51 protein-coding genes and 1 other RNA gene (2 of these 52 running past the window's edge) are annotated in these 57,671 nt (G+C 43.3%); 25 read left to right on the top strand and 27 right to left on the bottom strand.

What is annotated here, in order from left to right; genetic code table 11:
* The 3 genes from ACAM39_RS04515 to sohB form a co-directional block, all read right to left on the bottom strand.
* Positions 1 to 1,024 carry the 5' portion of an AAA family ATPase gene (locus tag ACAM39_RS04515; protein ID WP_369628364.1) on the bottom strand. The gene continues 1,064 nt to the left of window position 1, outside the view, so 1,024 of the gene's 2,088 nt are visible here — the first part of the coding sequence; its start codon is at positions 1,022 to 1,024; its stop codon lies beyond the left edge, outside the window.
* A gap of 121 nt (positions 1,025 to 1,145) precedes the next feature.
* Entirely contained in the window at positions 1,146 to 1,808 is a 663-nt protein-coding gene (locus tag ACAM39_RS04510; RefSeq protein ID WP_369628363.1) for a DUF1543 domain-containing protein, read from the bottom strand.
* Between the two features lie 92 nt (positions 1,809 to 1,900).
* Entirely contained in the window at positions 1,901 to 2,890 is a 990-nt protein-coding gene (gene sohB, locus ACAM39_RS04505) for a protease SohB (protein WP_369628362.1), read from the bottom strand.
* A 253-nt stretch (positions 2,891 to 3,143) separates the two neighbouring features.
* On the opposite strand from sohB, the gene aspS reads away from it, so the two are divergent.
* The 5 genes from aspS (at position 3,144) to ACAM39_RS04480 (ending at position 8,480) form a co-directional block, all read left to right on the top strand.
* The gene (gene aspS / locus ACAM39_RS04500; protein ID WP_369628361.1) at positions 3,144 to 4,949 is read left to right on the top strand and encodes an aspartate--tRNA ligase; all 1,806 of its coding nucleotides are present in this window, start codon (positions 3,144 to 3,146) and stop codon (positions 4,947 to 4,949) included.
* 22 nt (positions 4,950 to 4,971) lie between these two features.
* Positions 4,972 to 5,916: a lysophospholipid acyltransferase family protein gene (locus ACAM39_RS04495; RefSeq protein WP_369628360.1), complete on the top strand. Its 945-nt coding sequence runs from the start codon at positions 4,972 to 4,974 to the stop codon at positions 5,914 to 5,916.
* Positions 5,917 to 5,934: 18 nt separating this feature from the next.
* Complete coding sequence (locus tag ACAM39_RS04490) at positions 5,935 to 6,717, top strand: glycosyltransferase (protein ID WP_472828244.1); 783 nt, start codon at positions 5,935 to 5,937, stop codon at positions 6,715 to 6,717.
* Between the two features lie 108 nt (positions 6,718 to 6,825).
* Positions 6,826 to 7,635 (top strand): hypothetical protein, encoded by an 810-nt coding sequence (locus ACAM39_RS04485; RefSeq protein ID WP_369628359.1) that lies wholly within the window; start codon positions 6,826 to 6,828, stop codon positions 7,633 to 7,635.
* Positions 7,626 to 8,480 (top strand): hypothetical protein, encoded by an 855-nt coding sequence (locus ACAM39_RS04480; RefSeq protein ID WP_369628358.1) that lies wholly within the window; start codon positions 7,626 to 7,628, stop codon positions 8,478 to 8,480. The genes ACAM39_RS04485 and ACAM39_RS04480 overlap by 10 nt, the downstream gene beginning before the upstream one ends.
* Here the strand turns inward: ACAM39_RS04480 and ACAM39_RS04475 are convergent.
* From ACAM39_RS04475 to glnE, 7 genes are all read right to left on the bottom strand, one after another.
* Complete coding sequence (locus tag ACAM39_RS04475) at positions 8,458 to 9,555, bottom strand: glycosyltransferase (protein ID WP_369628357.1); 1,098 nt, start codon at positions 9,553 to 9,555, stop codon at positions 8,458 to 8,460. The two genes, ACAM39_RS04480 and ACAM39_RS04475, sit on opposite strands and share 23 nt — an antisense overlap.
* Positions 9,556 to 9,571: 16 nt before the next feature.
* Positions 9,572 to 10,327, bottom strand: coding sequence for a glycosyltransferase family 25 protein (locus ACAM39_RS04470; protein WP_369628356.1), 756 nt, complete (start codon positions 10,325 to 10,327; stop codon positions 9,572 to 9,574).
* 18 nt (positions 10,328 to 10,345) lie between these two features.
* Positions 10,346 to 11,443: a glycosyltransferase gene (locus tag ACAM39_RS04465; RefSeq protein WP_369628355.1), complete on the bottom strand. Its 1,098-nt coding sequence runs from the start codon at positions 11,441 to 11,443 to the stop codon at positions 10,346 to 10,348.
* 15 nt (positions 11,444 to 11,458) lie between these two features.
* A complete protein-coding gene (locus ACAM39_RS04460) occupies positions 11,459 to 12,328 on the bottom strand; it encodes a glycosyltransferase (protein WP_369628354.1) in 870 nt (289 codons plus the stop codon).
* Positions 12,329 to 12,338: 10 nt separating this feature from the next.
* Positions 12,339 to 13,166: a hypothetical protein gene (locus ACAM39_RS04455; RefSeq protein ID WP_036604325.1), complete on the bottom strand. Its 828-nt coding sequence runs from the start codon at positions 13,164 to 13,166 to the stop codon at positions 12,339 to 12,341.
* Positions 13,167 to 13,278: 112 nt separating this feature from the next.
* Positions 13,279 to 14,223: a branched-chain amino acid transaminase gene (locus tag ACAM39_RS04450; RefSeq protein ID WP_007116868.1), complete on the bottom strand. Its 945-nt coding sequence runs from the start codon at positions 14,221 to 14,223 to the stop codon at positions 13,279 to 13,281.
* Between the two features lie 66 nt (positions 14,224 to 14,289).
* Positions 14,290 to 17,112 (bottom strand): bifunctional [glutamate--ammonia ligase]-adenylyl-L-tyrosine phosphorylase/[glutamate--ammonia-ligase] adenylyltransferase, encoded by a 2,823-nt coding sequence (glnE, locus tag ACAM39_RS04445; RefSeq protein ID WP_369628353.1) that lies wholly within the window; start codon positions 17,110 to 17,112, stop codon positions 14,290 to 14,292.
* Between the two features lie 594 nt (positions 17,113 to 17,706).
* Between glnE and phbB the strand changes: the two genes are divergently transcribed.
* On the top strand, positions 17,707 to 18,480 hold the full coding sequence (phbB, locus tag ACAM39_RS04440) for an acetoacetyl-CoA reductase (RefSeq protein ID WP_369628352.1): 774 nt from the start codon (positions 17,707 to 17,709) through the stop codon (positions 18,478 to 18,480).
* A 152-nt stretch (positions 18,481 to 18,632) separates the two neighbouring features.
* Here the strand turns inward: phbB and rpiA are convergent, their stop codons facing one another.
* Positions 18,633 to 19,322 carry a ribose-5-phosphate isomerase RpiA gene (gene rpiA / locus ACAM39_RS04435; RefSeq protein ID WP_282849319.1) on the bottom strand — a complete coding sequence of 230 codons (690 nt, stop codon included), beginning with the start codon at positions 19,320 to 19,322 and terminating at the stop codon, positions 18,633 to 18,635.
* A gap of 224 nt (positions 19,323 to 19,546) precedes the next feature.
* Between rpiA and ilvA the strand changes: the two genes are divergently transcribed.
* The 3 genes from ilvA to ACAM39_RS04420 all read left to right on the top strand — a co-directional run bounded on the left by ilvA (position 19,547) and on the right by ACAM39_RS04420 (position 23,548).
* Positions 19,547 to 21,097, top strand: coding sequence for a threonine ammonia-lyase, biosynthetic (gene ilvA, locus ACAM39_RS04430; RefSeq protein WP_369628351.1), 1,551 nt, complete (start codon positions 19,547 to 19,549; stop codon positions 21,095 to 21,097).
* 212 nt (positions 21,098 to 21,309) lie between these two features.
* The gene (locus ACAM39_RS04425; protein ID WP_369628350.1) at positions 21,310 to 22,653 is read left to right on the top strand and encodes an ABC1 kinase family protein; all 1,344 of its coding nucleotides are present in this window, start codon (positions 21,310 to 21,312) and stop codon (positions 22,651 to 22,653) included.
* Between the two features lie 145 nt (positions 22,654 to 22,798).
* Complete coding sequence (locus ACAM39_RS04420) at positions 22,799 to 23,548, top strand: YebC/PmpR family DNA-binding transcriptional regulator (protein ID WP_369628349.1); 750 nt, start codon at positions 22,799 to 22,801, stop codon at positions 23,546 to 23,548.
* 47 nt (positions 23,549 to 23,595) lie between these two features.
* Here the strand turns inward: ACAM39_RS04420 and ACAM39_RS04415 are convergent, their stop codons facing one another.
* Positions 23,596 to 24,375 carry a hypothetical protein gene (locus ACAM39_RS04415; protein ID WP_369628348.1) on the bottom strand — a complete coding sequence of 260 codons (780 nt, stop codon included), beginning with the start codon at positions 24,373 to 24,375 and terminating at the stop codon, positions 23,596 to 23,598.
* A gap of 237 nt (positions 24,376 to 24,612) precedes the next feature.
* Here ACAM39_RS04415 and ssrA point away from each other — a divergent pair.
* Positions 24,613 to 24,973: a transfer-messenger RNA gene (gene ssrA / locus ACAM39_RS04410) on the top strand.
* Positions 24,974 to 25,313: 340 nt separating this feature from the next.
* Positions 25,314 to 25,652, top strand: coding sequence for a septal ring lytic transglycosylase RlpA family protein (locus ACAM39_RS04405; RefSeq protein ID WP_099833808.1), 339 nt, complete (start codon positions 25,314 to 25,316; stop codon positions 25,650 to 25,652).
* A gap of 82 nt (positions 25,653 to 25,734) precedes the next feature.
* Here ACAM39_RS04405 and ACAM39_RS04400 read toward each other — a convergent pair whose 3' ends face one another.
* The 5 genes from ACAM39_RS04400 to glnA form a co-directional block, all read right to left on the bottom strand.
* Positions 25,735 to 26,916 (bottom strand): DEAD/DEAH box helicase, encoded by a 1,182-nt coding sequence (locus ACAM39_RS04400; protein ID WP_369628575.1) that lies wholly within the window; start codon positions 26,914 to 26,916, stop codon positions 25,735 to 25,737.
* Between the two features lie 118 nt (positions 26,917 to 27,034).
* Entirely contained in the window at positions 27,035 to 27,247 is a 213-nt protein-coding gene (locus ACAM39_RS04395; RefSeq protein ID WP_007116878.1) for a cold shock domain-containing protein, read from the bottom strand.
* Positions 27,248 to 27,519: 272 nt separating this feature from the next.
* Entirely contained in the window at positions 27,520 to 28,146 is a 627-nt protein-coding gene (locus tag ACAM39_RS04390) for a 4'-phosphopantetheinyl transferase family protein (RefSeq protein ID WP_369628347.1), read from the bottom strand.
* Positions 28,147 to 28,210: 64 nt separating this feature from the next.
* On the bottom strand, positions 28,211 to 28,951 hold the full coding sequence (locus ACAM39_RS04385) for a DUF4124 domain-containing protein (RefSeq protein ID WP_369628346.1): 741 nt from the start codon (positions 28,949 to 28,951) through the stop codon (positions 28,211 to 28,213).
* A 146-nt stretch (positions 28,952 to 29,097) separates the two neighbouring features.
* Positions 29,098 to 30,507: a type I glutamate--ammonia ligase gene (gene glnA, locus ACAM39_RS04380; RefSeq protein WP_065252507.1), complete on the bottom strand. Its 1,410-nt coding sequence runs from the start codon at positions 30,505 to 30,507 to the stop codon at positions 29,098 to 29,100.
* Between the two features lie 507 nt (positions 30,508 to 31,014).
* Here glnA and ACAM39_RS04375 point away from each other — a divergent pair.
* The 5 genes from ACAM39_RS04375 (at position 31,015) to ACAM39_RS04355 (ending at position 36,163) form a co-directional block, all read left to right on the top strand.
* Positions 31,015 to 31,632, top strand: a complete 618-nt coding sequence (locus tag ACAM39_RS04375; protein ID WP_369628345.1) for an anthranilate synthase component II — start codon at positions 31,015 to 31,017, stop codon at positions 31,630 to 31,632.
* A 115-nt stretch (positions 31,633 to 31,747) separates the two neighbouring features.
* Complete coding sequence (gene trpD / locus ACAM39_RS04370; protein WP_369628344.1) at positions 31,748 to 32,878, top strand: anthranilate phosphoribosyltransferase; 1,131 nt, start codon at positions 31,748 to 31,750, stop codon at positions 32,876 to 32,878.
* Positions 32,879 to 32,893: 15 nt separating this feature from the next.
* Positions 32,894 to 33,715, top strand: coding sequence for an indole-3-glycerol phosphate synthase TrpC (trpC, locus tag ACAM39_RS04365; protein ID WP_369628343.1), 822 nt, complete (start codon positions 32,894 to 32,896; stop codon positions 33,713 to 33,715).
* A gap of 81 nt (positions 33,716 to 33,796) precedes the next feature.
* On the top strand, positions 33,797 to 34,522 hold the full coding sequence (locus ACAM39_RS04360; protein ID WP_369628342.1) for a Smr/MutS family protein: 726 nt from the start codon (positions 33,797 to 33,799) through the stop codon (positions 34,520 to 34,522).
* A 252-nt stretch (positions 34,523 to 34,774) separates the two neighbouring features.
* Positions 34,775 to 36,163, top strand: coding sequence for an APC family permease (locus ACAM39_RS04355; protein WP_369628341.1), 1,389 nt, complete (start codon positions 34,775 to 34,777; stop codon positions 36,161 to 36,163).
* A 209-nt stretch (positions 36,164 to 36,372) separates the two neighbouring features.
* Here the strand turns inward: ACAM39_RS04355 and ACAM39_RS04350 are convergent, their stop codons facing one another.
* The gene (locus ACAM39_RS04350) at positions 36,373 to 36,969 is read right to left on the bottom strand and encodes a phosphatase PAP2 family protein (protein WP_369628574.1); all 597 of its coding nucleotides are present in this window, start codon (positions 36,967 to 36,969) and stop codon (positions 36,373 to 36,375) included.
* A 136-nt stretch (positions 36,970 to 37,105) separates the two neighbouring features.
* Positions 37,106 to 38,548 (bottom strand): glycosyltransferase family 4 protein, encoded by a 1,443-nt coding sequence (locus ACAM39_RS04345; RefSeq protein ID WP_369628340.1) that lies wholly within the window; start codon positions 38,546 to 38,548, stop codon positions 37,106 to 37,108.
* Between the two features lie 373 nt (positions 38,549 to 38,921).
* Here ACAM39_RS04345 and tusD point away from each other — a divergent pair, with 373 nt between their 5' ends.
* The 3 genes from tusD to ACAM39_RS04330 are packed head-to-tail and all read left to right on the top strand — an operon-like array spanning position 38,922 to position 40,051.
* Complete coding sequence (gene tusD / locus ACAM39_RS04340; RefSeq protein ID WP_369628339.1) at positions 38,922 to 39,362, top strand: sulfurtransferase complex subunit TusD; 441 nt, start codon at positions 38,922 to 38,924, stop codon at positions 39,360 to 39,362.
* 30 nt (positions 39,363 to 39,392) lie between these two features.
* The gene (locus ACAM39_RS04335) at positions 39,393 to 39,725 is read left to right on the top strand and encodes a hypothetical protein (RefSeq protein WP_315263746.1); all 333 of its coding nucleotides are present in this window, start codon (positions 39,393 to 39,395) and stop codon (positions 39,723 to 39,725) included.
* Between the two features lie 5 nt (positions 39,726 to 39,730).
* On the top strand, positions 39,731 to 40,051 hold the full coding sequence (locus ACAM39_RS04330) for a TusE/DsrC/DsvC family sulfur relay protein (RefSeq protein WP_315263744.1): 321 nt from the start codon (positions 39,731 to 39,733) through the stop codon (positions 40,049 to 40,051).
* A 9-nt stretch (positions 40,052 to 40,060) separates the two neighbouring features.
* Here the strand turns inward: ACAM39_RS04330 and ACAM39_RS04325 are convergent, their stop codons facing one another.
* On the bottom strand, positions 40,061 to 40,585 hold the full coding sequence (locus ACAM39_RS04325) for a tRNA (cytidine(34)-2'-O)-methyltransferase (protein WP_369628338.1): 525 nt from the start codon (positions 40,583 to 40,585) through the stop codon (positions 40,061 to 40,063).
* 304 nt (positions 40,586 to 40,889) lie between these two features.
* Here ACAM39_RS04325 and ACAM39_RS04320 point away from each other — a divergent pair, with 304 nt between their 5' ends.
* Positions 40,890 to 41,030 carry an entericidin A/B family lipoprotein gene (locus ACAM39_RS04320; protein WP_065263488.1) on the top strand — a complete coding sequence of 47 codons (141 nt, stop codon included), beginning with the start codon at positions 40,890 to 40,892 and terminating at the stop codon, positions 41,028 to 41,030.
* A 99-nt stretch (positions 41,031 to 41,129) separates the two neighbouring features.
* On the opposite strand, the gene ACAM39_RS04315 is transcribed toward ACAM39_RS04320, so the two are convergent.
* The 3 genes from ACAM39_RS04315 to glpK form a co-directional block, all read right to left on the bottom strand.
* Positions 41,130 to 41,819 (bottom strand): TetR/AcrR family transcriptional regulator, encoded by a 690-nt coding sequence (locus ACAM39_RS04315; protein WP_135888138.1) that lies wholly within the window; start codon positions 41,817 to 41,819, stop codon positions 41,130 to 41,132.
* 20 nt (positions 41,820 to 41,839) lie between these two features.
* A complete protein-coding gene (locus tag ACAM39_RS04310; RefSeq protein ID WP_472828242.1) occupies positions 41,840 to 42,847 on the bottom strand; it encodes an endonuclease/exonuclease/phosphatase family protein in 1,008 nt (335 codons plus the stop codon).
* 394 nt (positions 42,848 to 43,241) lie between these two features.
* Positions 43,242 to 44,840: a glycerol kinase GlpK gene (gene glpK / locus ACAM39_RS04305; protein ID WP_369628336.1), complete on the bottom strand. Its 1,599-nt coding sequence runs from the start codon at positions 44,838 to 44,840 to the stop codon at positions 43,242 to 43,244.
* Between the two features lie 296 nt (positions 44,841 to 45,136).
* Here glpK and ACAM39_RS04300 point away from each other — a divergent pair, with 296 nt between their 5' ends.
* Positions 45,137 to 47,806: an AAA family ATPase gene (locus tag ACAM39_RS04300; RefSeq protein ID WP_369628335.1), complete on the top strand. Its 2,670-nt coding sequence runs from the start codon at positions 45,137 to 45,139 to the stop codon at positions 47,804 to 47,806.
* A gap of 19 nt (positions 47,807 to 47,825) precedes the next feature.
* Here ACAM39_RS04300 and ACAM39_RS04295 read toward each other — a convergent pair whose 3' ends face one another.
* Positions 47,826 to 48,359 carry a methylated-DNA--[protein]-cysteine S-methyltransferase gene (locus ACAM39_RS04295; RefSeq protein ID WP_369628334.1) on the bottom strand — a complete coding sequence of 178 codons (534 nt, stop codon included), beginning with the start codon at positions 48,357 to 48,359 and terminating at the stop codon, positions 47,826 to 47,828.
* A 1-nt stretch (position 48,360) separates the two neighbouring features.
* Positions 48,361 to 49,572, bottom strand: a complete 1,212-nt coding sequence (ftsY, locus tag ACAM39_RS04290; protein WP_472828241.1) for a signal recognition particle-docking protein FtsY — start codon at positions 49,570 to 49,572, stop codon at positions 48,361 to 48,363.
* A gap of 320 nt (positions 49,573 to 49,892) precedes the next feature.
* Here ftsY and ACAM39_RS04285 point away from each other — a divergent pair, with 320 nt between their 5' ends.
* Complete coding sequence (locus ACAM39_RS04285; RefSeq protein ID WP_369628333.1) at positions 49,893 to 51,407, top strand: M16 family metallopeptidase; 1,515 nt, start codon at positions 49,893 to 49,895, stop codon at positions 51,405 to 51,407.
* An 82-nt stretch (positions 51,408 to 51,489) separates the two neighbouring features.
* The gene (locus tag ACAM39_RS04280; protein ID WP_369628332.1) at positions 51,490 to 52,971 is read left to right on the top strand and encodes a M16 family metallopeptidase; all 1,482 of its coding nucleotides are present in this window, start codon (positions 51,490 to 51,492) and stop codon (positions 52,969 to 52,971) included.
* A 38-nt stretch (positions 52,972 to 53,009) separates the two neighbouring features.
* Here ACAM39_RS04280 and ACAM39_RS04275 read toward each other — a convergent pair whose 3' ends face one another.
* On the bottom strand, positions 53,010 to 53,948 hold the full coding sequence (locus tag ACAM39_RS04275) for a D-Ala-D-Ala carboxypeptidase family metallohydrolase (RefSeq protein ID WP_369628331.1): 939 nt from the start codon (positions 53,946 to 53,948) through the stop codon (positions 53,010 to 53,012).
* 331 nt (positions 53,949 to 54,279) lie between these two features.
* On the opposite strand from ACAM39_RS04275, the gene rodA reads away from it, so the two are divergent.
* Both rodA and ACAM39_RS04265 read left to right on the top strand, forming a co-directional pair.
* On the top strand, positions 54,280 to 55,425 hold the full coding sequence (rodA, locus tag ACAM39_RS04270) for a rod shape-determining protein RodA (RefSeq protein ID WP_309594479.1): 1,146 nt from the start codon (positions 54,280 to 54,282) through the stop codon (positions 55,423 to 55,425).
* 431 nt (positions 55,426 to 55,856) lie between these two features.
* A complete protein-coding gene (locus ACAM39_RS04265) occupies positions 55,857 to 56,441 on the top strand; it encodes a septal ring lytic transglycosylase RlpA family protein (protein WP_369628330.1) in 585 nt (194 codons plus the stop codon).
* Between the two features lie 114 nt (positions 56,442 to 56,555).
* On the opposite strand, the gene ACAM39_RS04260 is transcribed toward ACAM39_RS04265, so the two are convergent.
* Positions 56,556 to 57,671, bottom strand: partial view of a vWA domain-containing protein gene (locus ACAM39_RS04260; protein WP_369628329.1) — the 3' portion only. The gene runs 72 nt beyond the window's last position; only the last 1,116 of its 1,188 coding nucleotides appear in the window; the start codon falls outside the window, past its right edge; the stop codon is at positions 56,556 to 56,558.

Raw genomic sequence — 57,671 nt, 5'->3', positions numbered from 1 at the left:
GCTCATCGAGCGGCTCAGATAGGTTTTTTGATGGGCTGTTTGTTGATGGGCTATCGTTTGTTTGTTTATTTGGTTGTTTAAGGGTGGTGGCAACAAAATCAACTACCTTGCCCATGGTGCCATTTGAGACATTGAGCTCGGTGTTGTTTTTGATAAACATCACTTTTGCGCCAAGTTTGAGCACGAGCTCTGGGGTATTGCGTACGGATTTTTTTAGCGTTTCAACCAGCTTTTCATCGCCTTCTCCCCACGCGCGAAAAGTATGCGCCGCTGTGGTAAGTTTGCCAAGTTCCTGCTCATTGATGGCTTGCACGTTGACATTGTGGGTAAACAGTCGGGTACGGTTGTCGGCTAGCACATGCTCAGCCGTAGCGGTCAAAGCAGGCATGATATGGGGGGTAAACTGCTGGCTACGAATCTGATTTAAAATCGTATTCAAATCCAAACCATAATACGTGTTACCTGCCACCGCTGTTTTGTCAGTTTTTTGACGATGCTGCTCGGATAAATAGCAAATTTGAAAATCTGCATCCAGCCAAGCTTGCGCCATAAAGGCAAATTTATCGCGGTTGCTCTCATGGGGCTCACCAATCGGCGGCAACTGAAAAAAATCCCCGGCAACCAATAGCTGTATACCACCAAATGGCAATGTGTTTTCCTTGATGGCTTGTAGCACTTGGTTAATCAGCTCAAATTGCTGTCGATGCAGCATCGAGATTTCATCAATCACCAATACTTTGGTGCGTTCAATGCGCTCCACAACCACCGTGCGTTTTTTGATTCGGGCGATGTCTTTGGCAGTTAACTCATTACTGATACCGATGCCTGCCCAGCTGTGAATGGTCATGCCGTTCATATGGGTGGCAGCAATGCCTGTGCTTGCCGTCACCGCGACCGCTACATCCCTTGCGCGCAGATAATGCAAATACTGATTGATGGTATAGGTCTTGCCCGCCCCTGCTGAGCCTGTTAAAAATACATTTTTACCAGTTTTAAGGATATCAAGGGCGGTGGCTTGTTTCATTAGTTATACAAAGCTTTTATAGATAAAAAAGAAGGGGTTAAAAATGAGCCTACTATAAAGGCAAAGCCGAGTAAAGGCAATGATTGACAACGCCAAAATAAGCTATCAGATGCTTCACCGGTTAGTCAATCATGGTTTTGATTTGCTTGAGACTTAAATAACCAATATGCAGCGCATCGTCAGGTAGCTGATTTTTTTCAGGCTCGGTTAATGGCTGAATGGTTAATGCCACGTCTTTTGGCAGTAAATCAGCCACACAGTGAATATCATCCAAGTCTAGTTCATGCTTATCATCAACATGACTGGTTGCCACGCCGCTTTTGGCGGTATCGACATTATCAAATGTATAATCTTGATAAAATGCCGTTTTTTTAACTTGCGCCGTTGCTTTACCTAGCGTCTCGGCTACCACAAGTGTTTTATAATGAAACTCTTCAAAGTGACCTGGCAGATAACCACCTAAATTGACAAAATAAAGTTGTTTGCCTTGACTATCTAATTTGTTATCTACATTATCATCTGCAAATATGTCATCTGCCAACCTGTTATCTGCCAGCGCGTTATCTTTTGACCAGCTATTTTTCGACAACAAAATTTGATAATCACCCACCCGCTTCACTTCTCGCCATGCGTCTAAGTGCCAGTTGTTTTTGACTGCCGGCCAGTGCTGATTGACACTCTCAATTGTTTCACTTAGGCTATTTGCAATCACAAACATTACATCATGCTGTTCAATCAGTCTTCCTTGGGGACGCGCCCCGATTTTTAACATAAATAGTTTCATAGTTATAAGCCCAAATGTGTCGCCATTAAAAGTTAAAAACCTGCCAAGCCTCACAGGTTTTTATCACAGATTTTTATTATTTTATCTTACGGTTATTTTTTGACCATCGGCATTTTAGCGCTTTCTAACTTTGCCAAGGCATCTGGTAGTTTATCAATCGCTGTCGCTACCACCGCTTGTGCCGCTTGCGAGATGCCTAGCTTCTGCGCGATAGTCGGTTTTTGGCGAGATTGAATGGCATACAATTCGTTATCTGTCATCTTCTCTAAGATATAACTGTCCGATGTTTGCAGAGCATCGACCAAATTGCGTGTTATCGCATCTTCCCCGTACCAATGCTCACCGGTTGCCACTTGTTCAACATCCAAACTTGGACGGTATTTGCGCACAAAGTCTTTAAATAGTTTGTGCGTTTCTTCCAGCTCTTGTTGGAATTTCTGTTTGTCTTCTTCGGTATTTTCACCAAACACGGTTACCGTGCGTTTGTATTTACCTGCGGTAAATACTTCGACATCGATGTCATGTTTTTCTAATAAATCATGAAAATTGGGCACTTGTGCCACCACACCAATCGAGCCAACCACTGCAAATGGCGCCGCCAAAATTTTATCAGCCACACACGCCATCATATAGCCACCACTGGCGGCGACTTTATCAATACAGACCGTTAAGTGTAGTCCTGCTTCTTTTATACGTGCCAACTGCGCTGCTGCTAGGCCATATGCGTGTACCATGCCACCTGAGGACTCAAGGCGCACAATGACTTCATCTTCAGCTTGCGCAACCGTGAGTAGCGTGCTGATTTCTTCACGCAGTTGCTGTACTTCAGTGGCTTTTACATCGCCATGAAAATCCAGCACAAAACAATTTTTGTTGGTAGGTTTATTTTTAAACAGACCAAATTTTGGGGTTTTTTTGGTATTTTCTTTTTTCGTCAAGTCTGTCAATGCGCGGCTGATGAGTGAGGTTAACCCTTTATCATCCACCATTTGCAATTGTAATTGTTGTTTGCGCTGGGCTTTGACTTTATTTAAATGGGTGACTTTCATTTCAAGCGGATGTTTGGCATTTTGAAATAGCATAATAATTCTCTAGATTAAGTAAAAATAAATTAAGGAAAAAATTGACACAATGGGTTTTATATAGCGTTTATTTTGCTGTTTTCAATCGCTTATCCACACAATATTCGCGAAATGTCTGTGACAGGCATGGCTAGTAGATATGCATGATAAACCGTGTTTCATATTGTGAAATCCAAGTAAACAAGGCATAATATTCGTTTATAAAAATTTTTGCTACTTCTTACATTACGAAAAATATTGGGATTGCTTCATTATGATGCGTACACACTATTGCGGGCTTGTCACCGAAAACTTAAACGATCAAACCATCACTATTTGCGGTTGGGTGCATCGTCGCCGTGACCACGGTGGGGTTATTTTCTTGGATATGCGTGACCGTGAAGGCCTACTGCAAGTGGTCATCGACCCAGATACCCCAGAAGCATTCGCTACAGCAGATAGCGCGCGTTCTGAATATGTGCTCAAAATCACCGGTCGTGTGCGTCAGCGTTATGCGGGTACTGAAAACAAAAACATGACCAGCGGTCAAGTGGAGTTATTGGCCAAAGACATCGAAACAATCGCCACCTCTGAGACACCGCCATTCCCCCTCAATGATGAGTTCACCAACGTTTCTGAAGAACTGCGCCTAAAATATCGCTTTTTAGACATGCGCCGTCCAGAGATGCAAGAGCGTATGAAGTTTCGCGCCAAAGCCACTTCGACCATTCGCCGTTACCTAGATGACCAAGGTTTCTTGGATGTAGAAACCCCCATCTTGACCCGTGCCACCCCAGAAGGCGCGCGTGATTATTTGGTGCCTAGCCGCGTGTCAAACGGTGAGTTTTATGCCCTACCACAGTCGCCTCAGCTTTTTAAACAGCTGCTGATGGTAGCGGGTTTTGATCGTTATTATCAAATTGCTAAGTGTTTTCGTGATGAAGACTTACGTGCTGACCGCCAGCCAGAATTTACCCAAATCGATATCGAAACCTCATTCTTAAGTGATGAAGATATCATGAACATTGCCGAAGGATTAACAAAAGACTTGTTCAAAACCATGATGGACATTGAATTTGATACCTTCCCGCGTATGACATACGCTGAAGCCATGCGTGACTATGCGTCTGACAAACCAGACTTGCGTATTCCTATGAAGTTAATTGATGTGGCTGATATCATGCAGTCTGTGGAATTTAAAGTATTCTCAGCCCCTGCCCAAGACCCAAAAGGTCGTGTGGTGGCGCTTCGGGTGCCACAGGGTAGCGACCTCACCCGTAAACAAATTGACGAATATACTAAATTTGTCGGCATTTATGGCGCAAAAGGTTTGGCTTATATCAAAGTCAACGATGTGAGCAACATCAACAACGGTGTGGATAAAGAATCAGGTTTGCAATCACCGATTATCAAAAACATGACTGATGAAGTATTGGTCGAGCTGATTAAACGTACTGAGGCGCAAACCGGTGATATCATCTTCTTTGGCGCGGATAAAGCCAAAGTCGTCAATGATGCCATGGGTGCGCTGCGTGTCAAATTGGGTCTAGACCTAAATATGCTAACCCAAGAATGGGCGCCGCTTTGGGTCGTGGATTTCCCGATGTTTGAAGAAACCGATGACGGTAAATGGACGTCGGTGCATCACCCCTTCACCAAGCCAAAAGGCACGGTTGAAGCGATGAAAAACAACCCAGAAACCGCGCTGTCTATCGCTTATGACATGGTATTAAACGGTACTGAAATCGGTGGCGGTTCACTGCGTATCAATACCTTAGATATGCAAAAAGCGGTATTTGAAGCCTTGGGTATTTCTGAAGCCGAAGCCGAAGAGAAATTCTCATTCTTACTTAACGCGCTAAAATACGGTGCGCCACCGCACGGTGGTTTGGCATTCGGTCTTGACCGTTTAATTATGCTAATGACAGGCTCACAATCGATTCGAGACGTCATCGCCTTCCCAAAAACTAAAACGGCTGAATGTCCGCTGACTGATGCCCCTGCGCCTGTGGATGGCAAACAACTGCGTGAATTGGGTATCCGTATACGCGAAAAAGACAGTAAAGCGCCACAATCTTAATCGAGGTCACACCTTTAATTAGATGAATGCCTTTACTCTTCTTAAATATGTGCCAATGTGGATGCTATATCTATTGGCACATATCGCAAGCTTTATCATTTCACTTCGTCGTGACAAAAGTATCATGAAAACCATTGATACTAACTTACGACTTGTCTATCCTGAACTCACTGAAACTCAGCGTGACCAGCTTGCCAGAGCTTGTATTGCCAATCAAAGCAAAAACATGGTGGAATCGGCTAAAAGCTGGGCGATGCCACCTGCGTGGTCGGACAAACAAATCCATACCGTGCATCATCAACAAGTTTTGATGCAAGGCTTACAAAACCCCAATGGCATGCTTGCGATTGTGCCGCATTTGGGAACATGGGAAATCATGAATGCGTGGCTCAACCAGTTTGGTGCACCCACCATCATGTATAAACCCGTGAAAGGTGAACAAGCCAATCAGTTTGTGCTAAAAGGGCGTCAGCGACTGAATGCAACTTTGGTACCAACCGATGCGACTGGGGTCAAAGCGATTTTTAAAACCCTAAAAGCAGGCGGTTTTAGTATCATATTGCCTGACCATGTCCCCGACCCATCTGGCGGTGAAGTGGTGCCGTTTTTTGGTATTCCGACATTGACCAGTACCCTTGCTAGCAAATTAGCCAGTAAAACAAAGTGTAGCTTGGTGGGTTTGACCTGTGTACGCCGTGACGATGGACAAGGCTTTGATATTTATTGTGATGAGCTAACTGATCCCGCCTTGTATGACAAAAACATGGTGACAGCGACAACCGCGATGAATCACGCCATCGAGCGGATGATTGACCGTTTCCCCAGTCAATACATGTGGGGCTATAAGCGCTTTAAACGTGTGCCAGGATTTCCAGTTATTTATAATGCCGAGCCATCCATCGCATTAGCGGTTCGCCAGCGTTATCCAAAACTTAGCAATCATGATATTATCAATTCACTTACTTAATATGATAATCATTGACTTATGACTTTACCAAATTATACTTCAGTGCCTGCTCTGCCTGATGAAAACCGTTACATTATTTGTATGAAATGGGGCACCAAATACGGTGCTGAGTACGTTAATCGCCTGTACAATATGGTTGACAGACATTTAACACTACCCTTTCAAATGGTATGTTTGACCGATGATAGCACAGGGATAGATGCCAACGTCAGATGCTACCCAATTCCTGAGCTTAATTTACCCAGTAATATCCCTGAACGTGGCTGGAAAAAACTGACCACCTTTAGCCCTGAATTATATGATTTGAAAGGCACGGCGTTATTTTTGGATATTGATATTGTGATTGTCGATAATATTGATTGCTTTTTTACGTATCAAGCGCAGCACGATGACAGTGTGGTGATTATCCGTGATTGGAAAAAACCGTGGCGCATGGTGGGTAATTCATCGGTGTATCGCTTTAAAGTCGGACAACATACTTATCCGAATTTGTTATCTAATTTTGAGCAAAATTTTGACACGATTCGTAGCCAAGTACGCCATGAGCAAGCTTACCTATCCAATTATTTGCGTGAACATCATCACCTTGAATATTGGGATGCGTCTTGGTGCGTGAGCTTTAAATACCAATGTGTGCAGCCATTTCCCTTAAGTTTTGTCAAACCGCCGATTTTGCCTAAAGGGGCAAAAATGGTAATTTTTCATGGGGAAGTGAATCCACCCGATGCCATCATGGGCAAAAGCGGTAAGTGGTATCGTAAGGTATTACCCACTGACTGGATTAGGGATTATTGGCGATAACTCAACCTTCGATAGTTAATCCTTAAATAGTTAATGGATAATTGAGCATCGGATAAGTAAACTTAGAAGAAATTTCACATAAGCTTGCGGTTTTAGGAATAATAAAAAATGGCAAACTGGCATCGTAAGTTTATTTTATTATTTAAAAGTGAAAAACGCCTTGGGGCGAATCAAATTATTGACCACTATGCCGGGCAAAATATTGAGGCGATGAAAAGTCGTATGATTGATAGTGATACTTGTTGTATCATTGATACGATTATTCAAGCCCACCCTCATTTATTAGATGATACCCAAGTAGATGAACCGATAAACCCGCTTAAGGACTATCAGCCACGGTGTATTCGCAATTTATACACCCATTTAACCACGTTGCAACACGAGTTTATAGGACAATCTGAACTTAGTTTTTATCATGCGATACTGATTGTATTATTACGCCGTCGGTTTCAACCTGAAAAAACTTTCCAAACCTTTACCCATCTTTGGCAAACTCAGACTGACTATCTGATGGATAATTTAAGTTTACGGTGGATTGCCTCTGCCTGCGACACCTTTATTGATTTTGATCCAAAGCCGACTAGAAAGGCAATGTTACTCAATATTATTACTTTGATTAATACGGTAAAAGTCTACGAAACCCAGCAATATCTCTGTCGTTCATCTGCCAGCGTAGATGAGGAAAAATCCGCTGTTTTGTACGCGCATCATAAACCGCTGTATGCTGGTTTGACCTATTTTAGGCTAGGTAAGGACGATACACTAAAACATATGCGTGAGCGGTATCAGCGTTTTTATGCTGAAGACCCTTTTTCTACCACACTCTTACTCAAGGTGTTTGCTAGATTGCATGACCAACCTAGCGCATTCACCACATTAAAACAACTACATAAGGATGAAAAATCAGCATGGTGGTAGCCAATCATTCTTTGATATTTACCCGATCTACTCAGACAATCGCCCTGCGTATTGTCAATCCTGCATTTGTGCTACCAAAAGTCTCTGATACGACAGTACATATTTTGGCGTCAGGCCCAAGCATCCAGACCAATGCCATCGAACCGCTTGGTTGTGAGTCGGTTATATTTGTAAATGGCAGTATTAGCCTGACCGAACACTATAAATTTGACAAGATTGTGGCGTATGTCATCACGGACCCACGCTTTATTAAGCATAACTGTAGTATTCCGCTGCAGTATTATCGGGGGGAGTATCCATTATATATCAGTGCGTTAGTGGCAGAACAACTATGGCAAGATGCGCCCGATTTTTTAGTTCAATATGCCGACCATATCTATATCATCTATCCAGTCGATAGACCAATTGATGATAGTTTGATTGCCCTTCAGCAAACTAGCCTTTTAGGAAAAATAGCTGTCACACTCAATAAACGTACCCGACTAAAACACCTAAAACATAGCCCTTATCATAGCATCAATAAAAAAATTGGGGTGTCTTGGGATATTCGTTACGGCTTTGTTGAAGGGGGAACGGTAGCGTTGGTGGCGTTACAGCTTGCTTATTCTCTAGGATTTCAAATGATACATCTGTATGGCATTGATTTAATCAATAGCCAGCAGCCACGGTTTTATGAAAACCAAGACAATGCTGCCCCGACCAAACTTGATAAGGCTATCACCCACCGTATCGTACCATCGTTTGATTGGGTAGCCCGCAACTATCAGCAAAAAGGCGTGCAAATTTATAACCACTCGCCCGTCTCTAAGGATTTGTTTACATTTATTCCGTATCGGGCAGATTAGAGGTCACGAATCGCTCAATGTATTGGTTAGCGATATTTTTGGGTAAAAATCGCTCATCAAACGGCACGGCAAACGCCGATGGATTTGCCATTGCTTGTTCTAATAATTGGGCTAAGGCGTCAATATCATCGACAGGGACAAGATTTTGCCTTGGTAACAACTCACTAGGGCCATACGGACAGTCGGTGCTTATCACAGGCGTATCCACGGCTAATGCTTCGGCAATCACTCGCCCAAAGCCCTCAAATCGAGAACTTAACACTAAGCATTTAGCGTGTTTGATATACGGATAGGGGTTAGATTTAAAGCCAGTAAATACCACCTTATCGCTAATCCCTAAATCAACCGCAAGCTGTTTGGTTTCTGCCATCAGCTTGCCTTGACCCACCAAATACAGCGGATAACGTTGCGAAGTTTTGGCATAGGCTTTTAGCAGGATATCATGGGCTTTTTGGTATTTAAAGCTGCCCACATGCACAATAAACTCCGTAGTCTCTAGCGAGTATGCCCCTGCCATTGCCTCAATAAGCTTGTTATCAATTGGGTTATAAATCGTGGCAATATTTGTCAGCCCTAAGGTCGCTTTAAAATCCACCGCCACCCCTTTACTAATCGCCACACAAGGCTGCGCATGATAGGTCGTCTTTAGCTGCGCTATATCCATAGGCTTGTTGCGAGCTTGGGCTAATTTCAGTTCTTGAGAAAGGGTATTACGAATCACATGAATGACATTGAATAATTGGCTATAGCTTAATACCTTGTCCGCCCGTTCCAAATTTGCAATCGTCAAACATGGCTGACCAATATGCGTTAAAATATAGTTATCTAAATGTTTGGCAAATTGTTGGTAACGTAGCCTATCACTGGGGATTAATTTAAACCACTTAAAGTTGACAATATGAAAATTAATATGTGGACTAAGCTCATATTCTGTGGTGGCTTTAAATCGGATGATATGGACTTTATAGCCCAGTTGATAAAAGCCTTCCGCGAGCGTCAATACTGACTTTTCTGCCCCGCCCCCCTGCAAGCAGTTGATAACCAACACAATGATATTTGAGGGGTTGCAGCTCACAAGTGGCTCCTTAGGTTTATTCAAAGGTAAGGTTGGTCATGTATAGCGGGCGTGTCGCACGCAGGACTTCACGTTTGATTTTTTGCAGCCCTGTTAAGTGGCGTTTAATTTCTCTGCTTCTGGTTGCCTGTAGGCTGCTTGCCAAAGCAACTTGCGGTAATAGGTGATGCTCCTGAATCACAATCGCAGGCACAAGCTGATATACAGGCAGGGCTTTGGGGTATTTACCCACATCAAATAACATCACATCGACTGCCTCAAGTTGGGGCAAGTTTCTAATATATTGTAATAAATACTGACAAGCGCGATGGGATAGCAAATAACCTGCCCCGCCTAAATGACGAGACTTTAATTCATTAATCGTCCGTTTACTCTGAGGTAAGACTATCGGATGAGCCAAATGCACCCTTGGGCTTACCTTTTCTAATTTTAAAATATCGATAGCTTGGCTTTGAAAAACATCAATTTGGCGGATCAACTGGTCAAACTGCTGACCTAAAAAAACGTCATCCTCATAAATCCCGATATAATCAAGATTTTCATCCACACAGCGTTGCCACAAGCTAACATGACTTAAAAAACAGGCAATTTCGGTGTCACTAGATACCGACTTTGTGATATCAATCGCCAGTCGCTGAGCGACTTGGGTATTTTTATCAGGGGTGACCGCCGAAAAAAAAGTAAAAGGTATGTGCTGCTTATCAAACTCTTGTTGGATATGGCTTTGCCGCTTGCTATGATGAGCGAGACTAATCACATAATTTTTTAGCATCACTTTTCTCGCTTGGATTTATTCACAATCAACCCCCATAAATGCCAAATACTGACGGGCAACATTTTGCGGCAAAAAAGCTTCGTTAAATGGCACGTTAAACTGGCTAGGATGGCTCATTAATTGGTTGATTTTTTCAGTTAACGCAGGGATATCTGCCACTGCCACCAAATTCTGCGGCGGCAAAATCTCACTAGGTCCTGAAGGACAATCGGTGCTAATCGCAGGCACGCCCAATGCCAATGACTCTGCCAATACCAATGCAAAGCCCTCAAAATGCGATGACAACACAAATCCTGTGGCGTGCTTTAGCAATGGGTAAGGATTCTTTTGAAACCCAGTTAAAATCACCTTATCTTGCAAGTTTAACGCGATAATGTTTTGTTCAATTTGCGCTTGCAGACTACCCTTGCCCACCAATACCAAGGGCAATGTCTGTGCCGAATTGGCATAAGCTTGCAATAAAATTTCATGCCCTTTTTGGGCTTTAAAACTGCCCACATGGATAAGATAGCCCTGTCGGGTAATGGCAGGTAAATCTGGGTTAGCTGCCTCAGCTAATACACGGATTTTATCACGGTCGATGGGGTTATAAATCGTGGTGGTTTTGGTTGGTTCGCCAAATTGACGGACAAAATCTTGCTCCACCCCACCGCTCACACAAATAGCAGGATATTTGGTATAAATTCGTTGAAAGTAAGAAAGCTGCTTGGGCGGCAAGGTAGCAAGTTTTAATTTTTCACTCAGTTGATTATGGATGACATACGCCACCTTTTTTTGCCTTGAATAATAAAATACCTCATGTTCACGGTACAAGTTCACGAATATTGCCACAGGCTGACCAATATGTTTATTGATATAACCATCAACCGCTCGAGCAAAAAAGAAATACCGAATTTTACCTTTCGGAAAACGTCGATAATTGCGAAAAGGAATAAGATGATAGATTAAATTTTCGCTTAATGTATGTTCGACAATCGGGTCAAATCGGACAATATGCACCTCAAAACCCATCTGGTAAAAGGCTTCTCCCAAGGTCAAAACAAATTTTTCTGCCCCACCGCCTTGCAGGGAATTAATCACTAATACGATTTTTTGTGACTGAACCAATGACATTTAATACTCTATTGACTATTTAAACCAACGACTAAATAAAGAAGGTTTTTTCGCGGGACGAGTCACCGCATTACCCTTGTAACCTTTTTTATAAGTTCTTTTTGGAAACTCGCCAAACGGCGTAGTGCGATAGTTTTCAATACTATAGCCCGCTTGTATCGCCTCTTGATAGTAGGTATCGAAAAGCTCAACCAAATCTTGACGAGGGTGCGGCAAAATCTGCCCATCAAACCAATGCGTTTTGCCCTCGGCTTGTAAGCGCGGTAAGGAATATTTATGGCTAAACTGCGTTCCCATGTCCGAATAATGCAAAATCCGAATATCCTCAATCGCTAAATCTTCGCCATCCACACAATTAAAGCTGTCTTGGTAGAGCTGTATGAGTTGCGGATTGGCTTTAAATTTTGCCATCATTTTGCTATGGCTTTCAGGATCGGCTTGTAGCTGTGCTACAGGCTCAAGATAATCCTTGGCTTTTTGGCAATCCCATACGCAGGTGCACAGTCGCATCAAATCGCCATCGCCTTTAGCCGCAAGAATCGCCTCATCAGATATCGGGTGCCGCCACAATTTAGCGATATCGTCCAACACCACCATATCGGCATCCATATAAATCGCCCGTCCGCTAAAGCCACAATATTCGGGGATTGCCCAACGAAAGCCCGAAAACGGGGTCGCCCATTTTTCGGTATGCCAGCCCTCGCCTGTTTGCGGATTGGAATACCATACACTGCTTGGGTCACGGCTTAACTGCATCCAGACAATCTCAACAGGCTCGCTGGTATGTTTGTGCAAGCTATAATCTAGCACCATCATCTGCTCAAGATCGCTGTTATTAGGGTCACAGCCGATAAAAATTTTGATAGGTTGGTCTAAGTTCGCCATAGTTTATCCTCTATTCTCGCCAATGCGTTGCCACCCAATCAGTCGGCAAAATAAAATGGCGTAAATGCGAAATCGGTTTTTTGATTTTTTCAGCAGTAAATAATTGCCCTAAATGTTCTTTAGCGTTATCGGCAGAATTTTTGTTGTATTGTCCTGCAATCGCATTTTGCGGATACAAATCCCCAGGGAAAATAATAATGCGTGCATCATGAGGCAGTTTTGGTGGGATAAAATAATTTAGCGGAAATGGCTGACGGCATTTGCGGCGAAAATGCACCACCCACTCTTTTGGAAAAAGCTTAACCCCACCTGGGGCATTGCGAGTGACAAAACGCTGCTCAAAGCGATATTTATCCGCCACCCCTTGTGGATCGGCACGGAATTTTTCTAGCAAACTAACCAAGCTACCGACTTTAAAGCGAAAACACGAGGTCTGACCTAGCTTCTCTAAGGGGTTACTTGGGTTGTAAGATAAAACCGTCTGATCGTCATCGCCAAAACTAAAAAAGTCATCAAGGCTACCCACTACGACTACATCAAGATCTAAAAATAATACCGTTCCTGTGACATTGCCAAGCTGTGCATTCCAAAGTCGTGACTTAGGCCATTTACCAAGGGTATTGGTAGGCATCACAATATCGCTGGGCGGCAAATCCTGACATTCTACTTCAGGACGAATGCCATCGGTATTGTCGGTAAAGCAGACAAAGCGAAACGGCGGGGTGATATTACGGCTTACCATTCCATAGAGTTTATTAACGTAATCTGCGCCATATTTGGTGCCCCATTTGATACAAATAATTTGTTTAAGCGGGGTGGTTGCACTCGATGTTGTCATGTCACTTCCAAAGTACCGATAATTTTTCAAAAAATAAGGATAGTCATTTTAACATAACTATCCTTTTATGTTCACTTATCTACTTATTTTCACTTATCTACAATTTTACCGATTATTCATCCACGTAGCTGAGCCAATGCGCGTATTTATCATTTTTGCCTTGTACTACGTCAAAAAATAGACTTTGCAGTTTTTCGGTGATTTCACCACGCGCGCCGCAGCCAATGACGTGGTCATCATATTCACGAATTGGGGTAATCTCAGCAGCAGTACCTGTCATAAAGATTTCATCCGCGATATAAAATTCATCACGGGTGATTCTACGCTCATGCACTTTGATGCCCAAGTCCTGTGCAAACTGTATCACCGTGCGACGGGTAATGCCGTCCAATGCACCCCCTGACAAATCTGGGGTATGCAGCTCACCGTCCTTGACCAAAAATAAGTTTTCCCCTGAGCCTTGACAAACATAGCCTTGGGTATCCATCAATACCGCTTCATCATAGCCATGACGGGTGACTTCTTGGTTTGACATGATAGATACTGGGTAATTGCTGACGGCTTTGGCTTTACACATGGTAACGTTTGGATGGTGATGGGTAAAACTTGAGGTTTTTACACGGATACCTTTCGCCATGCCTTCTTCACCCAGATAAGCACCCCAAACCCAAGCGGCAACGATGGTGTGAATGCTATTATCTTTGGCAGCGATACCCAATTTTTCAGAACCGACCCAAATCAATGGACGAAGGTATGCCGATTCAAGGTTATTTTCACGTACCACGGCTTTTTGTGCTTGTAACACTTCTTCATACGAATAGGGTACAGCAAGCTGGAAAATTTTAGCTGAATTTAGCAGGCGCTGGGTATGGTCTTCTAGACGAAAAATCGCCGTGCGTCCATCATGGGTTTTGTAGGCTCGAACCCCCTCAAACACACCCATCCCGTAGTGCAGTGTATGGGTTAATACGTGGATTTTGGCATCACGCCAGTCTACCATGTTGCCATCCATCCAAATAAAACCATCACGGTCTGCCATGCTGGGAATTGTTGCCATTGATTACTCCTAGTGTTTTGTTTGAAATAAAAAGTGTTTTGTCTAAAATAAAAATTGATGTTACATCTATTCTGGTCGTTGCCCGATTAAGCGATGCCATTGCGCATCAACAAAATTACGTAGTTCATGCCACTGGGCTTCATCTACCAGTATCGGCTGCTCTGCCAAAGCCAAGCGATGCGTCATACTGCGGATACGAAGATAAGCGTGCGTTAGCTGTTGGCATATTTCAGTTTCGATAATGCCTGTTTTGGCAAGCGCTTCAAAGATACGCACATTGTCACTCCAAACTGCCAACGCAGGATAACGATTGGCATACGCCAAGACAGCAAACTGGGCAATAAACTCAATATCAACCAATCCGCCTGCATCTTGTTTCAGATGAAACAACCCTTGCTGCTTGGTATGCGGTTTGCTGCCCAAATGGTCTTGCATCTTATGACGCATGTTGGATACTTCGATACGGACACTGTCTTTATCACGCGGCAGACACAATACTTCTTTACGAATTTGGTCAAATCGCGTCATCACCCGGTTATCACCGCAAATGGCACGTGCGCGAACCAACGCTTGGTGTTCCCACGCCCAAGCTTTGTGCATTTGGTAAAGTTCAAACGCATGGGTAGACACTACCATCATACCTGCTTGACCCGAAGGACGCAGGCGCATATCAATCTCATAGACACGGCCATCGCGCGTTTGGGTGGTCAAATAATTCATCAGTTTTTGGGCAAGGCGTGCGGCAAACTTCATACCACTGATGGGTTTTTCACCGAGTGTCATGGCTTCCTCATCAATGTCATGAATAAACACAAGATCAAGATCTGAGCTATAACTCATCTCAAGCCCGCCAAGCTTACCATAACCAATAATCGCAAAGCCATTATGCGCTTCACTCACAGGCTCGCCTTGGGCATTGACAGGATACCCATGTTTTTTCACCAATTCACCAAATACCCGTTGCAACGCTTTTTCAAGCACCACTTCAGCGATAAAGGTGAGTGAATCAGAGACTTTCATCAACGGTCTATCCGCCAACACATCACTCGCCGCCACTGCCAAGACTTGGGTTTTTTTGAAAAAACGAAAGGCGTTGAGTAGCCCTTCCTCATCATTAGGTTCTACCCGCAACAACTGCTGACGCAAGATGTCACTGAGTTCTGCCTTATCAGGTAAATGACGGTATTTTTCACGGATAAATGAATCCAGCAAAACAGGATAACTTACCAATTCGCTCGCAATCCAAGGGCTTGCTGCTAGCATAGGAATCAATTTGGCGGCTGCGGTTGGGTTTTCGACAAACATGACCAAATAAATTGACCGACGACTTACCGCCTCTAGTAGTGTCAACATTCTAGGTAATGCCACGTTGATTGCATCTTCGCTTAAATCAGAATGTAACAACCCATTGATTAGAATCGGATAGGCGGCATTTAGGCGAGTCTTGGCTTCTTCACTGAGTCCTGTGATAAGCTTACTTTGCCAAAACTGACTTAATTTATCTTTATTGTCAGCGCTTAATTTTTGCTCAAGCTCAGATAAATTGTGCTGATGATCTACTTGCAGTTGTTCATCAGACTGCTTACGATCACTGACTAGCTCGTCAAAAGGTATTTTTACCGTTTGGCGGTATTCATTGAGTTTGGCTAACAATGCCGCCCAATCGGCAAACCCCAATACTCGGGCAAGCTGATGTCGCTGTTTTTCATCTTGTGGTAGTCGCTGGGTTTGTTCATCATTGATGGCTTGAATACCATGCTCTAATCTGCGTAAAAAACGATAGGCTTGTGCCAATTGCTCATGGGTCACCGCATCGATAAAGCCATGCTTTTCCAGTTGGCTCATCGCTTGTAGGCAGTTTTTTACTTTGATATCACTGACACGCCCGCCATAAATCAACTGAAACGACTGCACGATAAACTCTATATCACGGATACCGCCTGCCCCAAGCTTGACATTGTCGGTATCTTGACGTTGTTCGACTTGGTTTTGAATCAGCGATTTCATCTCACGTAGGGCGGCAAAGGCACTATAATCGACATAATAACGAAATACAAACGGCTTGATAAGGGCTTCTAAGCTATCGCTAAAGGTGACAGGGTTGACGATTCTGGCTTTTAGCCAAGCAAATCGCTCCCACGCCCGTCCATGTTGGGCAAAATATTTTTCCAGTGCCGATAAATGAATTGCCAAGTCACTGCCATCGCCCCAAGGACGCAGGCGCATATCAATGCGAAATACAAAACCATCTTGGGTGTTTTTATCAAGCAGATTGATGATGCCTTGACCCCATTTGGTAAAAAATTTCTTGTTGTCGATGGATTTAGTAGCTTTTGACCCTTCTTTTTTTAACGGGTCAACCACCGTCTCACCTTGCCCCTGATGGACAAAAATCAAATCGATATCGCTTGATAAGTTAAGCTCTTCTGCCCCCATTTTACCCATGGCGATGATGGCTAAATCATCCTTATGTGGTTTATTTTTTTCATCAAAAAAATACGGCTCGCCATAGCGACTGATTAAATCTTGATACACATAGTCTTTGGCAAAGATAAGACAATAATCGGCAAATTTTGATAGCTCCCATGTCAGCTGCTCTAGACTAATCAGATTTAATCCATCTTGCCAAATCCAGCGCATCATCAACAAATTACGTAGATGACGCAGCCCTCGCATCACGCTTGCTTCATCCGCCAATTGGTAATCTTCATCCAGCGTATAATCGCGTATTAAATCTTTGATATGTTGGACATCGAGCGTTTGGGAAAGCGGATAGCTTTTTAAAAAGCTTTGTGTAACGTTTGTTTTAGTCTGCCAATACTGATAGCCAAAATTACTAGCTTGCTGTAATACAGCGATTTGTTCTATCGTCGGTAAGAGTTGCGGCATTCTAATTTCCGTGTGTCAGATAAATAAACAGGATAAATAAACAGGATAAATAAACAGATCCACCTCATCGTGGTATATATAAGTACTAAGCATTCACGCTTGCATATCGATACAATCAATCTTGTCCTATCAAGCTTGTAAAATTAAGCCAAGTTTGCACCATCAAGCAAGAAATTTAGCAAATAGCATGGATTAAGTGCGGCTGATACAGGGTATTTTGCTCAAGCTTACATTGCTTAAAGTTATCCTTATAGCCTAGCACAAACCGCTATTGTTGCAAATTTTTTTAGCACACAAACCTATAAATACTCGTTTGCGCGTAGCAAAATGTTTGTCATAGAAATAAAAACGTAAAAAATATTGGTAGTTATCAAATTTTCATATATGATGAAAAAAACAAGGAAGTAAAAGTCAATAAATTTATGTGAATAGTCGGTCTATAGTTTTTTTTGACCCTGATATCAATCGCATGTGACTGATTTTTTAGCCGCATGTTCAATTGTAAAAAAACCAACACATTTATCTTATAAACTATCCCAATCATTGAATTTTTCAGTACAACCAACAATCACAACAAACAAGGAGCGTACTGTGATGACAACGGACAACCCAACTGCAAACAAAAAAACTGCCCTCGTAACAGGTGCGCTAGGTGGTATTGGCACTGCTATTTGTCATGCGCTAATCCAAGCTGGCTATCACATCATTGCAACCTACACTCACAAAGCGGATAGCACGGTCAACCGCGGCGAAACTTGGTTAAAAGAAGAAGGCATGAATGCCAGCGATTTCACCTTTGTTGAAACCAATCTCACCGACCATGAAGCAGCCACCAAAGCCATTCTTGACGCAATTGAAAAAGCAGGTCACATTGATGTGTTGGTAAATAACGCAGGTATCACCCGTGATACGACTTTCAAAAAAATGACTTATGAGCAATGGTCAGAGGTGATTGATACCAATTTAAAATCACTATTCACGGTCACCCAACCCGTATTTAACAAAATGCTTGAGCAAAAATCTGGGCGTATTGTGAGTATTAGCTCAATTAATGGCTTAAAAGGTCAGTTTGGTCAAACCAACTACTCAGCCACCAAGGCGGGTATCATCGGCTTTAGTAAAGCGTTGGCACAAGAAGGCGCTAAATCTGGGGTGACCGTTAACGTGGTTGCACCGGGTTATACGGGTACTAAAATGGTGATGGCGGTGCCTGAAAAAGTGATGGAAAGCATCAAAGCAGGCATCCCAATGGGTCGTATCGCTCAACCTGAAGAAATTGCCGCTGCCGTGATGTATTTGGTTAGCGATGGCGCTGCTTATATCACAGGTGAGACCATCAACGTAAACGGCGGTCAATACATGCACTAATGAGCCTGCCATCATCGGTTATAAACTAAATCGATTATGAACTAAATCGGTTATGAACTAAATCGGTTATGAACTAAAAAAGACCAGTCATCGTGACTTGGTCTTTTTTGTTTTATGACAACATTACTAACAACCGTTAACTTGCTGGTAACTTACTTGGCTGTCAATTTTTTCACGCCATCTGCCGTTGCCATCAGCAAGATATCAGCGCGCTGTGCGCTAAATAATCCATTACACACCACTCCTACGATGTTGTTTAACTTTGCTTCAAACGCTGCTACCTTCTCAATGTCCAAGCCGATATCTAAGCCATAGACATCCAAAATTAAATTGCCATAATCGGTGACAAATCCTTCACGGTAGACCGGTTCACCGCCAAGCTGCACCAACTCACGCGCCACATACGAGCGCGCTTGCGGCAATACTTCAATCGGTAGTGGAAAGCCAACGCCTAATTGCTGCACCCATTTACTTTCATCCACCATGCAAATAAACTGCTTAGAAGCAGCGGCAACAATTTTTTCACGGGTTAAAGCGCCGCCACCGCCTTTGACTAGCTGTAAGTGCTCGTTTACTTCATCGGCACCATCAATATATAAGTCTAACTCGCCTGTGAAATTTAAATCCATCACCTCAATACCGAGCGCTTTGAGCTTATCTTCGGTGACTTTTGAGCTTGCCACAGCGCCCTTTAGGTTAACTTTTGGCAATAATTCAATGAGGCAGTTGACGGTACTACCCGTCCCCACGCCCAAAATCATGCCTGATTCGATATATTTTAACGCGTCTGCTGCCACGGCTTGTTTTTGTTGTTGTTGCGTGCTTGCATTCATCGTACTCATAGACCCAGCCTTGTTAGGAATTTATCAAAAAAACAGATAGAAAACTTAATGCTATCAATTACCCAACTTATTTTACCGTAAAAGCACTTGCAAGCTAAACCCTAAAGTCCTAATCTAATCACTTATTTTTTACTTCTCTAACGATTTGCTGTGTTTTGGTTATGAAAGCACACAGAGGGTAAAAATAAATCTTCAAACGTATTTTTCAAACTTAGGTCATTATTATGTTATCAGATTGGGTACGCCTTATCCTTCAAGCGACCGTGTATGATGCTGCTATTCAAACGCCGCTTGAACCCGCCAAAAAACTCAGTGAACGGTTTAACAACGATATTCGTTTTAAACGTGAAGATTTTCAGCCAGTGTTTTCTTTCAAGCTGCGGGGTGCCTACAATCGAATTAGCCAGTTGAGCGAAGCAGACAAAGCCAAAGGCGTGATTTGTGCCTCTGCCGGCAACCATGCGCAAGGCGTCGCCTTCTCGGCTAGCCGCTTGCGACTCAATAACATTATCGTGATGCCAACCACCACCCCCGACATCAAAGTCAGTGCCGTCAAGTCCTTGGGCGGTAATGTGGTGCTATATGGCGATAGTTTTGATGAATCTAACCGCTATGCCATTGAACGCGCCCAAACCGATGGCTTAACCTTTATTCCGCCGTATGACGATGAATTGGTCATCGCAGGTCAAGGTACCATTGCCATGGAACTAGTGCAACAATGGCGTAAAATGGAATATGTGTTTGTTGCCGTTGGTGGCGGTGGCTTAATCTCAGGTGTGGCAGCGTTTTTGGGGGAAGTTGCACCGCATGTCAAAGTCGTAGCCGTCGAGCCAGAAGAAGCAGCCTGTCTAAAAATTGCTTTAGCCACCAATGAACGCAAGCGCTTACCTCAAGTGGGGTTGTTCGTCGATGGGGTAGCAGTCGCCCAGCTGGGTGAAATACCGTTTGACGTCTGCCGTATGCCAAAAAGCGATCACTCAGGTCCCGTGGTCGAGCCTGATGTGGTCACTTGTAGCAATGATGAAGTGTGTGCGGCGATTAAAGACGTGTATGATGAAACCCGCACTATCGTCGAGCCTGCAGGCGCGTTGGCGGTCGCGGGTATGAAAAAATACATCGAAGATCATAATCTATACGGCAAAAACTGTGTGGCGATTTTATGTGGTGCCAACATGAATTTTGACCGGTTACGCTATATCGCTGAACGTACCGAAATTGGTGAGAAAAAAGAAGCGATTTTTGGGGTGACCATTCCTGAGCGCACAGGCGCTTTCCTGGATTTTTGCCGCTCACTCAAAGGTCGCAACATCACCGAATTTAACTACCGCATCAACACCAACCCCAACTACGCCCATCACGCTGCCAGTATTTTTGTCGGTATCGCCCTCAAAGAAGGCGAAAAAGAGCGCAAAGCAATCCACCAGTTACTCAATGAAGCCGATGACGCCGCGATTGATTTGACCGATGATGAAGTCGCCAAGACCCATATTCGCTATTTAATCGGTGGGCACGCGGGATTAAAAGACGAGCAACTATTTCGCATTGAATTTCCCGAGCGTCCTGGCGCGCTGCTCAACTTCCTTGAAAAATTGGGCTCACAGTTTAATATTTCTTTATTCCACTATCGCAATCATGGGGCGGCTGAAGGGCGTATCTTAGCGGGCATTCAAATGGGCGAGCAAACCGCCGAGCAATTACTTGCCAAACTGCAAGACATTGGCTATGCGTGCGAAAACCTCACCGATAACTTAGGCTATCGCTTATTTTTACAATAATTTTTAACGGTTTGGATAAAAAAGGTGTCATCGTGGCGCCTTTTTTTATGCCAAGTTTTTTATGCCAAGCCATACACAAAATTCGCTAAATTTCAGCACGGTACATAGCAAATATAGCCATTTTCTGCTAATCTCAATACTTAAAACTTGATAATTTACCTGATAGTTTCGCTGATAAATTAATTAAAAAATTCTGCTATAAGACAACCACTATGTCATCAAAAAAACGTTTTTTAAAACTTGCCGGTATGACTGCCAGTATCGCAGGCAAAGCAGCTAAAAATTCTATTAAGTCTTTTGCAGGCTCTGAAGAAGATAAACTCACAGCTCGTAGCGAAATGCTGCAAACCGTGGGGCTGCAAATCGCCGACACCTTAGGCGAAATGAAAGGCGCGGTGATGAAAGTGGGTCAAATTGCCTCGCAGTATAAAGATGTGTTCCCGCCTGAAGTCTCAAAAGCGCTGGAGAAATTACAAAAAGACGCGCCGCCCATGCCGTTTGCCGTCATCAAACAGCAGGTTGAAAAAGAATTAGGGCAACCGATTGAGGCGTTGTTTGCCCAGTTTGAGCAATCACCCTTTGCGGCAGCCTCTATCGGTCAAGTCCATAAAGCGGTGTTACCAACGGGTGAAGCGGTCGTGGTCAAAGTGCAATACCCTGACGTTGATACCAGTATCGATAGTGACTTAAAACACGTTCGCTTGGCGCTTAAGATAACTGGCGTGCTCAATATGGATAAAACCTTGCAAGATAAAATTTTTGCAGAAATCCGTGATAGCCTGTATGACGAGCTTGACTACACCAAAGAAGCCCATAATTTAGCAATTTTTGGCAGTTTTCACAGTGATGATGATGGGCTGATTATTCCCAAAGTTTTTCATAGCCATTCGACCAAACGGATTTTAACCCTATCACAAGAATTGGGTGAAAAGCTTGAAGTGGCTGCGACTTGGGACAATGACACCAAACAAAAAATCGCCATTCGCCTATTTGATTTTAGTGCCGGTCAATTGTTCAAACTGTATCGTCTGCATTGTGACCCCCATCCCGGTAATTTTGCGTTTCGCCCCGATGGCTCAGTCATTGCCTATGACTTTGGTGGTATCAAATCTTACAGTCATGACGAAGTTGCGTTATTCAAACGCTTTGCCATTCATTGCCTGAGCGGTGATGTCACAGCGCTTGAGCAAGATTTGGTCAGCATTGGCATCAAAAAAGACAATGATGAACCACTGCCCACGGACTTTTATGACGATTGGTTGCAGATTGGTTTGACCCCGTATGGTTTTACGCAGTTATTTGATTTATCCAAACATGCGCCTTATGACTTTGCCACCAGCCAGACCCATTTTCAAGCGATTGCCAAAGCAAAAGAGTCGCTTAAATACTGGCAAAGCTTTCAACCTGCCCCACTGACCATGATGCTTGATCGAACCATTTCTGGACAGTACTGGAACTTGGTGAATTTAAAAGTAACCATTGATTTAAGTGAGTTGATACACCGCTACATTGATTTGCCGACATTGCCACGACCTGATGATTCGCCTCGCCCTTAGGTTTGATTTCAACTTTCAATAACATTTCCTGCGATGACATAGGCGCAACCCCCTATCAAAAATCGGGGTTGCTCGTTTATAATAGCGCACGCAAAATTTTGAAAATCAGATTGTTACGTTAGATAGTTAGATAAAGGATACACTCATGGCCGGACATTCCAAGTGGGCAAACATCAAACACCGTAAAGCCAAACAAGATGCGGCAAAAGGTAAAGTCTTTACCAAAATCATCCGTGAGCTGGTCTCCGCTGCCAAGCAAGGCGACCCAGACCCAGCGAGTAACCCGCGTTTGCGTGCGGCGGTGGAAAAAGCCAACTCAGTTAATATGACCAAAGACACGGTAAAACGGGCGATTGAACGTGGTGCAGGCGGTGGTGACAATGACAATATGCAAGAAATCACCTATGAAGGCTATGGCTTGGGCGGTGTTGCGGTGATTGTCGAGACCATGACGGATAACCTCAACCGTACCGTTGGCGAAGTGCGTCATGCTTTTAGCAAAAATGGTGGCAATTTGGGTACATCAGGCTCAGTGGCTTATATGTTTAGCAAACGCGGTGAAATTACCTTTGATGATGTGTCGCTAGAAGACAGCATCATGGAAGTCGCACTTGAAGCAGGGGCAACCGATATTGAAAATAACGGTGATAGCGTCACCGTGGTCACTGAGCCAGAGAATTTCGGTGAGGTGATGGATGCCTTAGAAAAAGCCGGTTTAAAATCTGACAACGCAGAAGTGACCATGTCCCCTTCAACCATGGCGGATGTCACTGATGTCGAAGACGCTAAAAAAATCATGAAAATGATTGATATGCTAGAAGATTTGGACGATGTACAAGAAGTCTATACCAACGTCAACTTTACTGATGATGTCATGGAACAACTCGATGATTAAAGGAAATTTTTCAGCATAAAAAAGGCTAAATGTAGATTTAGCCTTTTTTATTTAGCAACTTGTAGCAGTGTCGTGGTGGGATATAAGGTTAAAAATACTCGATTAAACTCACTACCGTGATGCAAGGCTTCACTTGTGTCAAAAGTTAACACGCCCTTTTCTTGCTGTTCATTGGTATGAATCAACAACCACACTTCATCCAGCGCTCTTTTTTTGCGGTACGCTTGGACTTTATGCGCTTTTTTGCTCATCACCGCATCAATGTCATTTTGATTGATGAAGGAATCAATCGGTAAATCTTCATTCTCATCTGCCATATCGGTAAAAAACGCACTGGGTAACCAACGCATGGTTTTGGCAATACCGTTTTGTAATTTACTACTGAGCGTAGGATGCGGCAAATCATGGGATAGCTCGATAAATTGCTGTGATATATTTGAAATATTACGATTATCAATCTTTTGCCAATCGCCCTTGACACCTAATATCTCACCGTGACAATTAAACCGCGTTGGTGTAAATTTGGTGGACAACTGTAGCAGCGACTGCCAGTACCAACGTTTTAACATTAAATTATCATTACCGAGTCTATCGCGTAGTCTTGGCAAAGTGGTTAATTCGATGCCAATTGCATATTCACCTTTGTCACAATAAAAAATACAGGTAAAATCAGGCTCGTTACCATCATCCGTACCTGAGATGGTCTTGGCAGGATGTAAATGCAGGATGGCTAAAAAATGTGCCAAATACACCCATTCACGCTGGCGTTTGAGCTGATTTTGTGACATCCGCATGATGCTTGGCGAATTTTTTTTGCTACCTGCCATTCATTAATTACCCGATTAGCTTATTCAATTGACTCAGCCTAATGTTTTATTGATTAAAATATACCAAAAAAATTTTACTTACTTCAACACTTTAGCTTATCAGCTCAATACGTCAAACTCATGACAATAATCCGAACGGTTTTGGGGTCTGTGTGTGTTTTTAGTAATTTATCTGACTATTATGACGTTTAGCCTTGTATTTTAAGCTACTAACCTTATATAATACATAGTTCATTTGGGGATGTTCTGGCTTCGACGCTGGTAATGAAACTCAATGATGCATGTCGAGTGAGTATGTCCACTCGTAAATAAAATATACATTTTAAACTAGTCGCAAACGACGAAACTTACGCTCTAGCAGCCTAAGGGCTGCTTGGGACGGCACAGATTGCCATTGGTCTGGTTGCTCTCCTTGAAGCGAACGCACGATGGATAGCTTAAATTGTTGTCTCGCCAATTTGAGCAAAACTTAAGAGGCTCGTGGTTGGCATCCTGACTGTCGGTTCGCCAACCATTAAAGCCATAGACAAAATCTAAACATGTAGAGTCATGGGCGTAGTGCTGGCGGACGCGGGTTCAACTCCCGCCATCTCCACCATATATAAAAAAGAGAATGCAGATTACTGCATTCTCTTTTTTTTGCATTTTTTATGTCTAATAAGCTAATGAAGATAGCATTTTTACATAAAATCAACAGGTTAGAAAAACTAGCCGATAAAGTTACACAACTTACATGTTTAGCAAAATACATCCGATATTAAAGATTTTGTTTACAATAAAATGTTTGAAATAACATAACTTTGTAATTAGAATACACATCCTTTAAGTGATATTAAACAATATTACTTTGTTTTTAATATGTAAATCACGGGAAATGCCCCTTGATACCTTTAAGTAGTCAGATTATTGACCGCTTTAATTGATAAAAGGAACATCCGATGAAATATATCATTGCCAGTTTGTTTGTTACTACTTTAGTCACCCAGCAAGCCAACGCTGCTGTTGTTTCATGGTATGGTGGCAAGCATCATGGTCGTACCACGGCGTCTGGCGAGAAATTCAATCAACATGCACTGACTGCAGCCAGCAACGTGCACAAATTAGGTAGCCTACTTAAAGTCACCAACAAAGCCAATGGTAAAAGTGTGGTAGTGCGCGTGACTGACACAGGGGGATTTGGCAAATATGGGCGTACGCTAGATTTGTCTAAAGGTGCTTTTAGCAGAATTGCTAATCTTTCAAACGGCCTTGCTAAAGTCGATATCGTTAGATTATAGCGTTATTTTTATTAATGTATTTTGCCGTAAAAAAGGGCGCTATTAATTGATAGCGCCCTTAATGTTTTATCAATTAAAAAATTTAATTCTCTAAAAAATGGGTATCATTCGACCATTGCTGCATTTTGATACTTTCATCCAAATATTGCTCGATAGCCGGCAAGTTAAACCCGTCGTTTTCACTGATAAAGCTAATACTCATACCTTTATTGCCTGCCCTACCCGTGCGACCGATACGATGAACGTAATCATCAGGACTGTCTGGCAAGGTGTAATTGACCACACAAGCCACATCATCCACATGAATACCTCGCCCTGCGACATCAGTCGCCACTAAAATACTGGCATCGCCTTGACGAAATTGTGCCAAATACTTCTCGCGTTTGGCTTGTATGACATCCCCTGACAATATCACCACTTTATACTGACGATTAAGTTTGTCATACAGGCGCTTGACTTGATCTTTACGATTGGCAAAGACAATCATTTTCTTGGGAGAAATTTTTTCAATAATTTGCTGTAACGCCGCCAGTTTATCCGATTCCATCAAGGTGAAAAATAGCTGCTCGATGGTTTGACTGGTTTTTTGCTCGGGCGCAATCTCTACAAAAATCGGCTGATATAACCAACGATAAGCCAAATTCATCACATCTTGGTTAAAGGTAGCGGAAAACAGCAGGGTTTGCCGATGCGTATTGGCAGGCATCATACGAATCAAGCGTTTGATATCAGGTATAAAACCCATATCCAGCATTCTATCCGCTTCATCTAATACCAAAATTTCAAGACGATCGAGATACACATGGTGCTGAAAGCAAAAATCAATCAAACGACCTGGGGTGGCGATGATGATATCGACAAACTTTTGATGCAGCTGCTTTGACTGCGTTTCATAGTCCGTGCCACCGAGCAAACAAACAGTATTCAGTTGGGTAAACTTGGTGAGTTCAAGGCAATCTTGATAAATTTGTTGAGCCAGTTCTCGAGTCGGCGCGAGCACCAGCGCACGGGTTTCCCCCAAAAAACGATCGCCATCAACCTCAGGGTTTATAGGATTATTCAGCAATTCATTGATGATAGTCAGTAAAAACGTTGCTGTTTTACCTGTACCTGTTTGTGCCTGCCCAATGGCATCTTGCCCAGCGAGTGTATTGGGTAATATCTGCGCTTGGATAGGGGTCAGCGTTTGATAGCCTAGTTGGTCAATCGCTTGTTTGAGCGCTGGATGAAGGGGTAATTGTGAGAAAGTTTGAAACACAGAGATTTAACCTATTTTGACCAATTAATCATTGGCTATGAGAAACAACAAAAACCAAGTTAATTACATCAACTTGGTTTGGGAAAAGGTCAAAAATAATACTTCAACCCCTTTTTGGCTCAACTTATTCGACTTTGGTAACTTCTTCAGCTTGAAGACCTTTTTGACCCTCGACCACGATGAATTCAACTTTTTGACCATCTTGAAGTGAACGGTAGCCGTCACCTTGAATCGCGCGGAAATGAACGAAAATATCTTCACCGCTGTTACGCTGAATAAATCCAAAACCTTTTGAATCATTAAACCATTTTACAATGCCTTGTTCACGAACTGACATATTATAACTTCCTTTAACACTATTAATAGTAGGTTTTTAAAGTAGTTTTTTAACCAAGGCTAGTTAAGCCTAGTTAAGTTTAGCTACTCACTACCTACGCCTGCTAATTAATGTACTAGTTAAGCTTTTGTAATAGTTTGTTAAAACATTTCTCTACAATGTCGCTTACATAGTAAATTGTTCTTATAGCAATCATAGCATGGGTTTTTTACAAAAAAAAGTAATTTCGTAAGAATTGGTTATTTTTTTAAACAGCGATTTTTTAGCCTTATTTAACGGTTTACAATAATAAAACTACAGGATTGGCTACTAAAATTACCAACTATTTTAGCGTCGGTTTGCACACATTGTATGGGCTTATCTTTAGCATTTATCTCATTGATGCCAATGAGTTGATTGATAACTTCCTCGCCCAATTCATCTAGCACATCATGTTTTAATTCTTTTATTAATTGCTTATCGGCATTTTGATGGGTTTTGATGGCACATTCTTTAAGTCGCCATAGTAAGTTTCGTAAAACTACTTGATTGACTGCAGGCTTTTGATTCAACCATTGGTATTCATGGGGTGAAAAAAAGCGCGAAGCAACCTGATGACTAATTGCGCGGTCTTCGATATCAATACCGATATTGCCATAGGGCGAAATCAATACTGCAGCATGTTGGCGGCTATGGCTAAAACTGACATACCAAGTGTAACCATCAGCCGTTATAAAATGATAAGGAAAGGTTGTATCCATTAACTCGCCTGTCACATTGAGCGCTTGCTGTAGCTTTTTTAGCAATTGACGACAAGACATCGACCCTGCTTTATTGTTGGATAAGGTAGTCTGTTCACCCAAATTATGATGAATATCAATAGCCACCCAGCTATGGTCTTCGATTGGATAAAACTGCATCGGTGATGGTAGTGCCTTGTTGTATCAATAATTGTATAAATAAATTTAACGATACCTTAAAGTATTAAAGTATTTTTTTATACCAAGGTTGATTGGCTTTCTTCTTTTGTGCTTGTGCAATCGCTTTACGTTTTTTTTGATACAGTACATTATTACTGATGAGATTGATAACGCGAGTGTCTTGCGCGATAATTTCCCCTAAGACGTTTTCAACACTTACGGTAATGGTATAAGGGTTAGGATCGAGCGTGGTAGTTGCGATAGTATAGCTAGTGTCTTTTGTGGTTGCTAAGGTTTGGTTATTGAGTTGATAGACGATTCTATCCCCTGTTTTTAAACTCGGCGTCAAGGCAACGTTAACCTCAATTGGTTGACTACCCCGTCGCAGCGTTTGCCCTGCTTCAGGCGATACAATTCTTAATACATAATCCCCTTGCTGGCTTGCGGATATAGATTGGATCGATAAGCGACCATTTAAGCTATCAGGCAAGCGATTGTCAATATCCCTACTCGCTGCGTTATCAACTTGATTGTTCAAGCTTGTGGATGTCGTTGCGGGTTGAGTCGTTGTCGCAGATACCTGTGATTGGGTGGGTAATTTATCTAATACGCTGATAGTCTTGCTGTTTTTATTATATTGATAAGCGGTATTGATATTATCGGTATATACCACTTGACCGTCTGAGGTTGTCGTCTTATACACTTCAGCATGACCTAACTGTGACAGCAATAACATTAAAGCCATGAGTGCAAAGTTATAGCGCAAACTAGTATTATTATTGGTACTATATTTTGTCAAAATCATTTAAGCCTTCCCCTCAAAACCCATTATTACCCATATTTTAGCAAGCTTGATAATCAATCCCTAAATAATTTTGCCTATTAGCCTAAAAATTTCACATAAAAAAACCCAACTTAATGTGAAGTTGGGTTTTTTGAAAAGCGAACTTATTAGCAGCTGTAGTACATATCAAATTCGATTGGATGAACTGATACGTTGTAACGCTCTACTTCTTCTTTTTTCAAGGCAATGTAAGCGTCAAGCATTTCTTTGGTAAATACGCCACCTTTGGTTAAGAACTCATGGTCGTCTTCTAACGCTTTAAGCGCAACTTCCAAGTTCTCCGCCACTGTTGGGATCAATGCTTCTTCTTCTGGCGGAAGGTCATATAAGTTTTTGTCTGCGGCTTCACCTGGATGGATTTTGTTTTGGATACCATCAAGCGCTGCCATCAACAATGCGGCAAAGCAAAGGTAAGGGTTGGCTGCTGGGTCTGGGAAACGTGCTTCGATACGCTTGCCTTTTGGGCTTGCCACGTATGGAATACGAATTGACGCTGAGCGGTTACGCGCTGAATAAGCCAGTTTAATAGGCGCTTCATAATGCGGTACTAGGCGTTTATAGCTGTTGGTTGATGGGTTAGTGATGGCATTTAAAGCACGAGCATGTTTGATAATACCACCGATTGCGTATAAAGCAGTTTCTGATAACCCTGCGTATTCATCACCGGCAAAGGTGTTTTTGCCATCTTTTTGGATTGACAAGTGAACGTGCATACCTGAACCATTATCACCAACCATCGGTTTTGGCATAAAGGTCGCAGTCTTACCATATTCGTGTGCAACGTTGTGTACTGCATATTTGAACTGTTGTACTTCGTCCGCTTTACGAACTAGCGTATTAAATGATACACCGATTTCTAGCTGGCAAGAGGCAACTTCATGGTGATGGACTTCAACACGACCTTCACCCATAATCGCTTCTACCGCAGCACACATATCAGCGCGCATATCTTGTGAGCTATCAACGGGTGGTACTGGGAAGTAACCGCCTTTGACGCGTGGACGGTGTGCATAGTTACCGCCTTCCATTTCTTTATCGGTTGACCAAGCGGCTTCATCAGCTGAGATGGTGTGACGGGCGCCGGACATGTCGATTGACCATTTTACATCATCAAATACGAAGAATTCTGGCTCTGGACCAAAGAATGCGGTATCACCGATACCCGTTGACTTTAGGTATTCTTCAGCACGTCGCGCGATTGAACGTGGGTCACGGTCATAACCTTGCATGGTTGATGGCTCGATAACGTCACAGGTCACAACAACTGTCGTTTCACGAAAGAAAGGATCGACAAAGGCGGTATCAGCATCTGGCATCAAAATCATATCTGACGCTTCAATGCCTTTCCAACCAGCGATTGATGAACCATCGAACATTTTACCTTCTTCAAAAATGTCTTCGTCCATGCTGTCAGCTGGATAGCTTACATGTTGCTCTTTACCTTTAGTGTCGGTAAAGCGAAAATCTACCCACTTTGCTTCGCTAGATTTGATTAAATCTAAAAATTTATTCGACATTGCTCGTTTCCTTTTACTTACGCAAAAAATGATTAAAAAAACGTTACGCCACTTTATACTCTTTTTGGTGCTGTGACAAGAGATGAACAAAGTGGTGCTTGTTGAAGTTAAACTTTCAAATTATGTGCCAACTTTTTGCATGTCATAATAAAAATTAAATTTTTATATATAATTCAATTAGTTATTTAAGCAGTGATTGGATTATAAAGTTGCCTCACGTTACTATCCTTCTATCTAGCCGTCAAATGGCGATGCGGCTGCAAGAATTGCACTATTTTAATTAGAATTTCATTAATATTCACTTTTATGGTGCATAAAATATGTGTTTAACTATTTTAGTGAAAATCATTAACATTATTGCCTGCGACTCTGTTTCACTTATTCGGTTTCAGTCACTTGCTGTCAGTCACTTGCAGATTGGTTGTGATAAAATAATTAGCTAAAATAACGGTGAAGTTTTTTCATTGGCTAACCATCGTCCAATAATTACATGATAGGGTTTCCGGATTGCTACTTTTTATTGATAACTACGACAGTTTTACCTACAATTTGGTGCAGTATTTTGAACAATTGGGACAACCCGTTGAAGTTTGGCGCAATGATGCTTGTAGTAGTAAAGACATTATTCGTTTAAATCCCGATTATTTGGTCATTGGTCCCGGACCTTGTACGCCCAGCGATGCGGGCAATACGTTGAGTTTTATCAAAGACTGTGCGGGCATTATTCCTATATTAGGCGTTTGCTTGGGTCATCAAGCGATTGGGCAAGCATTTGGCGCCCATATCATTCGTTGCCCAACGATTATGCATGGGCGAGTGTCGCAAATTTTTCATCACCATCAAGGGATATTTGCCGGGCTTCCCTCACCTTTTAACGCCACTCGTTATCATTCTTTAGCGATTGCGGCAGACAGTTTGCCTGCTTGTCTAGAGATTATCGCATGGTGTGATGATATTCACCCACATGATTCTCTGCCATCCCCTACTGTGATGGGCATTAGGCATCAAACATTGCCGATTGAAGGGGTGCAGTTCCATCCAGAATCTATTTTGAGTGAGCATGGGTATGCGATTTTGAAAAATTTTTTAGCTAATTATGAAAACTATCAAAACGCTAACCCTTAGACTGGGGTAATTGATTTCTGCGGGTTAAAGTTTGGCTTTAAAGTTAGGCTTTGTTATAGTATACTAGTACAATGATATATAAAGCGTAAGCCATAAAAACTCATACGAGACTGACATGACCCATACTGTAACGCCCTATCTTGGTGACATTACCACGGCTATAGAGAACAACCAACCGTTAACGCCAGAGCAAACCCAACTACTACTTACCACGGCCCTTGATCGCGCCATCAACACCATTGATCTAACTTATGCAGAAATGCGCGGCGTCATGCTAGCCATCATGCAAGGTCAATGCCCCGATGCCATGATGGGCGCGCTGCTCACCGCGCTGCGTATGAAAGGTGAAAGCATCGAAGAAATCACCGCCGCCGCCCAAGTAATGCGGGAGCTGGCGATTAAAGTGGATTTATCGGATGTGCCCAATGTCGTCGATATTGTGGGTACGGGGGGCGATGGCGCAAATCTATTTAATGTATCTACCGCCGCTACCATGGTCGCAGCGGTTGCCGGCTGCCATGTCGCCAAGCATGGTAATGGCGGCGTTTCCGGCAAATCTGGCAGTTCCGATTTGCTGCAGCAAGCGGGTATTAATTTGGCGTTAAATACCGAGCAGATTACCCAGTCGATTAAGACCCATGGTATCGGTTTTTTGTTTGCGCCCAATCACCATGTGGCAATGAAACACGCCATGCCCATTCGCCGCACCCTAAAAACGCGTACGGTGTTTAATATTTTGGGACCTTTGACCAACCCGGCGGGCGTCAAAAATGCCATGATTGGGGTATTTAATCCTTCGCTGTGCGAACCGCTTGCCAATGTGTTTAAAAACCTTGGCGCGGAGCATGTGCTAGTCGTCGGCTCAGTGGATAACCTTGATGAAATCTCACTGGCGACTTATACCCATGTGGCTGAACTTAAAGATAGTAAAGTCAGCGTGTATGATATCGAACCTGAAGATGTTGGTATCGAATCGCAAACGCTTAAAGGCTTAATCATTGACAGTCCAGCACAGAGCCTAGCCCTCATCCGCGAAGCACTGGCTAACAATCCCAATAAAACCCCCATCGCCAAAAAAGCAGCGGATATGATTGCCTTAAACGCTGGTGCCACCATCTATGTGGCAGGTAAAGCAGAGACCATAAAACAAGGCGTAGCTATAGCACAAGATATCATCAGCAGTGGCAAAGCCTTGCAAAAAATGGCAGCATTAGCAAGCTTTACTCAGCAATTCACCTCTCATTAAATTTTTGGAAAAACCATGCCTCATCAAGCAGTCCCCTCAGTATTACAAAAAATTGTCGACACCAAACGTCAAGAACTAGTCAGAGCCAAACATCAGCAATCTTGGCACGACCTTGAGCAAATTGCCGCAACGAACCACCAAGACATCCGTGATTTTGCCGGCAGTTTGCGCAAAGCGGGTATCCGTGTGATTGCGGAAGTCAAAAAAGCCTCGCCATCCAAAGGCATCATTGCCCCTAATTTCGATGCTGTCGCCACCGCAGTCGGCTATGAACAAGCGGGTGCCGCTTGTTTATCGGTATTGACCGATACCGACTACTTCCAAGGCTCGGATGAGTATTTATTACAAGTGCGCCAAGCGGTCAGCCTGCCTGTGTTACGCAAAGATTTTATGATTGAGCCATATCATATTTTGCAATCACGCGCGCTTGGGGCAGATTGTATTTTGCTGATTATGGCGTGTTTATCGGATGCGCAAGTCGCTGAGCTGCACGAATTGGCGTTAAAGCTTGGCATGAGTGTACTCATTGAGTGTCATGACGAGATAGAAGTGGAACGCGCGTTACGCTTGCCCACCCATCGTCAAAACGTGTATGGGGTTAATAATCGCAATCTACATAACTTTGATGTGAGTTTGGACACTACCCTACGCCTAAAAACACTTTTTCCACAAGATAGCTTATTGGTGACAGAAAGCGGGATTCATTCGGCAGAGGATGTAAAATTGATGCTCGACCATGACATCCATGCGTTTTTGATTGGTGAGCAGTTTATGAAAACAGGCGATGCCGGCGCGGCATTAGCAAAGTTATTGGCACAATCGCAACAAAATGCGTAAAATAGCCAAGTTAAATATTTGATGTTAGGGCGTTTCATCGATAAACGCCCTATTTTTTATACTGATTTATAGAGTTATTGTATGGCAAATTTATTTTCTAAAGAAATGCAAGACCAGTTAAAGCAGCTTAAAACCGAACTGGGTAAAGGTCGCAGCCAAACCAAAGAGACCGATGAAAACGGCAAACCGACTGAAACCGTGGGTTTATTGAGCAAACAACAAGTCGCCAAACAAGTTAAAAAATATAATAGCGAACATCTGGATGAAGATAAATTGCTATTTATGCAAGCCATGTCAGGCGTGCAGCCAATCAAAGATAAAAACTTGGCGGATAAAAACAACGCTGGCAATAAGCTTGATGCAACAACGCTAGCCAAACGCGCGGCGGCGGTCGGTGGTGACGATGATAGCGGGCATGTATTGTCTGATATGCAAGCGCTGCTTAATCCTGTCTCTGGCGATGCTTATTTAAGTTATAAAACCGCAACGCTACAAAACAAAGTGTTTAATGACCTCAAACAAGGCAAGATTCGCTGGTATGATGCCGTAGATTTACATGGTGCTACCATTGAAGAGTCGCGTGAAGCCATGAGTCAGTTGATTTTGCAGGCTCAAAAAAACAATGAAAATTGCGTGAAAATCATTCATGGCAAAGGCATTGATAGTATCTTAAAAACTTGCGTCAATGGCTGGTTGCGTCAAATTCCTGAAGTGCTTGCTTTTTGCTCAGCGCCTGCGGCACAAGGTGGCAATGGTGCAGTGTTGGTCTTACTCAAAAAACGTGAAAAAGCCAATCGCGACCAATAACCATTGTACTGCTATTTTGACTATAGGTTAAATTTTACAAAATCATGCATAGAACAAACGATGCATGATTTTTTTAACGAGATTTTTTAATTGTTCATAGTTTATTCTTAGTTTTTGTTTATAATAGGCTCTTTTTTTTTCATGGATTAAATGCGCTGCATTAATCTACTCTCAACTGGCTAAAAACAGCGCCCATTTGTCTTTTGACAGCTGACTGTTTTTAACACCACTGGGTATAGGAGAAAGGTAACTTTGAACAATACCACCACTGCGACTAATTCGCCCGCTAAATTGCAACGCCAATTGGCACTCTGGCACATTATCATTATTGGTTTGGCGTATATTCAGCCCATGACCGTATTTGATACCTTCGGCTTGGTTTCTGAAGCCAGTCATCAGCACGTTCCAACATCTTATATTATTGCTTTGATTGCTATTTTGCTTACCTCGCTAAGTTACGGTAGCATGATTCGTCGTTATCCTTCGGCAGGTTCGGCATATACCTATGCCCAAAAATCGATTCATCCCAATGTCGGGTTTATGGTGGGTTGGTCTTCTTGGTTGGATTATTTATTGTCACCTTTGGTGAATATTATCCTAGCGGTGATTTATCTTGAAGCGCTGTTCCCTGATGTCAACAAATGGATTTGGGTATTTATTCTGACGGGATTTATGACCTGGATTAATGTGCATGGCTCCAAAGTCGTGGCTTATTTTAATAGTTGGATTGTGTTTATTCAGCTATTGATTATCGGTGTATTTACGTGGTTGGTGTATAGTAAATTGATGGCGGGCACCAATGCGGACGGCACTATCAATGCCGCAGCTTACCAATTATGGAGCTTAAGGCCGTTTTGGAATGATATTGCCAATATGACGGCACTCATCAGTGGTGCAACCATTTTATGTTTCTCTTTCACAGGCTTTGACTCACTAAGCTCATTGGCGGAAGAAACCAAAGATGTGCAAAAAACCTTACCAAAAGCAATTTTCTTGACGGCATTGATTGCCGGTATTGTGTTTATCATTAGCACTTACTTTATGCAGATTTATTTCCCACAAACCCCTGACAAATATTTCCCAGATGTGGCGGCTACCCAGCCAGATATTTTGATGTTGGTGGGTGGTTCTGCGTTTCAAGCCGCCGTATTGGGCTTTGCAATTGTCACGGTGATGGCGTCAGGTATTTCTGCGCATGCCGGTGTCTCTCGTTTGATGTATGTAATGGGGCGTGATGGGGTCATTAATAAACGTATTTTTGGTCATATTCATCCAAAATACTTGACCCCAACCTACAATATCTATATCGCGGGTGTGATTGCGTTAACCGCGGGTTTTATTGAGTTTGATGTCATCGCACATTTGATTAGTTTTGGGGCGTTGACGGCGTTTAGTTTTGTTAACTTATCCGTGATTGCGACCTACATCATCCGTGAAAAACGCTACCACAGCGCGTATGATTTATTTATGTATTTGATTGTGCCGCTGTTGGGCTTTATCAGTGTGGCGCTGATGTGGAAAGAAAGTGAACCTATCGCCATCAAAATGGGTTTAAGCTGGGCAGTAATCGGTCTTATCTATTTGGCATTTAAAACCGGTGGCTTTAAGCGTCATCCACCGATGCACAACGAACATGAATAAGGGTTAATGTGGTGAAAAGGTCAGATACGATTCTGACCTTTTTTATGTCTGTGGCTTTTGGGTGCCCATACCTTGGCTTTTAATAGACTGACCGACAATCGCCGTCTTGATATCACGGCACCTGTGGATACAGATTGGTTAACGATGTGTGCGCAGTTTGGCTTTCATTTGCCTTGATAATTAGCGATTTTATTATTTGGCGACATCCTTTACGCAACCAAGTAATCGCTCACTTTACTACCGATGGTCGCAAACGTTGCGCCAATCCCTGCCCCCACCAACACATCGGTGGGATAATGTAACCCTAGCACCAAGCGCGATAATGCCACCAGCATCGTAAATGGTAGCAATACCCATAACATCATTGGCACTTGATGACCTATCATGGTGGTAAACAATACCGCTTGCAGCGTATGTCCCGATGGAAAACTAAATACATCTAAAGGCCGTTCACCTAAAGTAATGGTCTGGTGTACTTGGTAAGGGCGTGGACGTACTGTGTGCACTTTTAAATACTTATACAGCAAATAACCACAAAAACTGCTGAGTAACACCGCACACACTTTCATAGCAACGATACTAGCGACCAGTCCTTGCGATAGTAACGCTACTAACATCACTACCGTCGATACCGCCCAAAACCAACCATCGCCTAAGCGGCTGATGGTTTTGAAAAACTGCGCAAAAAACTTCAATTGCGACAGCAAATTTACCCGTAAACATAAGCGAGTATCCCACTGCAGCACGCGCTTTTGCAAATGATATAGTTTAGGTTTACTGTACAAAAATTGATAATAATTGCGCATTAAATTGGGTAAGTTTTCGACAGGGCTAACAGAGGTACAGGTGAATTCTGAATTGGCAAGTGACAGATTGGATTTTTTTATGGGTTGATTCATGGATTGATTCATGGCGCCATCCTTTTTTTTGCCTATTAGAACATCACGTTTTGGAAAAAAACGCGGCAGATTCAGCAGGTCTTGGGGTTAGGTGACTATTTTGGGTTGAGTGGCTATATCGTGGCTGTTTTTTTGTCGCTACAGGTACAGTCGGAGTCGGCGGAACTGGCTGAGGTGTGGGGGCGATTGTCGAATCCGCTAGCGGATGTTGAGCTAGTGCTTGAGAAGGCAAAATGGCTGGCGTCACTGTGCTGGCTGTTAGGGTATTGGTCTGGATTGATAGCACTTCATAAAACATGGTCAACATTTCTTGGGCAGGTTTTTGCCAAGAAAAAGCAGCTACCTTGTGTCGTGCAGCTAGTCGCATCTGATCAAGCTGTTGTTGTTTAGGCAATTCACTGATCATCTCTACAAAGCGTTGTTCTTGCCCAAGCGGTACGGTTTTACCACAACTATCATCCACCAACAGCGCCGCAGCCGCATCATGATAGGCAAAAATTGGCAAACCCGATGCCATTGCTTCGGTGACGACATTACCGAAAGTTTCCACTTGACTAGCAAATACAAAAGCATCGGCACTGGCATAATAACTTGCCAGCGCCTCGCCTGTTTTAAAGCCTGCAAAAATAATGCTTGTATCATTGGCATGCCTTTTAACGAGCGCTTCTTTGTACGGTCCATCACCGACAATCACTAATTTAACATGACGATGCAGCTGCTGTAATTGTAGCGCTTTGAAGCTTTTAATGACGGTATCCATACCTTTTTCAGGGGAAACACGGCTCACACACATTAACACTGTGGTACCCTCGCCCACGCCCCAGCTTTGCCGTAATGCTTGGCTACGTTTGCTCGGTGCATAGCGCGCTGTATCAACGCCACGACCGACTTGGTACAAATGCTTGAAACCAAATTCAGCCAGCTGATGTTGGGTGGTCTGGCTTGGAATACATGTGGCATTGCACTGGTTGTGAAAACGCTTCATATACGCAAGCAAAGGCAATGAGACAACTTTCCAGCCAAAGTATCGGCTAAAATCATGAAACGCGGTGTGATAACCTGAAGAGACTTTAATTCTTTGCTGTTTGCCAGCAATCAACGCCGCAAGCCCCAAAGGACCTTCCGTCACGATATGTACAATATCAGGACGAAGCTTGCGCAGCTGCTTCGTTAAAAATCGGTAACAAGGTAGCCCCATGCGCAGATGCGGGTAATAAGGAATGGGCAAACTTGGCACTTGTAAATCAGTGTTAACAGCCGCGGTGTTAAGCCCTGTTGTTAGGGTATGTTGTTCGACTTCATCGCTTTGTTTGGGGCGAATCAAAGTGATGCGATGACCCATCGATTTGAGTTCGCGCATGATTTGATAAACGCTTGAGGCTACCCCATTGATATCGGGCAACCACGTTTCAGTTACCAAAGCGATATGCAGAGATGGCCTATTGTCATGAAAAGGCGTGCCTGCAACTTGAGTTGAGGGATTCATGTGATTTGCTGACGTCGTCTGAGTGTCAGAGTAAGCCTGGTACAAATTAGTGTTTACAGTATTGTCACTCATAGTATGTTATCAACCATTATAACCGACTGCTTTGTTTGACTACAAAAGCCGTTTCGGTAAATTAAATCAATCCTTTGTATGAGTTAAGCTTATAAGCCGCCATTGACAACCTCATGTCAATTTGATAACAGTTTGATGACAATTGCATCGCAACTATTACAACTGTCACACCTATCGCAGCTATTACAAGTATCGCAAATAGGGGTCGATTTTGCTAAAATAGCGAGCATATTGCAGCTTTATAGATTAATGCCTTATAGATGGTTAAATGACTGATTTGATAAATACATCGAATACCGCTATGCCAAATACTTCGACGCTCGATACACCGATTGTGATGCTGATGACACACGCACCTAGTCATCCGCTTACCAAACGAGCGCTTGAATGCGCCCAATCGCTATGTGCAAACCATAGTAAAACAACCGTTAAGCAAAACCCGTTGACTACTACGGATTTTAAAATTTTCTTATATAGTGATGCGGTGATGTTGGCCAACCGATTAATTTGGCTGCCAGATGATATCGAAAATATGGCAAAAAATTGGCAACGCTTTGCTATGAGTCATGATTTAACCATTCAAGTGTGTGTGAGTGCCGCTTTGGCTCGCGGGGTGACAGATGCTGACAATGCAACTAGACATCAGCTACAAGGTGACAATTTGGCAGATGGCTTTGAATTAGTCGGTTTGGGTGAATTAGCCATGCATCTGCACAGTGCAAAAACGGTTTATCAGTTTTAATTGGGATGGGTTTAGCGATAGCGGTTTACTATGAAAATTGTCATTAATATTCACGCTGACACGTTTTTGCTTTGTCATGAAGCCTTATCAATGGCGTTTGCGCTGGCGGCGTTTGACCACCAAATTCAGCTGACTATCGGTCATGGCATGCTAAACTTACTACTTGATGCGCCCACGGGCAAGCTTGCCCATATGCTAGCATCCCTTGATATGTATGATATGGCGCCCGCTTGGCTGGCGCTAGCGGATTTTGATAGATTCAAAGCATGGCAAGCGAACCAATCAGCAGACTTTGATTGGTGTGCTCAAGTCACGTTACAGCCCACCACACCGCCTCATTTTGATACCACTTTTGACTTATAAATACTATGACCCAACTTCCCGAACTTGACCAAGACGGTCATTTGATAGCGCATCAAACATGGTCACCAGATATCGCGCAACAATTGGCGAACACGCTAGATGTCACGTTAACCCCTGAGCACTATCAAATCATAGACGCAGTGCGTCAATATTATGATTTATACAGCCATCCACCGACGACCCGTCCTTTAATCAAGTTTTTATCCAAGCAATTGCCCTCATTGGCGGTTGATAATGCCAAATTGCAAGCCATGTTTAACACGGGTCTCGTCGCGCGTCATGTCAACCGCATTGCAGGGTTGCCAAAACCTGCAAATTGCTTATAAATTTTGAGATTATTTTGGGTCATAAGGGACGAGATTGTCATAACCGATACTGTGACCGTTATCACCGCCAAACCCCTGCTGACGCCAAACTTCAAATAATGTAATTGCCACGCTGTTAGATAAATTTAAACTGCGAGAGGTCGGCAACATAGGCAAACGCAACCAGTTGTCTTGCCCAATTGCCGCGCGAATTGGCTCGGGTAACCCGGCTGTCTCTGACCCAAATACCAAAGCGATATTTGCCAGTTGCGCAAAATCTTCATCATATAAAGGTTTGCTAAGCTTGGTGGTCAAGGCAACGATTCTTTGTACCCCACTTTGGCTTAGACTGTCTTGTGCATCCTGCCAATTGGCATGTACTTTGACATTTGCCCATTCATGATAATCGAGCCCTGCTCGGCGTAATTTTTTATCTTCTAACTCAAACCCTAATGGCTCAACCAAATGTAGTGTTGAACCCGTATTGGCGCATAACCGAATAATATTGCCTGTGTTGCTTGGCATTTTGGGTTCAACTAATACCACATGAATCATATCGACATCCTTAACCAGATTAAAATAAAACAGATTGAAATAAAAAAGCGCTAAATGCGAAGATTAATTTACAAAAAACCTATACTTATTGCGTAAATTTAAGTTTTTTTTACAACTTGATAGTTTTGGTTACATTAACGCTATAGCGACGTTAGACTAACCTGCATTACCATGGCTCTACCAAGCATGTTTTACTTTATTTGAATTTTATGAACCAATCTTCTATGAATCAATAAAGTCGCATGATTTAACCTGGTAGTTAAAAACTGTTAAAAAATAATGGATATATCTGAGGAAATTTAAAATGAAAAAATTAATCGCTGCATCAATCGCTGTTATGTTTGCTGTCACAGGTTGTAATACAATCAAAGGTTTTGGTAAAGACGTATCAAAAACAGGTGACGCAGTAACCACTACCGCACAAAAAACTGAAAACAAAATCTAATCGTAGATTTTCTGTTTAAGTAAAAAAACCCATCTCGCTGATGGGTTTTTTATTGCCTATTTTATTGGCTATCGGTTATAACCCTAGTAGGTTATAAAACTAGCCGTTTTTTGGCAAATTTTCAGGTAAATAACAACGTAGATAAGCTATCACCGCTGTAATCGCTTCTTGACGATAGGCATCGGTAATTTCTTTTTCTGAGCGATAAGCTAAAATAAAAATACCATTGATAATACCGTACGCGACTAACAATTGCTGATGAATGGTTTCTAAAGCCGGCATTTTATAATGCTCAGACAACTTATCATACACCATTTGGCTCAGGCTTTTTTCGATTTCACTGCCAAAGGCATTGCCCTCAAAATCTGGGGTATTGGTCTCATAAATCAAACGGGCAACCGTTAAATCGGATTGAATAATATCAACGCCTGTCTCAATGACTGTGGTGATATAAGCCTGCCAGCGACTAAATTGTTTGGCATCGACTTTTTCAAGCTTGTTAAAGATTTCTATCGCATTTAAAAAACGTAATGCCAAAAAAATCGCTTCAACGTTTGGGAAAAAGTGATATGCTGAGGCTCTGGGAATGTCCGCTCGTTCACACACATCAGCCAAACTAATCTCACTGACAGGTCGAGTCGCGCTCAACTCTTTGGCAGCGGCTAATAATTTTTGGCGACGCAAACGACCTTGCTGGCTAGTGAACTTGAATTTGTTAGGAACCAAGCGGCGAGCGAGCTCAGAGTCCACTAACACATCCTCAATTTTTTCATCATAAGCGCTTGACATATTTCCTCTCTATCGACTGATTATGAATAAAGTTTAATTTGTGCCCGTACCAATCCATGATCGGTTGGGCGTTGTTCTACAATAAATTTGAGATGATCGTTAAAATAATCTACTTGTAATACTTCGCCGATGTTAAATTTACTATCAGCTAAAAATTGTTCAGATACCAAAATTTGGTCAAGCACTTCTGGCATACCTTGGTGGATATGGGTGTAAGCCACATCTTTCAGCCAGTGCATACGGCTTTGTACCGTAGAGGCATCATACAGCACGATATCCCGCATCGACTTATCATAAAATACTTCGCCCGATTCGCTTAAAAGCTGACAAGTGACACTTTGCATCACATCATTCATATCCCCTAACAAAATCAGCGGATGGTTGTTGTGTGACAGTTTTTCGATGACCACTTGGCGAATGCCTGCCGCTTCCGCTGCCCGCATACAAAGACTGCGCAGCTTGGCGCGGACTCGAATTAGCGGATCATTGCGATCTTCTAACGGCTCGCCTTGCGCGTTTTCTAAAAACTCAGGGCGTTTACTTTTTAGATGCGCCACAATCACGGTGACCACCATGCCATTTGGCAATCTGATGTCAGCAATCAGCGGGGGGCGATTAAATTGTTGATAAAGCCCAACATCAGGAACATCTAACAACGCAATCGCAGGCATCTGCGTGAGCAATTGTGTATTAACAATCTCAAAACGCGATACCAAACCTACGCTCGGGGTACCAACTGCGCCTCGTCCTTGGGTTAATGGACTGTCTGGCTGATTACTGGCTAGTGGCACACTGACATGATAGTCATTGAGACCGGCTGCATGACATAAGTCAATGAGTGCTTGCTCATCCCAAATTTCTTGGCAACCAATGATATCAGCTTGCAATTGCCGAAAAATGGGGGCAAGTGCATTAATCTTTTGTTGATATTGCTGCGGCGTATACACGTCTTGGTTTCGATAAAAAACCCGATTGGGCAGTGCAAAGTTAAGTAAATTTGCCGTAGCGATAACAAATTGATTGTCCACTGTCATATCCTTAATGTTGAGTTACCAGTTATCCCTGCTTGCTTATACCAACATTGTCCAAAAAAACTTCTAACTTTCATCTTCGTAACTTTTATCATCGTAGCTTTTATCATAGTAACTTTCATCACTGTCAACACAGTGTCGAATTCTGGAGCATTATACATTTTTTTATTCAATTTCTACACAAAAAATCACTATTTTTAGCCAAAATTTGCTGATATTTTTAAGCTAGGTTTAAAAATTGGGTAAATAAAGTGCTTTTTTTTACTTAATCACCTTATTTGCTAACGAAAATTACTCTCGTGTCGAGTATTTAAAAAATTTTTCATATAGTTAACTATTTGTTTTTACATTATTTTTAGTTGTTTAGAGTCGTCTTAATGATTTTCTTGATTTAATTTTGTTCGTTTAATAATTGATTAATATAAAACTGCCAACGCTCAACGATGGCTTGGCGTTCAGACAAGGCCATCTTGGGCTCAAAGATACGGTCTAACTGCCAACTTTCACCAATGCTAGTGTCATCATATAGCCCCACCGCTTGCCCTGCCAATAATGCCACCCCTTTTGCGGTACTCTCTGTGGTCGTCGGTCGCAGCACAGGGACATTGAGTATATCGGCTTGAAATTGCATTAAAATATTGTTATTGGCAGCGCCCCCATCCACGCGCAGTTCATGCAGTGGCACAGGGCTATCTTTTTGCATGGCGATTAACACATCATAAGCTTGTAGCGCAATCGCTTCTAAGGCGGCTCTAGCGATATGCGCTTTGCTAGTGCCACGTGTCAGCCCGATAAGTCTTGCGGTAGCATCTGCTCGCCAGTAAGGTGCGCCAAGCCCGGTAAAGGCAGGAATCAGGGTCACCCCTTGGCTATCTGGTACTTGCGCCGCCAAGGTTTCAATGTCCTCACTGCGCGCTATCATACCTAAGTTATCGCGTAACCACTGCACGATGGCACCTGCCATAAACACACTGCCTTCAAGCGCATATTGTGTTTGCGTGAGGCTTGTTTTTTTATGTCGTTGTAAATTTTGTAAAGGTTTTAACAAGTTGGGCAATTTACCTGAAGGTTCATGACGGTTAGATTGACGAGTGTGATTTGCCTCTGTGGTTTGCCAAGCGACGGTGGTGAGTAATTGCTGATGACTGACACAGGGCTTATCGCCGGTATTCATTAATAAAAAACAGCCCGTGCCATAGGTGGATTTTGCCATGCCTGCCCGGTTACAGCCCTGCCCATACAAGGCGGCTTGCTGATCGCCTAGCACTGCCGTGACTGGGATTTGTTTGCCAAACATCCCTTGTTTGGTGACCCCAAAATCGCCATCTGATGGCTTGATGGTAGGTAACATGGTTTTGGGAATATCAAATAAATCCAATAACTCCTCAGACCAGTCGCCTGTTTGCAAAGACATCAGCATGGTGCGTGACGCATTGGTGATATCAATGCTATGCTCGCCTGTCATGTTAAACAGTAGCCAACTATCCACAGTACCAAAAGCCAACTCACCTGCTAACGCTTGTTGGCGAAGCTTAGGGTTTTGGTTTAACAGCCATACAATTTTGCTGGCACTAAAATACGGATCTATACGTAATCCGGTAATTTGCTGGATTTTGGCATCAAAGCCTTTATCACGCCAGTCTCTGCACCACTGATGGGTACGTCTATCTTGCCAGACAATGGCGGGGGCGACAGGCTTACCCGTCTTTTTATGCCAAATTATGGTGGTCTCACGTTGGTTGGTGATACCGATGGCTGAAATATCTGTCGCCAATAATCCTGCTTTGGCAATCACTTCTTGGGCGGTACTAATTTGGGTTTGCCAGATGTCATTGGCATTTTGCTCGATAAACCCGGATTTTGGGGTGATGATATTAAGCGGTTTTTGGGCAATGGCGATGAGGGTTAATTGGTTATCAAAGATGATACTGCGGCTTGAGGTAGTGCCCTGATCCAGCGCTAAAATAAATCCGTTTTCTGTTTTAGCCATGTTGTTGTCTCAAACGATTGTGTTAAGCTTCAATATATTATCTTAGCAAATACTTACCCATCAACTTTTATATTACTGCGGCTGAAACCTTAAGGCAACGATTCGCGAAAAATAGCCATTGATTTTATCAACAAAAAACCACATCATACGGATACTTTATTACTACTTACCAAAACCTATCTGTTAACTATAAGTGATCCTAAAGCTTAGACTTCAGACCCTAAGCACTGTCACTCTAACTGTCATTGTTGATCTTTCCCACTACCGCTTTTTAATGCGTTGATGAAACTTGTTTTATGAAAAATACCTTTGCAAAATCTGTTCGTACTACCCCTGTGACCTCAAAATCCTCTTCTATCATTACCGATACCATCAAATCTGACAATTTACAGCCTGTTGCAATCTCGCAGTTGCGCCGTTATACCGACCCAGCGACCTTGCCAACAGATAGCAACCATACCAAAACGCTTGAGATTGGCTTTGGGCAAGAGCGCGCCTGTAAAGCGATTGCCACTGCACTTGATATCAATGCCAATGGTTATCATATCTTTGCTGCAGGTGAAAACGGACTGGGCAAACGCACCTTAATCACTCGCCTGCTACAAGCACACGCCAAACAAAAACCCACGCCCAATGACTGGGTGTATGTGCATAATTTTGTTGATGCGCGCACCCCGATTGCGCTTGACCTTCCTGCTGGCATGGGCAAGCAATTAGCGGAAGATGTCAAAACCTTTTGGCTAACCACCAAACGTCAGCTCAATCAGCGTTTTCGCAGTGAGCACTATCAAAGTAAAGTAGAAGCCATAAAGAATGAAATTAGCCTTCGTGAAGAACAGGTCTATCATGCGCTGCATGAAGAAGGCAAACAGTATTCACTTGCATTGGCGCTGCGACCTTCAGACAATAAACCGATTTTTATCAAATCTGATTTTAGTGACAACCGAGCCGATGGCAATGACAATGACAATGACAGTTACAATGATATTGAGCCAAGCGATGGTTATTTATCAATCAAACCTGCTAATAAATTGGGTCGCCAAAAAGCCAGTGGCAAAGCGCCAGTTTTACCACTTAAAGCCAATCAAACCTCTAGCACCACAACTAGCACATCTAGTAATACCTCGAGCGCAACCAATCAAGCCAGCTTTGGTTTAACCCCAAAATCGCCGTATGTTGCCAATTATCAAGATAAGAACCATATGCAAAAACGCTTGAGCCAATTGACCGTTGAGCTTGAGCAAATTGAAGATGAAGCCAATCAGACCCTACAAGCGCTACACCATTCATTGACTCGGCGTACCTTAAAACCTCTGATGGAGCCGTTATTTGACAAGTATCAAGACTTACCAAAGGTTCGTAAGTATTTGCAAGACGTGCATGACGATATCGTCAATCATGTAGAACGAATCATCAATGAAGATGATGAAGAGTTTTTGCCCAGCCATTTTTCGCCATTGCCAGCGCGCTATTTTGTCAATGTGATTGCCAGCCATGCGCCCGATCAAGGCGCACCGATTGTATTTGAAGACTTACCCACCCATTTAAATTTACTCGGTCATGTCGAGCAAATTACCCATTTGGGTACCGTGTCAACGGATGTCAGTCTGATTCGCGCCGGTTCACTGCACCGTGCGAATGGTGGTTATTTGGTGCTTGAAGCAACTAATTTGCTTGAATATCCGTATGCGTGGCAAGGTCTCAAACGCGCACTACAAAGCCGCCAAATCAAAATGTCGAGCCTTGAGCAAATGCTGACACTGACCGGCAGTATTAGCCTTGAGCCACAACCGATTAAGCTTGATGTGAAAGTTATTTTACTCGGTGAGCCAGACTTATATTATGACCTGCTAGATTTTGAGCCTGAATTTAATGCCGTATTCAAAATCCGTGCAGATTTTCACGATCGCGTGGTACGCAGTCACGCCAATGAACAAGCGATGACAGCCAAAATTGCTGATATGATAAGCAAATACCAATTGCTAACGTTTGATAACACCGCGTTGGCGTGTTTATTGGATTATCTCAGCGAGCAAGCAGAAGACCAGCATGAGTTAAGCCTACATGGGGATAGATTGGCGCAGCTATTACTCGAAGCCAATCGGCATGCGGTCATCAATCAATCAGAGCTTAGCCCTGCAAGCACAGTGACCGCTAGCCATGTCCGTCAAGCCATTGATGATATTCGTCACCGCTCGGGCTATTTACGGCAATTGTTCTGGCAAGAATTAGAAAAAGGGCAACAGCTGATTAGCACCCAAGGCAAAGCGATTGGTCAAATCAATGCGCTAACGGTCATCAGCTACGCAGATAGTGAGTTTGGCATGCCTGCGCGATTAACAGCGTCAGTGCACCACAGTGCCGCGCACGCCGACATTGTTGATATCGAGCGCGATGTGGATTTAGGCGGCTCTATCCATGCCAAAGGTGTGCTGATTATGAGCAGTTACTTAAAAGCACTGTTTGCAGAAGACCACACGCTCAACTTTACTGCATCGCTGGCTTTTGAACAAAGTTATGGCGGTATCGATGGCGATAGCGCGACAGTAGCCGAAACCTGCGCGCTGCTGTCTGCCCTATCGCAAACCCCGATTAATCAAAGCTTGGCGGTTACAGGATCGATGAACCAATTTGGTCAAGTCCAAGCGGTCGGCGGCGTCAATGCCAAAATCGCCGGGTTTTATGATGCGTGTGTCGAGCAAGGTTTGACGGGTAAACAAGGGGTGATTGTACCCAAAGCCAATTTGGCGCAATTGATGCTACGTCAAGATATCATCGATAGCGTGACGGCAGGTAAATTTACCATCTATGCCGTAGAGCATGTCAATGAAGCCATGTATCTATTGACGGGTCTGGCGCCGGATGAGATGACCAAAAAAGGCAAGTATCGTAAAAATACCGTTTATGGTCGTATTTATGAACGCTTAGAAGCTTGGGAAGAAAAAGACGCAGATGACAAAGAATAACGCCTCATTGGGTTATTGTTTATCGCTGATAACTTGCTTGCTCTATATCAAGCAATGTTTGCTTAATCTCGATCCCACCGGTGTAACCGCCCAATTTGCCATCGCTGGCAATCACGCGATGGCAAGGAATGATGAGACTTAGTGGGTTGCGGCCATTGGCCTGCGCGACTGCGCGAAAGCCTTTGGGATTATCCACTTGTAGCGCAAGCTGTGCATAGCTGATTGTTTGACCGTAAGGGATTTGTCGTAATGCTTGCCATACTTTTTGCTGAAAAGGTGTGCCTGTGTAAATGCCGATGGGCATATCAAATACTTGTCGCTGACCTGCCTGATACTCCTTTAGCTGGGTAATGGTCTCTACTAGCACTTTTGCATCGGCATCAATCGAGTGACTTAACGCTACCGAATTCATGACGGCTACTTTTGCCTTGTGCTTAGCTAATAGGTCATGGGTCTTTTGCGTATGCCAATCGAGCGCAATCAAACAGCCTTGGTGCGCCACAAGCGTCACGGTTGGCAAATTTTTCGCAAGTTGATAAGACGTCATTATCATGTTATTCATCTTTTTCAAATAGCGCTTTGACAAAATCATCGGCTTGAAATGGGCGCAAATCATCAATTTTTTCACCCACGCCAATAAAACGAATCGGCACATTGGTATTTTCAGCGATATTAAATACCACGCCGCCTTTTGCCGTACCATCCAATTTGGTCACGGTCACGCCTGTCAGTGGCACTGCTTCATTGAAGATTTCTACTTGATTTAGGGCATTTTGTCCTGTACCGGCGTCGAGCACAATCATGGATTCATGCGGCGCTGTCGGATCGGCTTTTTGCATGACGCGAATCACTTTTTTCAGCTCTTCCATTAAATTAGTTTTATTTTGTAGACGCCCTGCAGTATCGGCAATCAGTACGTCAATGCCACGGGCTTTGGCAGATTGAATGGCATCAAAAATCACCGAGGCACTGTCTGAGCCATGACCTTGGGCGACAACAGGGATATTATTGCGCTCCCCCCAAACTTGCAATTGCTCGGTGGCTGCTGCACGGAACGTATCACCCGCTGCTAACATCACTGATTTTCCTTCACCTTGCAGACGTTTGGCAAGTTTACCGATGGTGGTGGTTTTACCTACGCCATTGACCCCAACGACCAAGATAACAAACGGTTTTGTGCTAGCATCCACCACCAGCGGTGCAACTTTGGGTGTCAAGATATCGGTTAGTTCTTTTTGTAGCGCTTTATACAGTGAATGTGAATAAATCAAATCACCGCGGGCAGTGGCTTCGGTCAAGTTTTTGATAATGCGATTGGTGGCATTCACACCGATGTCGGCGACCAACAGTTGGTCTTCGACTTCTTCTAGTAGTTCATCATCAATTTCTTTACCACCAATCAAAATATTGGTTAAGCCTTCGGTCAAGTTTTTACGACTTTTTGACAAGCCTTGCTTCATGCGGCTAAACCAGCCGCCTTTTTGTTCAGGTTCTGCGGTTGGCGCAGCCGTATTGGCAGATGGCTGCTGTGTGGGTGCAGGCTGACCTTGGTGTTGGCTCTGCGGTATTGGTGACACAGATTGGGGTGTCACGGGTGCTTGCAGCGTTGACGTTTGGGCGGCTTCAGCGATACGCGGCGTTTCAATAATTGGCACATCTTGCACAGGCAGATTGGGCATCGTAGCATCATCAAAATTAGTTGGTTGGTTATTAAAATTAATTACCACCTTATTAGAAGCATTGTTATTAAATTGGTTGCTACTCATATCATCGCCTATGGTTAAATTTGTCATTAAAATATCGAGATGTATAAAATTATAACAGTGTTTGTTCGCAGTTTGAAATAAACATGCTGTCAACCCCTTAAACCCATAGGATGTGTGGTATGGGAAAAAACTGTCAGCTCACAGCTTGTTGCACTAAAAATTTGCAGGTGGTATTTAGTCATACTTAATCGTGCAATGGCCTTTCAAATAGCAATCAATGTCAACATCCGTTATCATGGTTTATCTTTTATAATGCCCGCAAACCCCATTGCTCCACAATCAGAAAAACCAGATTAAAGACTAAAAGTTAAAGAGAAACTATGTTAAACCGAAACCCTGTGTCAAAGCCTACATTTTTTAACCTTACTATCCTTGCTGCCACCCTGACCTATGCGCTCAGTGTATCAGGTTGCAGCACTGCGCAGACCATCGCAGCCAAAACCATGCCGACCAAAACTACCTCGACTGTAGCCAATACGCCTAATAAATCCCACCCAACTGCTAACGCGGTAACTGATACAACCCAGCAAACGCCAAGCCCCACAGATTTTGACAGCGATAAGGCAGCAACGCGCCATGAATATACGCTGGCTAATGGCTTAAAGGTGATTATCAAAGAAGATCACCGTTCCCCTGTGGTGATAAGCCAAGTATGGTATCGCGTGGGTGCCGCGGATGAACCCACTAACTTAGGCGGTATGTCGCATTTGCTTGAGCATATGATGTTTAAGGGGACAAAAGACGTGTCCTCAGCAGATTTTGAACGCCTTATTGCCAAATTTGGCGGTAGCAATAATGCTTTTACCAGCTATGACTACACTGCATATTATGAAATTTTCCCTGCCAATCGCTTAGCCCTCGCCCTAGAGCTTGAAGCCGATCGGATGACCCATTTACAGCTAAAGAACAGCGACTTTACCGCTGAGCGCCAAGTGGTGATGGAAGAGCGCCGCCAGCGTACCGATGACAACCCAAACGCCCGCGCCTATGAGCAGTTTAGCAAAATGGCTTATCCGAACAGCCCCAAAGGAGAATCGGTCATTGGTCCCATGGCAGAAATCGAATCCATTGGGTTAAACGACTTAACCGATTGGTATAGAACATGGTATGCACCCAACAATGCGACCTTAGTAATCGTGGGCGATGTCAATCCGACAGACACCATCAATGAAGTCAAAAAATACTTTGCCGATAAAAAACCGCAAACCCTGCCAACGCGCCCCAGTGTGATACAGCCAGGCTTTCGTGGTTATCAAGAAAAAACCACCCAATTACCCGTGCAAGTACCTATGGTCATGATGGCGTTTAACGTGCCTACGCTTACCACAGCAAAAGACCCCAAAACCGCCTATAGTCTATCGCTACTAGCCGATGTGCTCGATGGCGGTCTATCTGCGCGCCTAGAAAAACGCCTAGTACGGGAAAAACAGCTACTAGCCTCAGTCGGCAGTGGTTACAATGCCTTTAGTCGGGGCGATGGGCTATTTTTAATCCAAGCCACCCCGCGGGATGGCGTGACGCTTGCCCAAGCCAAACAAGCAATCATTGCTGAGATTGACGCGCTTAAAACCCAACCGATTGCACAAAGTGAACTGACCCGTGCCAAAACCAACACCATGACCAGCTTAATTTATAGCCAAGACAGTATCAGCGGACAAGCGCAGATGATTGGCAGTCTAAACAGCATTGGGCTTGATGATCGGATGGTGTTTAACCTACCCAAAATCTTAGATAGCATCACAGAAAGTGACTTACACGCTGCCGCTAGCAAATATTTGGTTAACAACAATTTAACCGTGCTCAATGTGGTGAAAGAAAACAAACCCAATAAATAACTATAAAACCAGTAACTTAACTTATGCTGACTTAAATTGCCCAAATGGCGGTTAGACTATCCTTAGAATTTTGAGAAAAAAAATGAAACCACGCTTAGCTAAAATCTTATTACTAATGACCACCATTGCCTCGCAAGCGGGCCATGCTGAACCTGCCACCTATAGCGATGCTCACAGTAGTGGCAATATTGACCCCACCGCACCCATTGCCGCTTTAGACAAATTAACCAGCCTAAAAACCACAGCGCCGTTAAACGTGACATTACCAAATATCATCCACTTTACGACGGATTCGGGTACCCCAGTCGCTTTGGTACAAACCCATCATTTACCGATTGTGGATGTCAGTGTGTATTTTAATGCGGGCTCAGCTCGTGATGAAGCCATTAAAAAAGGCGGTTTTGGGATTGCCAGTCTGACCGCAAGTATGCTCGATCAGGGCACACGCCATAAAAGCGAAGATGAGATTGCCGAGACCAGTGAGCAGCTTGGGATTGATTTATCTGCCCGGGCTTATAAAGATATGTTTATTGTGAGTTTGCGCAGTCTATCCGATGAAGCGCGTTTATCCCCTGCGCTTGGTTTAATGAGCGATATGATGACCCAGCCTACGTTTCCGAACAAAAATTTTGAACGTACCAAAGCCCAGTATCTAATCAGCCTACAACAGGCCAAAGAAGACCCCGATAGCATCGCAAGCAAAGCCTTTGCTGAGGCACTTTATGGCAATCATCCCTACGCCCACCCCACCCAAGGCACAGAAGACAGCATTGCCAAAATTAATGCCAACCATCTCAAAGCTTTTAGCCAGCAGTTTTTGGTGGCGAAGAACGCGAATATTGCCATTACAGGCGATATCAGTCTTGAGCGCGCGCGCGCGCTTGCCAATCAGCTAACCGCTCAAATGCCTGTTGGCACAGCTGCCCCAAAGCTTGCCGATGCTAAGCCTTTGAGCGCCGCTAAAACGATTCATATCCCATTTGACAGCACCCAAACCACCGTATTGATGGGGCAATTGGGTCAAAAACGCGTGGTGGATAGCTTAGGCTTGCAGCATCAAACCAACTTTGCCATTGCCGATGAAATCGTCGGGGGCGGCAATTTTCAAGCCAGATTGATGGAAGACATCCGTAAAAAACGCGGGCTCACCTATGGCATTTATAGCAGCACCACGCCGATGCTTGCCCAAGGTAGCTATACCATTAGCTTTTCTACCCGTAACCAAAAGTCGCAAGAGGCGATTGAGGCGACCAAGCAAGTCATCAAAAATACCCTAGAAAAAGGGGTAACGCCAAACGAATTGGCTTTAACCAAAGACAGTCTAATCAACAGTTTTCCCACCAGCTTTGCTAGTAATGCCGCCATGAATGCCACGATTGGTATGATGGGGTTTTATCAGCTGCCAGATAGTTACTTAACCGATTACGTGACGCGCGTGCAGCGCCCCGACCTTACCGCTGTCAATCAAAGCTATAAAGACCTCATTGACCCTAACAAGTTTTTGATTGTAACGGTTGGTAACGCCACGCCAAACACAACAACCGCAACAAAAATCGCTAAATAGCCCATGTTAAAGGTTAACGGGTTAACAGTTGCGATAGGTTAAAAACGGCAGGGTGATGAGCTTGAGCTATGGCTTGCGCCCCATTTTCGAAAGCCTTGCGTATCAAGATGCACCGAGCCTGTCGGATACAAACCAAGTCCAAAACTATAGGCTTGCCCGTTGGATTGCCAAAACTGGCAAAGCCCATCAAAGGTGCTTTCTATCGCCCATTTATTGGCTTCGTTTTCAGGTATCCAAATATCAATCGCGCCATTGGTCATGTGCTTACTCTCACCCGCACCGCCCGCGCAATCATTTAATGCAGGGTTACGATACACGGAGCGTATCACTGTCGAATACGGCAAATAACCTTGTTTTTGCAGTTGCTGCAGCATTTGCAGGGTGGGCACGATATTTTGCCATAGTGATGCAGGCGGCACTTCATACGGCTCAAAACCGCAGCGGCGCGCATCTCTGGCACTCGTGATTAACTGATCCATCGGCGGAATGGTGCCTAATTGGCTTTGCAAATAATTTTGATAAGCTAACACTTCTGATTGCTGGTAACTGTGGCTAGCTAACCAATCTTTAAAATCTGCATCATTGGTATAGACAACGTTACTATTGTATCGTGTGCTATTTTTGAGTGCGCCATAATCTGTTGTAGGTCGGGTTGTGTTTTGACGGTTGAGAATAAGACCGCGCATATTATCAGTCTGTGTCACGGTGGTATTTTTAGGGTTTGGCTGGGTTTGACGAACGATGGTCGTAGTCGGTTTTCGATTATCCATGGGTGTGACGGGATGATTACAGGCGATAAGCAATGTCATTATCATCCCTGAGCCAACAATGCCTGTTAAAATCTTGGTTTTGGTATTCTGAGTCTTGGTAGTATTGATATTCTTGGTGTTGGCACTCTCGGGCTTGGCATACTTTGCTGTTTGCGCGTTGTCTTCGATAATGGTTGGTTTATTTTTGGTCTTGTTTTGATGTGTCATGGACTGCCTATTCACGTTTCGTCAAAATGGAAAAACACCACGGACTTATGAGCAACTGTCAAAAAAGTAGGCTTGATATGTTTAGGTAATCATGCCTACTTGATAATTGTTTTCACTTAGCTTAATTTTTACTTAATAGTTATGTTCACTTCATAATTAAGCTTAATTAATCGCTCACTTAATATAGTGACTTATTTCTATGAAACAAGTGTTATAAACTATTACATTATTAAGACTACCAAAATCACATTAAGCCATATAAACTATTGAGCCTATTTTTGTGTCTTTTTACAGACTTATTGTCACCGGGTTAATTTGATGTTTGGTGTGTATGGTAGATAAGATTGGACAGTACCGTTTTTCTAGGCAAGCTCATCACTTTGGTAATGACAGTATACCCTCCTTTTGGCAGCGCGTGCATTTAGACCCTTGGTTGCTGATGCTATTGTTTGTCACGGCTTTGTTCGGTTTAGCCATTTTATATAGTGCCTCTGCTCAAGACATGGGGATGGTCATCCGTCAAACCATTAGTTTTACCATCGCGTTTGTGGTAATGATTGTGATGGCGCAAATCCCGCCCAGTCTTTACCGTGATTTTACCCCGTTTTTTTATGTGGGTGGCGTGGGATTACTGATACTGGTCAAAATTATTGGTGAGGTGCGTCTGGGTGCGCAGCGCTGGATTGATATTCCTGGGTTTGGTAGTGTGCAGCCGTCAGAATTTATGAAGCTGGGTATGCCCATGCTTACTGCTTGGTTTTTATCCAAACGTGACTTGCCGCCAAGTTTATCGACAGTGCTTATTACGCTGGTGGCGATTGTTATTCCGGTGCTGCTAATTGCTGAACAGCCCGACTTGGGTACTTCTTTATTGGTGGCATCTAGTGGCTTATTTGTGCTGTTCTTATCGGGTTTACCTTGGTGGATGATTGGCTCTGCGGTGGCGCTGTTTATTCCCTTTGTTTTTGTGGCTTGGGAATACCTGCTACACGACTACCAGCGCAGACGCGTCCTGACTTTGCTAGACCCTGAAAGCGATGCCTTGGGGGCTGGATGGAATATCATGCAGTCAAAAACCGCGATTGGCTCAGGGGGACTCACAGGTAAAGGCTACCTACAAGGCACACAATCTCATCTACACTTTTTACCAGAAGGTCACACTGATTTTATTATTGCGGCTTTTTCTGAGGAGTTTGGCTTAATCGGTGTCAGTTTACTGATGTTCCTGTATTTTTGTATTCTATGCCGCGCCTTATTTATTGCTTACTCTAATACCGCTGTCTATAGCAAATTACTCTCTGGCGCGATTGCCATGTCATTTTTTGTGTATGTGTTTGTGAATGCCGGCATGGTGGCAGGTATTTTGCCAGTTGTCGGCGTTCCTTTGCCATTTATCAGCTACGGCGGTACTGCTTTAATTACTTTGATGGCAGGATTTGGTTTAGTGATGTCAATTGCCTCGCATAATGTTAAATAACCGTCAGACTATCTTGGAAACTATTTTGTTTGTAAATAGGCTATTTATAAACGATTCTTTATGTAACTATTTATGTAACTTGGTATTTTTAAATGTAAAAAAAGTAAAAAAGTTAGCATAAAAGATATCTTTTTTATGAGTAGTTTTAAACAATTATGATGGTAAAACTTAATAATTTTTACCGTTTATCTATTTTTTTATACCTTTTATCTAAATAAATCGTGATTTTAATCGCGTAATTGCTTATTGTGGGTCATCAGGATTGAACAATTACATACCGAAACAAAGTAAAATTTGTAAACTAATTGTTAAATCTAATAAATTTTCTTGGTGCCCTATAAGCGATTTGTATGCATGACGTATAAAGTAAAGGCTTATTGGCTCCCAAATATGAGGCGCTCATTGTAAAGAGCGATTGTTCAGAGGTCATTATGTCAAAGCGTCAATCGAATTTAGCTAATGTAACGACGTTACTTTGCTTTTGTGGCGTAACGGCGATTAGCTCAACTACCCAAGCAGCCACGAGCAATTTAGATCACGTACTTAATGAGTTAACCCGCCAGCACAACAATGCATCAGACTTAGTCAAATCAGCCCGCCAACCTCGTAACCTTGCCTTAGACAGCCAACTTATCAGCCAAGACACTTCACAAGCTAGCAAAGATTCAGACGTGTTAGAGCGTCTTTCTGCCGTTGCATCAAACACAGTCAATCGCTTTAGCCAAACGGGTGTCGCGTCTTGGTATGGTCGTCAATTTCAAGGTCGTAAAACTGCTAGCGGTGATACTTTTGATGCCAATTCATTGACCGCGGCGCATCGCTCATTGCCAATGAACTGTTATATCAAAGTAACCAACAAATCAAACGGTAAAAGCGTTGTGGTAAAAGTCAATGACCGCGGTCCGTTTTCAAGCCATCGCGTATTAGATTTATCGTATGCCGCCGCCAAACAAATTGGCTTAGCAAGCACGGGCACAGGCAACGTTGTTATTGAGCGTGTGGCCGGTCCAAACTAATGTTAGTTGACTAGCAGCTTTTAGGCTTAATATCAGCTTTTAGACGACTATCAGCCTATCAGCACAAAAAAAAGCATGAAATTGATTCATGCTTTTTTAATTGCCTTAACAATACTACCGCGCCAAATACTTGGTCATATCTTCAATACCATGCAAGGTCATTGGGTACATATGACCTTGCATGGTATCTTTGATTAAACCGATGGTCTGCGTGTATTGCCAGTAGCTTGGTGTTTCAGGGTTGAGCCATGCGACTTTATCAAAGTGGTTAGTGATACGTTTTAGCCACGCCTGTCCCGTATCTTGGCTCATATACTCGACGCTGCCGCCGACAGATAACAACTCATAAGGCGACATTGCGGCATCACCGACAAAAATCACCCGATAATCACTGCCATATTTGTGTAGCACATCCAATGTGGGCACCGCACTGGCGTTACGGCGGGCATTTTCTGTCCAAACATATTCATACACACAGTTATGAAAATAAAAAAATTCAAGCGTCTTAAACTCGTTTTTAGCGGCAGCAAATAAGCGCTCACAGGCTTCGATATAGCTATCCATGCTACCACCGATATCAAATAGCATGAGCACTTTGACACGATTACGGCGTTCGGGACGCAGTTGCACATCAAGCATCCCTTTTTGCGCGGTTTTCTTGATGGTTGAGTCAATATCAAGCTCATCAGCCGCCCCATCACGGGCGAATTTACGCAGTTTTCGCAGTGCCATCTGCATGGATCGGGTTTCTAGCTGGTTATCCGTATCCAAATCGCGGTATTTGCGCTGCTCCCACACCTTGACCGCGCTGCGTTTTCGGCTTTCACCCCCTACTCGTACACCTTCAGGATGGTCGCCATACGCACCAAATGGCGATGAGCCGCCTGTACCGACCCATTTGCTACCGCCTTGGTGTCGCTCTTTTTGTTCTTTTAGGCGTTCCTCTAGGGCTTGCATGAGTGCTTCAAGCGAACCATATTTTTTGAGTAGGCGTCGCTCGGCTTCGGTGAGATTGTTGGGGTCAAGTTTAAGTTCCAGCCATTCTTTGGGGATATTACCCAATTTTGCCATCAGCTCGTCCATGTCGAGTGTATCAATACCGTCAAAATAATCCGCCATGGCACGGTCAAATTTATCAAAGTATTTTTCGTCTTTGACCATACATAGGCGAATCAGCTCGTAGAATTGTTCACGGTCGGCAAACACAATGCCTGTTTCTAGCAAAGCATA

The organism is Moraxella sp. K02, from assembly GCF_041154755.1.
Classification (GTDB): domain Bacteria; phylum Pseudomonadota; class Gammaproteobacteria; order Pseudomonadales; family Moraxellaceae; genus Faucicola.
This window is presented reverse-complemented; position numbering and strand designations above follow the sequence as displayed.

What these genes read in the sequence shown, in the direction of transcription:
- ACAM39_RS04510 (WP_369628363.1), bottom strand. Translation starts at nt 1,808, where the DNA reads ATGAAACTATTTATGTTAAAAATCGGGGCGCGTCCCCAAGGAAGACTG.
- sohB (WP_369628362.1), bottom strand. Translation starts at nt 2,890, where the DNA reads ATGCTATTTCAAAATGCCAAACATCCGCTTGAAATGAAAGTCACCCAT.
- aspS (WP_369628361.1), top strand. Translation starts at nt 3,144, where the DNA reads ATGATGCGTACACACTATTGCGGGCTTGTCACCGAAAACTTAAACGAT.
- ACAM39_RS04495 (WP_369628360.1), top strand. Translation starts at nt 4,972, where the DNA reads ATGAATGCCTTTACTCTTCTTAAATATGTGCCAATGTGGATGCTATAT.
- ACAM39_RS04490 (WP_472828244.1), top strand. Translation starts at nt 5,935, where the DNA reads ATGACTTTACCAAATTATACTTCAGTGCCTGCTCTGCCTGATGAAAAC.
- ACAM39_RS04485 (WP_369628359.1), top strand. Translation starts at nt 6,826, where the DNA reads ATGGCAAACTGGCATCGTAAGTTTATTTTATTATTTAAAAGTGAAAAA.
- ACAM39_RS04480 (WP_369628358.1), top strand. Translation starts at nt 7,626, where the DNA reads ATGGTGGTAGCCAATCATTCTTTGATATTTACCCGATCTACTCAGACA.
- ACAM39_RS04470 (WP_369628356.1), bottom strand. Translation starts at nt 10,327, where the DNA reads ATGCTAAAAAATTATGTGATTAGTCTCGCTCATCATAGCAAGCGGCAA.
- ACAM39_RS04465 (WP_369628355.1), bottom strand. Translation starts at nt 11,443, where the DNA reads ATGTCATTGGTTCAGTCACAAAAAATCGTATTAGTGATTAATTCCCTG.
- ACAM39_RS04460 (WP_369628354.1), bottom strand. Translation starts at nt 12,328, where the DNA reads ATGGCGAACTTAGACCAACCTATCAAAATTTTTATCGGCTGTGACCCT.
- ACAM39_RS04455 (WP_036604325.1), bottom strand. Translation starts at nt 13,166, where the DNA reads ATGACAACATCGAGTGCAACCACCCCGCTTAAACAAATTATTTGTATC.
- ACAM39_RS04450 (WP_007116868.1), bottom strand. Translation starts at nt 14,223, where the DNA reads ATGGCAACAATTCCCAGCATGGCAGACCGTGATGGTTTTATTTGGATG.
- glnE (WP_369628353.1), bottom strand. Translation starts at nt 17,112, where the DNA reads ATGCCGCAACTCTTACCGACGATAGAACAAATCGCTGTATTACAGCAA.
- phbB (WP_369628352.1), top strand. Translation starts at nt 17,707, where the DNA reads ATGACAACGGACAACCCAACTGCAAACAAAAAAACTGCCCTCGTAACA.
- rpiA (WP_282849319.1), bottom strand. Translation starts at nt 19,322, where the DNA reads ATGAGTACGATGAATGCAAGCACGCAACAACAACAAAAACAAGCCGTG.
- ilvA (WP_369628351.1), top strand. Translation starts at nt 19,547, where the DNA reads ATGTTATCAGATTGGGTACGCCTTATCCTTCAAGCGACCGTGTATGAT.
- ACAM39_RS04425 (WP_369628350.1), top strand. Translation starts at nt 21,310, where the DNA reads ATGTCATCAAAAAAACGTTTTTTAAAACTTGCCGGTATGACTGCCAGT.
- ACAM39_RS04420 (WP_369628349.1), top strand. Translation starts at nt 22,799, where the DNA reads ATGGCCGGACATTCCAAGTGGGCAAACATCAAACACCGTAAAGCCAAA.
- ACAM39_RS04415 (WP_369628348.1), bottom strand. Translation starts at nt 24,375, where the DNA reads ATGGCAGGTAGCAAAAAAAATTCGCCAAGCATCATGCGGATGTCACAA.
- ACAM39_RS04405 (WP_099833808.1), top strand. Translation starts at nt 25,314, where the DNA reads ATGAAATATATCATTGCCAGTTTGTTTGTTACTACTTTAGTCACCCAG.
- ACAM39_RS04395 (WP_007116878.1), bottom strand. Translation starts at nt 27,247, where the DNA reads ATGTCAGTTCGTGAACAAGGCATTGTAAAATGGTTTAATGATTCAAAA.
- ACAM39_RS04390 (WP_369628347.1), bottom strand. Translation starts at nt 28,146, where the DNA reads ATGCAGTTTTATCCAATCGAAGACCATAGCTGGGTGGCTATTGATATT.
- ACAM39_RS04385 (WP_369628346.1), bottom strand. Translation starts at nt 28,951, where the DNA reads ATGATTTTGACAAAATATAGTACCAATAATAATACTAGTTTGCGCTAT.
- glnA (WP_065252507.1), bottom strand. Translation starts at nt 30,507, where the DNA reads ATGTCGAATAAATTTTTAGATTTAATCAAATCTAGCGAAGCAAAGTGG.
- trpD (WP_369628344.1), top strand. Translation starts at nt 31,748, where the DNA reads ATGACCCATACTGTAACGCCCTATCTTGGTGACATTACCACGGCTATA.
- trpC (WP_369628343.1), top strand. Translation starts at nt 32,894, where the DNA reads ATGCCTCATCAAGCAGTCCCCTCAGTATTACAAAAAATTGTCGACACC.
- ACAM39_RS04360 (WP_369628342.1), top strand. Translation starts at nt 33,797, where the DNA reads ATGGCAAATTTATTTTCTAAAGAAATGCAAGACCAGTTAAAGCAGCTT.
- ACAM39_RS04350 (WP_369628574.1), bottom strand. Translation starts at nt 36,969, where the DNA reads ATGCGCAATTATTATCAATTTTTGTACAGTAAACCTAAACTATATCAT.
- ACAM39_RS04345 (WP_369628340.1), bottom strand. Translation starts at nt 38,548, where the DNA reads ATGAATCCCTCAACTCAAGTTGCAGGCACGCCTTTTCATGACAATAGG.
- tusD (WP_369628339.1), top strand. Translation starts at nt 38,922, where the DNA reads ATGCCAAATACTTCGACGCTCGATACACCGATTGTGATGCTGATGACA.
- ACAM39_RS04335 (WP_315263746.1), top strand. Translation starts at nt 39,393, where the DNA reads ATGAAAATTGTCATTAATATTCACGCTGACACGTTTTTGCTTTGTCAT.
- ACAM39_RS04330 (WP_315263744.1), top strand. Translation starts at nt 39,731, where the DNA reads ATGACCCAACTTCCCGAACTTGACCAAGACGGTCATTTGATAGCGCAT.
- ACAM39_RS04325 (WP_369628338.1), bottom strand. Translation starts at nt 40,585, where the DNA reads ATGATTCATGTGGTATTAGTTGAACCCAAAATGCCAAGCAACACAGGC.
- ACAM39_RS04320 (WP_065263488.1), top strand. Translation starts at nt 40,890, where the DNA reads ATGAAAAAATTAATCGCTGCATCAATCGCTGTTATGTTTGCTGTCACA.
- ACAM39_RS04315 (WP_135888138.1), bottom strand. Translation starts at nt 41,819, where the DNA reads ATGTCAAGCGCTTATGATGAAAAAATTGAGGATGTGTTAGTGGACTCT.
- glpK (WP_369628336.1), bottom strand. Translation starts at nt 44,840, where the DNA reads ATGGCTAAAACAGAAAACGGATTTATTTTAGCGCTGGATCAGGGCACT.
- ACAM39_RS04300 (WP_369628335.1), top strand. Translation starts at nt 45,137, where the DNA reads ATGAAAAATACCTTTGCAAAATCTGTTCGTACTACCCCTGTGACCTCA.
- ACAM39_RS04295 (WP_369628334.1), bottom strand. Translation starts at nt 48,359, where the DNA reads ATGATAATGACGTCTTATCAACTTGCGAAAAATTTGCCAACCGTGACG.
- ftsY (WP_472828241.1), bottom strand. Translation starts at nt 49,572, where the DNA reads ATGAGTAGCAACCAATTTAATAACAATGCTTCTAATAAGGTGGTAATT.
- ACAM39_RS04285 (WP_369628333.1), top strand. Translation starts at nt 49,893, where the DNA reads ATGTTAAACCGAAACCCTGTGTCAAAGCCTACATTTTTTAACCTTACT.
- ACAM39_RS04280 (WP_369628332.1), top strand. Translation starts at nt 51,490, where the DNA reads ATGAAACCACGCTTAGCTAAAATCTTATTACTAATGACCACCATTGCC.
- ACAM39_RS04275 (WP_369628331.1), bottom strand. Translation starts at nt 53,948, where the DNA reads ATGACACATCAAAACAAGACCAAAAATAAACCAACCATTATCGAAGAC.
- rodA (WP_309594479.1), top strand. Translation starts at nt 54,280, where the DNA reads ATGGTAGATAAGATTGGACAGTACCGTTTTTCTAGGCAAGCTCATCAC.
- ACAM39_RS04265 (WP_369628330.1), top strand. Translation starts at nt 55,857, where the DNA reads ATGTCAAAGCGTCAATCGAATTTAGCTAATGTAACGACGTTACTTTGC.